The organism is Acinetobacter schindleri (genome assembly GCF_010918895.1).
In the GTDB taxonomy this organism is placed as follows: Bacteria; Pseudomonadota; Gammaproteobacteria; order Pseudomonadales; family Moraxellaceae; genus Acinetobacter; species Acinetobacter schindleri.
Map to the genome: position 1 here is coordinate 115,344 of NZ_CP044483.1, position 57,547 is coordinate 172,890.

Annotated in this window: 55 protein-coding genes, 2 tRNA genes and 2 pseudogenes (2 of these 59 only partly in view); 32 read left to right on the forward strand and 27 right to left on the reverse strand. The window is 41.6% G+C overall.

All coding sequences use genetic code 11. From position 1 onward, the window contains the following. From ribBA to FSC11_RS00535, 5 genes are all read right to left on the reverse strand, one after another. Positions 1-784, reverse strand: the 5' portion of a protein-coding gene (ribBA, locus tag FSC11_RS00515) for a bifunctional 3,4-dihydroxy-2-butanone-4-phosphate synthase/GTP cyclohydrolase II (RefSeq protein WP_163164529.1). The gene continues 332 nt to the left of window position 1, outside the view; 784 of the gene's 1,116 nt are visible here — the first part of the coding sequence; its start codon is at positions 782-784; its stop codon lies beyond the left edge, outside the window. A gap of 359 nt (positions 785-1,143) precedes the next feature. Continuing rightward, a complete protein-coding gene (gene exaC / locus FSC11_RS00520; protein WP_004814181.1) occupies positions 1,144-2,655 on the reverse strand; it encodes an acetaldehyde dehydrogenase ExaC in 1,512 nt (503 codons plus the stop codon). Between the two features lie 369 nt (positions 2,656-3,024). Continuing rightward, positions 3,025-3,990: an alpha/beta hydrolase gene (locus FSC11_RS00525; protein ID WP_163164531.1), complete on the reverse strand. Its 966-nt coding sequence runs from the start codon at positions 3,988-3,990 to the stop codon at positions 3,025-3,027. Between the two features lie 522 nt (positions 3,991-4,512). Beyond that, a tRNA-Gly gene (locus tag FSC11_RS00530) sits at positions 4,513-4,588 on the reverse strand. Positions 4,589-4,635: 47 nt separating this feature from the next. Further along, positions 4,636-4,711, reverse strand: a tRNA-Gly gene (locus FSC11_RS00535). A 240-nt stretch (positions 4,712-4,951) separates the two neighbouring features. On the opposite strand from FSC11_RS00535, the gene FSC11_RS00540 reads away from it, so the two are divergent. The 5 genes from FSC11_RS00540 to FSC11_RS00560 all read left to right on the forward strand — a co-directional run bounded on the left by FSC11_RS00540 (position 4,952) and on the right by FSC11_RS00560 (position 7,758). Further along, entirely contained in the window at positions 4,952-5,260 is a 309-nt protein-coding gene (locus FSC11_RS00540) for a BolA family protein (protein WP_004814186.1), read from the forward strand. A gap of 9 nt (positions 5,261-5,269) precedes the next feature. Then, positions 5,270-5,662 (forward strand): SirB2 family protein, encoded by a 393-nt coding sequence (locus FSC11_RS00545; protein ID WP_004895347.1) that lies wholly within the window; start codon positions 5,270-5,272, stop codon positions 5,660-5,662. Positions 5,663-5,725: 63 nt separating this feature from the next. Then, positions 5,726-6,562, forward strand: a complete 837-nt coding sequence (locus tag FSC11_RS00550; RefSeq protein WP_163164533.1) for a ParA family protein — start codon at positions 5,726-5,728, stop codon at positions 6,560-6,562. A gap of 16 nt (positions 6,563-6,578) precedes the next feature. After that, positions 6,579-6,974 carry a hypothetical protein gene (locus tag FSC11_RS00555; protein ID WP_163164535.1) on the forward strand — a complete coding sequence of 132 codons (396 nt, stop codon included), beginning with the start codon at positions 6,579-6,581 and terminating at the stop codon, positions 6,972-6,974. Between the two features lie 190 nt (positions 6,975-7,164). Beyond that, positions 7,165-7,758 carry a LysE family translocator gene (locus FSC11_RS00560; protein WP_163167693.1) on the forward strand — a complete coding sequence of 198 codons (594 nt, stop codon included), beginning with the start codon at positions 7,165-7,167 and terminating at the stop codon, positions 7,756-7,758. 16 nt (positions 7,759-7,774) lie between these two features. Here FSC11_RS00560 and FSC11_RS00565 read toward each other — a convergent pair whose 3' ends face one another. After that, a complete protein-coding gene (locus FSC11_RS00565; RefSeq protein ID WP_004814195.1) occupies positions 7,775-8,413 on the reverse strand; it encodes a DedA family protein in 639 nt (212 codons plus the stop codon). Between the two features lie 190 nt (positions 8,414-8,603). On the opposite strand from FSC11_RS00565, the gene FSC11_RS00570 reads away from it, so the two are divergent. From FSC11_RS00570 to FSC11_RS00585, 4 genes are all read left to right on the forward strand, one after another. Further along, positions 8,604-9,023 carry a DoxX family protein gene (locus FSC11_RS00570; RefSeq protein WP_163164536.1) on the forward strand — a complete coding sequence of 140 codons (420 nt, stop codon included), beginning with the start codon at positions 8,604-8,606 and terminating at the stop codon, positions 9,021-9,023. Between the two features lie 151 nt (positions 9,024-9,174). Beyond that, positions 9,175-9,540 carry a NirD/YgiW/YdeI family stress tolerance protein gene (locus FSC11_RS00575; protein ID WP_163164538.1) on the forward strand — a complete coding sequence of 122 codons (366 nt, stop codon included), beginning with the start codon at positions 9,175-9,177 and terminating at the stop codon, positions 9,538-9,540. 198 nt (positions 9,541-9,738) lie between these two features. Next, positions 9,739-11,307: a glutamine-hydrolyzing GMP synthase gene (guaA, locus tag FSC11_RS00580; RefSeq protein ID WP_004895334.1), complete on the forward strand. Its 1,569-nt coding sequence runs from the start codon at positions 9,739-9,741 to the stop codon at positions 11,305-11,307. Positions 11,308-11,496: 189 nt separating this feature from the next. Next, on the forward strand, positions 11,497-12,429 hold the full coding sequence (locus FSC11_RS00585; protein ID WP_163164540.1) for a restriction endonuclease: 933 nt from the start codon (positions 11,497-11,499) through the stop codon (positions 12,427-12,429). Here FSC11_RS00585 and FSC11_RS00590 read toward each other — a convergent pair whose 3' ends face one another. After that, positions 12,430-13,680 (reverse strand): GGDEF domain-containing protein, encoded by a 1,251-nt coding sequence (locus FSC11_RS00590; RefSeq protein ID WP_163164542.1) that lies wholly within the window; start codon positions 13,678-13,680, stop codon positions 12,430-12,432. 198 nt (positions 13,681-13,878) lie between these two features. Then, complete coding sequence (locus tag FSC11_RS00595) at positions 13,879-15,183, reverse strand: GGDEF domain-containing protein (protein ID WP_163164544.1); 1,305 nt, start codon at positions 15,181-15,183, stop codon at positions 13,879-13,881. Between the two features lie 490 nt (positions 15,184-15,673). On the opposite strand from FSC11_RS00595, the gene FSC11_RS00600 reads away from it, so the two are divergent. From FSC11_RS00600 to FSC11_RS00610, 3 genes are all read left to right on the forward strand, one after another. Then, positions 15,674-16,621 carry a pirin family protein gene (locus FSC11_RS00600; protein WP_163164546.1) on the forward strand — a complete coding sequence of 316 codons (948 nt, stop codon included), beginning with the start codon at positions 15,674-15,676 and terminating at the stop codon, positions 16,619-16,621. Between the two features lie 29 nt (positions 16,622-16,650). Then, entirely contained in the window at positions 16,651-17,034 is a 384-nt protein-coding gene (locus FSC11_RS00605; protein WP_163164548.1) for an OsmC family protein, read from the forward strand. A gap of 137 nt (positions 17,035-17,171) precedes the next feature. Next, on the forward strand, positions 17,172-17,819 hold the full coding sequence (locus FSC11_RS00610; RefSeq protein WP_163164550.1) for a glutathione S-transferase: 648 nt from the start codon (positions 17,172-17,174) through the stop codon (positions 17,817-17,819). 57 nt (positions 17,820-17,876) lie between these two features. Here FSC11_RS00610 and phoR read toward each other — a convergent pair whose 3' ends face one another. The 3 genes from phoR to FSC11_RS00625 form a co-directional block, all read right to left on the reverse strand. Next, the gene (phoR, locus tag FSC11_RS00615; protein ID WP_004814208.1) at positions 17,877-19,235 is read right to left on the reverse strand and encodes a phosphate regulon sensor histidine kinase PhoR; all 1,359 of its coding nucleotides are present in this window, start codon (positions 19,233-19,235) and stop codon (positions 17,877-17,879) included. Between the two features lie 24 nt (positions 19,236-19,259). Next, positions 19,260-19,970, reverse strand: a complete 711-nt coding sequence (gene phoB / locus FSC11_RS00620; RefSeq protein WP_005220310.1) for a phosphate regulon transcriptional regulator PhoB — start codon at positions 19,968-19,970, stop codon at positions 19,260-19,262. A gap of 212 nt (positions 19,971-20,182) precedes the next feature. Continuing rightward, entirely contained in the window at positions 20,183-20,860 is a 678-nt protein-coding gene (locus FSC11_RS00625; protein WP_163164552.1) for a TetR/AcrR family transcriptional regulator, read from the reverse strand. 220 nt (positions 20,861-21,080) lie between these two features. Between FSC11_RS00625 and FSC11_RS00630 the strand changes: the two genes are divergently transcribed. Then, on the forward strand, positions 21,081-21,926 hold the full coding sequence (locus tag FSC11_RS00630) for an SDR family NAD(P)-dependent oxidoreductase (protein ID WP_004814214.1): 846 nt from the start codon (positions 21,081-21,083) through the stop codon (positions 21,924-21,926). Between the two features lie 147 nt (positions 21,927-22,073). Here FSC11_RS00630 and FSC11_RS16450 read toward each other — a convergent pair. The 3 genes and pseudogenes from FSC11_RS16450 to FSC11_RS00645 all read right to left on the reverse strand — a co-directional run bounded on the left by FSC11_RS16450 (position 22,074) and on the right by FSC11_RS00645 (position 26,255). Further along, positions 22,074-23,442, reverse strand: a pseudogene (locus FSC11_RS16450) (LLM class flavin-dependent oxidoreductase). A 171-nt stretch (positions 23,443-23,613) separates the two neighbouring features. Next, entirely contained in the window at positions 23,614-24,978 is a 1,365-nt protein-coding gene (locus tag FSC11_RS00640; RefSeq protein ID WP_163164554.1) for an MATE family efflux transporter, read from the reverse strand. A 122-nt stretch (positions 24,979-25,100) separates the two neighbouring features. Then, positions 25,101-26,255 (reverse strand): methionine aminotransferase, encoded by a 1,155-nt coding sequence (locus FSC11_RS00645; RefSeq protein ID WP_163164556.1) that lies wholly within the window; start codon positions 26,253-26,255, stop codon positions 25,101-25,103. 245 nt (positions 26,256-26,500) lie between these two features. Between FSC11_RS00645 and FSC11_RS00650 the strand changes: the two genes are divergently transcribed. The 3 genes from FSC11_RS00650 to FSC11_RS00660 are packed head-to-tail and all read left to right on the forward strand — an operon-like array spanning position 26,501 to position 31,495. Next, on the forward strand, positions 26,501-29,362 hold the full coding sequence (locus FSC11_RS00650; protein WP_163164558.1) for a type VI secretion system Vgr family protein: 2,862 nt from the start codon (positions 26,501-26,503) through the stop codon (positions 29,360-29,362). After that, the gene (locus tag FSC11_RS16200) at positions 29,362-31,005 is read left to right on the forward strand and encodes a glycoside hydrolase family 19 protein (RefSeq protein ID WP_227590991.1); all 1,644 of its coding nucleotides are present in this window, start codon (positions 29,362-29,364) and stop codon (positions 31,003-31,005) included. Before FSC11_RS00650 ends, FSC11_RS16200 begins: the two co-directional genes overlap by 1 nt. After that, entirely contained in the window at positions 30,980-31,495 is a 516-nt protein-coding gene (locus tag FSC11_RS00660) for a hypothetical protein (protein ID WP_163164560.1), read from the forward strand. The genes FSC11_RS16200 and FSC11_RS00660 overlap by 26 nt, the downstream gene beginning before the upstream one ends. 12 nt (positions 31,496-31,507) lie before the next feature. On the opposite strand, the pseudogene FSC11_RS00665 reads toward FSC11_RS00660, so the two are convergent. Further along, positions 31,508-32,377, reverse strand: a pseudogene (locus FSC11_RS00665) (IS982 family transposase). A gap of 39 nt (positions 32,378-32,416) precedes the next feature. On the opposite strand from FSC11_RS00665, the gene FSC11_RS00670 reads away from it, so the two are divergent. Next, on the forward strand, positions 32,417-33,802 hold the full coding sequence (locus FSC11_RS00670) for a M23 family metallopeptidase (protein ID WP_420867674.1): 1,386 nt from the start codon (positions 32,417-32,419) through the stop codon (positions 33,800-33,802). A gap of 11 nt (positions 33,803-33,813) precedes the next feature. Further along, positions 33,814-34,503: a hypothetical protein gene (locus FSC11_RS00675; RefSeq protein ID WP_163164562.1), complete on the forward strand. Its 690-nt coding sequence runs from the start codon at positions 33,814-33,816 to the stop codon at positions 34,501-34,503. Positions 34,504-34,556: 53 nt separating this feature from the next. Here the strand turns inward: FSC11_RS00675 and FSC11_RS00680 are convergent, their stop codons facing one another. Then, positions 34,557-35,477 (reverse strand): Dyp-type peroxidase, encoded by a 921-nt coding sequence (locus FSC11_RS00680; protein WP_163164564.1) that lies wholly within the window; start codon positions 35,475-35,477, stop codon positions 34,557-34,559. 158 nt (positions 35,478-35,635) lie between these two features. On the opposite strand from FSC11_RS00680, the gene FSC11_RS00685 reads away from it, so the two are divergent. After that, a complete protein-coding gene (locus FSC11_RS00685; RefSeq protein ID WP_071320819.1) occupies positions 35,636-36,259 on the forward strand; it encodes a LysE family transporter in 624 nt (207 codons plus the stop codon). An 89-nt stretch (positions 36,260-36,348) separates the two neighbouring features. Continuing rightward, positions 36,349-36,669: a pyrimidine/purine nucleoside phosphorylase gene (locus FSC11_RS00690; RefSeq protein ID WP_004895307.1), complete on the forward strand. Its 321-nt coding sequence runs from the start codon at positions 36,349-36,351 to the stop codon at positions 36,667-36,669. Positions 36,670-36,679: 10 nt separating this feature from the next. Here FSC11_RS00690 and FSC11_RS00695 read toward each other — a convergent pair whose 3' ends face one another. The 4 genes from FSC11_RS00695 to FSC11_RS00710 are packed head-to-tail and all read right to left on the reverse strand — an operon-like array spanning position 36,680 to position 39,231. Further along, a complete protein-coding gene (locus tag FSC11_RS00695; protein WP_163164566.1) occupies positions 36,680-37,162 on the reverse strand; it encodes a 2-thiouracil desulfurase family protein in 483 nt (160 codons plus the stop codon). Between the two features lie 3 nt (positions 37,163-37,165). Continuing rightward, complete coding sequence (gene znuB / locus FSC11_RS00700) at positions 37,166-37,966, reverse strand: zinc ABC transporter permease subunit ZnuB (protein WP_163164568.1); 801 nt, start codon at positions 37,964-37,966, stop codon at positions 37,166-37,168. Between the two features lie 3 nt (positions 37,967-37,969). Next, positions 37,970-38,752 carry a zinc ABC transporter ATP-binding protein ZnuC gene (gene znuC, locus FSC11_RS00705; RefSeq protein WP_163164570.1) on the reverse strand — a complete coding sequence of 261 codons (783 nt, stop codon included), beginning with the start codon at positions 38,750-38,752 and terminating at the stop codon, positions 37,970-37,972. After that, a complete protein-coding gene (locus tag FSC11_RS00710; protein WP_163164572.1) occupies positions 38,734-39,231 on the reverse strand; it encodes a transcriptional repressor in 498 nt (165 codons plus the stop codon). The genes znuC and FSC11_RS00710 overlap by 19 nt, the downstream gene beginning before the upstream one ends. 138 nt (positions 39,232-39,369) lie before the next feature. Between FSC11_RS00710 and FSC11_RS00715 the strand changes: the two genes are divergently transcribed. The 10 genes from FSC11_RS00715 (at position 39,370) to FSC11_RS00760 (ending at position 47,562) form a co-directional block, all read left to right on the forward strand. Then, positions 39,370-40,206 (forward strand): metal ABC transporter solute-binding protein, Zn/Mn family, encoded by an 837-nt coding sequence (locus FSC11_RS00715; protein ID WP_163164574.1) that lies wholly within the window; start codon positions 39,370-39,372, stop codon positions 40,204-40,206. Positions 40,207-40,379: 173 nt separating this feature from the next. After that, entirely contained in the window at positions 40,380-40,778 is a 399-nt protein-coding gene (locus FSC11_RS00720; protein ID WP_004814246.1) for an ATP synthase subunit I, read from the forward strand. Positions 40,779-40,881: 103 nt separating this feature from the next. Further along, complete coding sequence (gene atpB / locus FSC11_RS00725; RefSeq protein ID WP_004814247.1) at positions 40,882-41,757, forward strand: F0F1 ATP synthase subunit A; 876 nt, start codon at positions 40,882-40,884, stop codon at positions 41,755-41,757. A gap of 83 nt (positions 41,758-41,840) precedes the next feature. After that, positions 41,841-42,086 carry a F0F1 ATP synthase subunit C gene (gene atpE / locus FSC11_RS00730; protein WP_000424060.1) on the forward strand — a complete coding sequence of 82 codons (246 nt, stop codon included), beginning with the start codon at positions 41,841-41,843 and terminating at the stop codon, positions 42,084-42,086. 39 nt (positions 42,087-42,125) lie between these two features. Further along, positions 42,126-42,596, forward strand: coding sequence for a F0F1 ATP synthase subunit B (locus FSC11_RS00735; RefSeq protein ID WP_004814248.1), 471 nt, complete (start codon positions 42,126-42,128; stop codon positions 42,594-42,596). Between the two features lie 12 nt (positions 42,597-42,608). Then, positions 42,609-43,145, forward strand: coding sequence for a F0F1 ATP synthase subunit delta (locus FSC11_RS00740; RefSeq protein WP_163164576.1), 537 nt, complete (start codon positions 42,609-42,611; stop codon positions 43,143-43,145). Between the two features lie 43 nt (positions 43,146-43,188). Further along, a complete protein-coding gene (gene atpA / locus FSC11_RS00745) occupies positions 43,189-44,733 on the forward strand; it encodes a F0F1 ATP synthase subunit alpha (RefSeq protein WP_163164578.1) in 1,545 nt (514 codons plus the stop codon). An 88-nt stretch (positions 44,734-44,821) separates the two neighbouring features. After that, a complete protein-coding gene (gene atpG / locus FSC11_RS00750) occupies positions 44,822-45,691 on the forward strand; it encodes a F0F1 ATP synthase subunit gamma (protein ID WP_004814251.1) in 870 nt (289 codons plus the stop codon). A 30-nt stretch (positions 45,692-45,721) separates the two neighbouring features. Beyond that, entirely contained in the window at positions 45,722-47,116 is a 1,395-nt protein-coding gene (atpD, locus tag FSC11_RS00755) for a F0F1 ATP synthase subunit beta (protein ID WP_004895294.1), read from the forward strand. A gap of 26 nt (positions 47,117-47,142) precedes the next feature. Further along, on the forward strand, positions 47,143-47,562 hold the full coding sequence (locus FSC11_RS00760; protein ID WP_004780711.1) for a F0F1 ATP synthase subunit epsilon: 420 nt from the start codon (positions 47,143-47,145) through the stop codon (positions 47,560-47,562). A 44-nt stretch (positions 47,563-47,606) separates the two neighbouring features. Here FSC11_RS00760 and FSC11_RS00765 read toward each other — a convergent pair whose 3' ends face one another. Then, positions 47,607-49,301, reverse strand: a complete 1,695-nt coding sequence (locus FSC11_RS00765; RefSeq protein ID WP_163164580.1) for an ATP-binding protein — start codon at positions 49,299-49,301, stop codon at positions 47,607-47,609. Next, positions 49,294-50,475 carry an SIR2 family protein gene (locus FSC11_RS00770; RefSeq protein ID WP_163164582.1) on the reverse strand — a complete coding sequence of 394 codons (1,182 nt, stop codon included), beginning with the start codon at positions 50,473-50,475 and terminating at the stop codon, positions 49,294-49,296. The genes FSC11_RS00765 and FSC11_RS00770 overlap by 8 nt, the downstream gene beginning before the upstream one ends. 361 nt (positions 50,476-50,836) lie before the next feature. On the opposite strand from FSC11_RS00770, the gene FSC11_RS00775 reads away from it, so the two are divergent. Then, a complete protein-coding gene (locus FSC11_RS00775) occupies positions 50,837-52,213 on the forward strand; it encodes an NAD-dependent succinate-semialdehyde dehydrogenase (protein ID WP_163164584.1) in 1,377 nt (458 codons plus the stop codon). Positions 52,214-52,347: 134 nt separating this feature from the next. Here FSC11_RS00775 and FSC11_RS00780 read toward each other — a convergent pair whose 3' ends face one another. The 3 genes from FSC11_RS00780 to FSC11_RS00790 all read right to left on the reverse strand — a co-directional run bounded on the left by FSC11_RS00780 (position 52,348) and on the right by FSC11_RS00790 (position 54,254). Next, positions 52,348-52,956 carry a hypothetical protein gene (locus FSC11_RS00780; RefSeq protein ID WP_163164586.1) on the reverse strand — a complete coding sequence of 203 codons (609 nt, stop codon included), beginning with the start codon at positions 52,954-52,956 and terminating at the stop codon, positions 52,348-52,350. A gap of 159 nt (positions 52,957-53,115) precedes the next feature. Continuing rightward, positions 53,116-53,496, reverse strand: a complete 381-nt coding sequence (locus FSC11_RS00785) for an RcnB family protein (RefSeq protein ID WP_163164588.1) — start codon at positions 53,494-53,496, stop codon at positions 53,116-53,118. Between the two features lie 212 nt (positions 53,497-53,708). Beyond that, entirely contained in the window at positions 53,709-54,254 is a 546-nt protein-coding gene (locus tag FSC11_RS00790) for a glutathione peroxidase (RefSeq protein WP_004814265.1), read from the reverse strand. Between the two features lie 223 nt (positions 54,255-54,477). Here FSC11_RS00790 and FSC11_RS00795 point away from each other — a divergent pair, with 223 nt between their 5' ends. Continuing rightward, a complete protein-coding gene (locus FSC11_RS00795) occupies positions 54,478-55,377 on the forward strand; it encodes a DMT family transporter (RefSeq protein ID WP_163164590.1) in 900 nt (299 codons plus the stop codon). A 437-nt stretch (positions 55,378-55,814) separates the two neighbouring features. Here the strand turns inward: FSC11_RS00795 and tsaC are convergent, their stop codons facing one another. Together tsaC and dprA are read right to left on the reverse strand one after the other, a co-directional pair. After that, positions 55,815-56,390, reverse strand: coding sequence for an L-threonylcarbamoyladenylate synthase type 1 TsaC (gene tsaC, locus FSC11_RS00800; protein ID WP_163164592.1), 576 nt, complete (start codon positions 56,388-56,390; stop codon positions 55,815-55,817). Positions 56,391-56,430: 40 nt separating this feature from the next. Then, a protein-coding gene (gene dprA / locus FSC11_RS00805; protein WP_163164594.1) for a DNA-processing protein DprA crosses the window boundary here: on the reverse strand, positions 56,431-57,547 show its 3' portion. It continues 23 nt past the right edge of the window; only the last 1,117 of its 1,140 coding nucleotides appear in the window; the start codon falls outside the window, past its right edge; it ends in the stop codon at positions 56,431-56,433.

Below are 57,547 nucleotides of genomic sequence, written 5' to 3' on the forward strand. Positions count from 1 at the left end.
ATAGGTCCCGTGTCGGGTTAAAGCCGTGGACACGTACAGTCGTTACGCCTTCTTTCGGCTCGCCTTTGACTAGTGCCACATGAATATCCGGGTTACCTAATTCACGGTAACGATACAGATCAAAGGTACCGTATTCGGTATCAACTGTTTGCTGATCTAAACGTTCAACCGTCTGCTCATTGGTCATGCGATAATGAATCAAGTCAGCAATCGTACCAATTTTCAAGCCGTGTTTTTCAGCAAATACTTCTAAATCTGGGCGACGTGCCATGGTGCCATCTTCATTGATGATTTCACAAATCACCGATGCTGGCTCTAAACCTGCAAGGCGAGACAAATCACAACCTGCTTCGGTATGACCTGCACGGTGTAGAACACCACCTGGTTGTGCCATCAATGGGAAGATATGACCAGGCTGTACGATGTCCGTAGGTTTAGCATGAGCCGCCACAGCGGTTTGAATGGTATGCGCACGCTCTGCAGGTGAAATACCGGTAGAAATACCTTCAGCTGCTTCAATCGATAACGTGAAGTTGGTCCCATGTTGAGCGCCATTAGCATCCACCATCAATGGAAGATGCAACTGTTGGCAACGTTCTTTACTTAAAGTCAGACACACTAAACCACGAGCATGGGTGATCATAAAGTTGATGTCTTCAGGACGCACGTGCGTGGCAGCAATGACTAAATCGCCTTCATTTTCACGGTCTTCATCATCCATCAGGATGACCATTTTTCCTGCACGGATATCTGCTACAAGCTCTTCAACTGTATTGAGCGGCATCAACCTTCACCTTCTTTTTTGATCTTGTTCAGACCGAATCATGACATTATTGGTTGCATAGTCTAACGCTTTTTGAGCAATTTTGCCTATGCTTATTGGTTTCCCTAAACTGACCTTTGTTATACACAGTCTTTTTCAGCAAAGAAAGCCAACTTTATATGGAAGTTTTTAATTTTTGTATTTTTTTTATCCAATTGAAAATATTAAAAAAATCAATGCTTATCATAGAAGGATATATATACTTGTTTTGGATAGTTTTATGATTTTATTGGGATAGAGGGACGGTTATTTTTCTATTTGAGCTAAAATTACCAAGTCAATAAAAAGCGAACCGAAGTTCGCTTCTGCTTAGAGAGGAATTAGAAGAAACCTGCTGGTTTGGTCGAGTAGCTGACGAGCAAGTTTTTGGTTTGTTGATAATGATCGAGCATCATTTTGTGGTTCTCGCGTCCAATTCCTGATTTTTTATAACCACCAAATGCCGCATGGGCAGGGTAAATGTGATAACAGTTGGTCCAGACGCGACCTGCCTGAATCGCACGGCCGGCACGATAGGATGTATGGGCTGAACGCGACCAGACACCAGCCCCTAAGCCATAAATGGTGTCATTGGCAATTTTAATGGCATCATCAAAGTCCTTAAAAGTGGTCACGGCAAGTACAGGTCCAAAAATTTCTTCCTGGAAGGTTTTCATGTCATTGGTGCCTTTAAAAATGGTCGGTTCAATATAGAAGCCTTGACCTACTTCATGGCGTGCTTCACCACCTGTTAACACTTGTGCACCTTCTTCACGACCTGTGGCGATACAACCCAAAATCTTATCCTGCTGTTCTTGCGATGCCTGTGCGCCAATCATGGTGTCGGTATCCAGCGGATGACCGGTTTTAATGCGCTTGACACGCTCAACTGCACGTTCCAGGAATTTGTCGGCAATACTTTCCTGTACCAGTGCACGTGAAGGGCAGGTACAGATTTCTCCTTGGTTGAGGGCAAACATGGTAAAACCTTCCAGGGCTTTATCTAGGTATTCATCCTCTTGATCCATCACATCTGCAAAGAACAGGTTTGGTGATTTACCGCCCAGCTCCAAGGTCACAGGAATAATATTTTCAGTGGCATATTGCATAATCAGCTGGCCGACTGCGGTTGAACCGGTAAAGGCAATTTTTGCAATACGAGGATTGGTCGCCAGTGGACGACCGACCTCAACGCCATAGCCATTCACAATATTCAGTACACCAGGTGGTAAAAGATCCTGAATCAGTTCAACCAGCACCAAAATACTGACAGGGGTTTGTTCTGCTGGTTTCAGCACAATACAGTTACCGGCAGCTAAAGCCGGAGCCAGTTTCCATGCGGCCATTAAGATAGGGAAATTCCACGGAATGATTTGACCGACAACACCGAGGGGTTCATGGAAATGATAGGCGATGGTGTCTTCGTCAATTTCTGAAATGCCGCCTTCTTGCGCACGAATACAACCAGCAAAATAACGGAAGTGGTCGATACATAATGGAATATCCGCATTCAGGGTTTCACGAATCGGTTTACCATTGTCCCAAGTCTCTGCCACCGCGAGCAATTCCAGGTTTTCCTCTAGACGATCGGCAATCTTGAGCAGGATATTTGAACGTGTGGTCGGAGATGAGCTATTCCACTGTGCTTTGGCAGCATGGGCGGCATCGAGTGCGAGTTCAATATCTTCAACACTGGAGCGTGGTGCTCTGGTAAAAACTTTACCATCGACTGGGGAAATATTATCAAAGTATTCACCTTTGACCGGCGGCACCCATTTACCGCCAATAAAGTTTTCGTATTGTGCTTTAAATTGAATTTTTGAACCGTCAGTATTTGGATCTGCATAGCGCATTTTCTTGTCCTTTCATTGGTTGTTATAGCTGTGAGAGAAATAAGGGTGAGAGACGAAGACTCATCCTGGAATGAATAGTTATAGCTAATATAAAGAGCAAATCTGACGCTATGTCGAGGGTTTACAAGCGTGCTACAAAAGGTAACAAAGCGGGGGTAAGAAAATTTCCTTATTTTTAATAAAAATCAAATTATTAGTTTGGATAGATTAAATTTTTAAGCTGTTAAAACATGATGTTTCGCACATATAAGCTTGCTAAAAAATAACAATTAATACCTGCTTGATGAAAAATCTTTGAGCAAATTTTGGGGAAGGTCATTTATCATTTTCCTTCCCGCTATCTTGCAAATAATGAGGGTTATGAACTGGTCAAAGTCCTTTGGTCTGTAACCATTCAAACAGCTGTTGATAGACCTGTTTCCGTACCGCTTTTTCTGACAGGACCAGGTCATGCAAGCCATTATGAATTTCGCATAAGGTGACATCGCCCGATATTTTGCTGGCATGCTGAATCATATCCTGCACTTCCAGGATCACATCGCTGCTTTGTGCATGACGATTAAATTTTCGTGGATAAGTCGTCTGATGCGAATGCATGATCAGAACAGGAATGCTTAACTGAATACCTTGATGCAATTCTTTTTGCGCCTCATGAATGGCATGTACAAAGCTCAAACGCACCATGGGGTAACGGACTTTTTTCCATTCCAGGTTAAAGTTCCATTCACCATGATGGCTGGCGTGCAAACTTGGGACATACCACTTATTAAGACGACTTGGGAATAGAAGGTTTGGAAAACGTTTGCCCATTGCTGCCATTCGAGGAATGGCAAATTTCTTTTCCAGACGGCTCATATTGAAGTCATAAAAGGGACTGTTTGCCCAGAGTGCTTTAATCAGGGGATGATCAGGATGATGTGCTGCATACAAGGTTGTGGTTAAGCCCCCCGTTGAATGTCCGCAAAGCAGCACGGTGTCATGACTTTCCTGACCGATAATATCCAGTGCCTGAGTAATTTCTGCATCATATTCTGACAGGCTATGAACGTTATAGTACTTCTGATGGGGCAAATAGGAGCGGCCATATTTACGTAGGTCCAGCGCATAAAAGTCAAAACCCTGCTCATTGAAACGCTCTGCCATTTCAGTCTGGAAAAAATAGTCGATAAAACCGTGGATATATAGCACCGCCTTTTTAGTCGGTTCAGCGGCTTTCTTGCGAACGAGGGTCGCCACTACCTGACCTTCATAATCATTCGGAAGATCTAAGGTGGCCTGTTCATAGCCAGCCCCTAAAATATCGGATTGATAATCTACCTCTATCTTTGTTGTCATTATTTTCTCTTAAATTTTTGTTCAGATTTTATATTTAGATATTTCTACACTAGCGTCAAATAAAAAAACAGTATTTTCTAATGAGGAGCTGATCACCTGAAATTAAAGATAAACAGCTCATCGGGATAGAATAAATAGGAGGCAAAGCTTCTCTGTACTGAAAAAGATATCTATAAGTTCCTTGTTTGTTATTTTGCTGGTAAATATAAGGCTAGAAAATACAGAAAAAGACTATGATCTAATCAATAGAATGCGCTTGTGCTCAGACCACATTGGAGTGTAGAAAGGCGCCATGTATGATACGCACCTTCCTAATACATGTAATTTTGTATAACGACGCTAAAATTATGGATGTAGATTTAGGAAAGTAATTTTTGTCTTTTGTATCAATAGATTAATTGAAGTAGGGGATTGTGGAAATACCCAGAGAAATAGATATTCAACCAGGCATCTAATTTCAACTTGGCTAAATAGCCTGAAAATAAAAAAAGCCCCAATCTTTCGATCAGGCCTTTTTAAATCTGGAGCGGGAAACGAGACTCGAACTCGCGACCCCAACCTTGGCAAGGTTGTGCTCTACCAACTGAGCTATTCCCGCAGGGTCGAATAATTTTTTACTATTAAAAAACTAAACAAAAAAGAATCTGGAGCGGGAAACGAGACTCGAACTCGCGACCCCAACCTTGGCAAGGTTGTGCTCTACCAACTGAGCTATTCCCGCATGCCGTGTATAATACAGCATGCAAAAACAGGGTCAATAACTTTATGAGAAATCTTGCACCGTTTGCATAAAATAAAATCAATTCAGCCAATTCAGCGCTATAAATCGACAAAATTTATGCAAAATTTTGTTAAAACAGAGTCTTGGCAACCTTTAACTCTCCTTGAGCACAGTAAAACTCATGACAGAACAGGGTATACTGAATAGAATTTGGATCATTTGTAGTTGCGGAGAAAGGCCATGAGTATTGAACAAGTCTTAAGAGAGCGTCTGGCTACCCTGTCTCCATCTCATCTTGAGGTGGTAAATGAGTCGTCTGGTCACGGTGGCTATTACCCGGGTAAGGAATCACACTTTAAAGCGGTGATTGTGAGTGAAGCTTTTGCAGGCCTGCGTCAGGTACAGCGTCATCAGAAAGTCTATGCCGCAGTAGGCGATTTACTGAGCCCGGAAAAAATCCATGCATTAGCAATCCATGCTTTTGTTCCAGAAGAGTGGAGCGGTCAGGATACGACCAGTCCTGAATGTGCACATGCCCCAAAAAACTAAGAGGAACATATGGAAACCCAATTATTAGTCAAAATTATCCATATGTCAGCGGCCAGTCTGGCAATTATCGCGATTCTGGCACGTGCATTTACCTTGTTTGTTGGTACACAGGGTAATTTACCTAATCCGGTCGCACGCAAGCTATTTGTTGCCTTGCAGCATCTGGCACTTGCCGTAATTGCTTTGACGGGTGTCATTTCGCTAGTTATAAAAAACTTTGAAGTACAACCCTGGTTCTATGCCAAGGTCATTTTATTTCTGGTACTGGTTTCATCTTTGATGAAAGCCTATAAAAAAGATGATTCTGTCTTACTGGTTCAACGTCGTGCTGGCCTGGTTATTGCAATTATTTCATTAGCTGCAATTATGGCACTGGTGATTATCAAGCCAACTTTTGGCTAGAAAATAACATCATTTTGTTTGGCTAAATTTTAAATAGATTGATAAAAATAATAGGGGGTTTTAATGCGTATACGTGTGGTGTTTAACCAAAAAGGTGGCGTGGGGAAGTCGAGTATTGCTGTAAATCTGGCAGCAATCAGTGCACATCAGGGGCATAAAACCCTGCTCATTGACCTCGATCCACAGGCCAATTCCAGCCAGTATCTGCTTGGTGATGATGCGACCTATTCGGGAGACAAGCCTGCATTAGAACCCAATATTGAAAACTATTTTGATGAAGTGCTGGGCACCCAGCAGAACAAGGGTCTGATTGGTAATGCCATCGGCTCAATTCTGAAAACCCGCACTAAAGGCCTGGAAAGCTATGTGCACCAGTCACCGTTTAAACATCTGGATGTGATTCCAGCCAGCCCAAGTCTCGGCACACTGGCACATGCACTGGAATCCAAACATAAGATCTATAAACTACGTGATGCCTTACAACAGTTAACGGGTCAGTATGAGCGGGTGTTTATTGATACGCCGCCGGCTTTTAATTTCTTTACCTTATCAGCTTTAATTGCGGCAGATCGGGTGCTGATTCCCTTTGACTGTGATGTATTTTCTAAACGTGCCCTGCATACCCTGATTGAAAATGTTATCGAAACCCAGGACGATCATAATGACCGTCTGGAAATTGAAGGGATCGTGGTCAATCAGTTTCAGGCTCAGGCCAAACTGCCACGTGAGGTGGTGCAACAGCTGAAAGATGAAGGCCTGCCGGTATTGGAAAATATGTTACCGCCATCGGTGATCATGAAAGAATCCCATCAGAAAAATCAACCCTTAATTCATCTGGCTACTGATCATAAATTGACTCAGGCCTACCAATCGTTGTTCAATGAGATTGAGCAAAAATAAGATTGATGATTCCAGCATGAAACTCATGAAATTCAGTCTTGGCATCGTGGGCCTAGCTTTGTTAAGTGCCTGTGCTACGACCGTCAAGCCGACCTATGTGTCGCCCACCCAATACCAGTCCTATGACTGCGGTCAGCTGCAAGGCGAATATAACCGTATCCAGCAGTATATCGACAATGGTGTACAAGCGCCGAAACGAACGGGTGTTGGCGTAGGCGTCGGTGTGGGTGGCGGCTGGGGTAGCCATAGTGGTTGGGGTATTGGGCCGAGTATTTCAGTGAATATGGGTCAGTCCTCTAATACCAAGAAGACCGAACTGGCACGTGTTTTAGGTGAGCAGGAAGCGATTGTTCAGGCAGCACGCTATAAGAGCTGCCCACTGATCATTCGTCAGACTGTACCAAAAACATAATGATGAAGATAGAAAATAAAAATGCTGACTGAGGTCGGCATTTTTTAGCATCGTCTTCCGGAAAGGGACATTATTTTGTATATAAAACCGGCTGAAATGACTGCTCGGAACAAATTTATGAGAATTTTCATCTTGTTATATATTGAGCGGATTCGTTAATGTTGCGCCATTCTTTGCGGTAAGTTTGCGTATGATCGAAAACTGGCTATTTATTCTGGCTATGATTACAGTATTGATGATTCCGGGCCCAGGCAATGCACTGGTTGCTAGTGCTGCACATCAACATGGTCAGGCCAGAACCAGTTTATATATACCTGCTATTCTGTTGGGTTACTTCTATGCCATTAATGTCTGGGCCTTGCTGATACATCTTGCTGTCCCGATCTGGCCGAATTTCCAGAGTATGCTGCATATACTGAGCACAATTATTGTAGGCTGGATGACCTTTCGGCTGTTTAAAGCCAAGCAGCTGGAGCAGCATAATCATAAGCACCCGATGATCCGGCCTTGGCAGATGTTTACTGCGACTTTAAAGAATCCTAAAGCGGCTTTGTTTGCTTCCGGTATTTTTCCCATGGCGACCTGGGAAAATCCAACTAATTTCGTACTGGTCTTCGCGATATTTAGTCTGGTGACATTACCGGTGTTTGTCTTCTGGATGGCATTCGGTCAGGCAATTCTGGCAGGGGAGTCGGAGAAAATAAAAACCGACCTCGTATATAAAGGGTCGGTCCTGTTTTTGCTGCTTTGCCTGATTCCGCTGATTATCAGTATATTTAACTGAGTTCAGCGATCAGGATTTAAGCCATTTTGTTCTTTTTCAGCTTCTGTTGAACAAAACCGAAGATGCCTGGCAATACACTAATAATAATGATGCCGAAGATCAGATAGGTAAAGTTATCTTTAACGATTGGCATATTTCCAAATAGATAACCCAAAATCACAAAAGAGCTGATCCACAAAAAACCACCAATCACATTATAGCTCAGGAAATATTTGTAATTCATGCTGCCAGCACCGGCCACAAAAGGAGCAAAGGTACGGGCGAAAGGCACGAAACGGGCAAAGATAATAGTCTTGCCACCATGTCTGGCAAAAAATTGCTGGGTTGCTAGTAGGTGTTTTTTATTGATAAAGCGCGATTCAACTTCAAACACACGCGGCCCAATGAACTTGCCAATATGATAGTTCAGCGTATCGCCCAGTACTGCTGCCACAAATAGGAGCGGAATCAGTACCCACGGATCCATGGCCCCAGTAGATGCTGCAAGTGCCCCCGCAGCAAACAGCAAGCTGTCACCCGGCAGGAAAGGCATGACTACCAGTCCCGTTTCTACAAAGATAATCAGGAAAAGAATGGCATAAATCCACACCCCATAATTGGTGATGAATTCAAGCAGATGGTCATCTACATGTAGGATAAAATCAAGCAGTTCCATGGCGCCAATACAAGCAAAAGTGTGCCCAAATCCTAACAGTGATTAGGCTTAAAGTCAGCATCAAAAGTGGTCTATTTCCAGTCTAATCATTCTAAAAATAAAACGATGAATCTTATTTTGGTTATTAATAATTAAAAATGAAACTTATAAGATGTGCCCATATTTTAGCAATCATCTTCGAGTTTTTATCATGTTGAATCCAAATCGTATTATCGCCAATCTTGTTGCTCATCCTGTACTTGAATCCGCAACATTCGTGTCTGCACGTGCCTTAATGGCTTATATTTTTATTGTGGCAGGTTGGGGCAAAATCGCTGGTTATGAAGCAACGGTTGGTTATATGCAAGCTATGGGTGTTCCTGCTGAATTATTACCTGTGACGATTTTGCTGGAGTTGGGTGGTGGTTTAGCGATTTTATTTGGCTTGCAGACCCGTGTAGTGGCAGCACTTTTGATTGGCTTTAGCTTAGTGACTGCATTTTTATTTCATGGTATGCCTGAGGATGCAGTGAACTTTATGAAAAACTTCGCGATGGCAGGCGGCTTATTGTTATTGGTATTACAGGGTGCAGGTCGCTTCAGTCTTGATCATCTGATTGAGCACCAATAGCAAAGCAACGATCCAATCGAGCGGTCTAAGACCGCTTTTTTTGTGGATACATAACATTAAACTAGCTTTACAGAATTAAGCTTCGTGCAGTGCATCCCCTCTGATTAGATAGAATCAGGAATTTAAACCTGTTGTTTAAGGAGTATATTGAATGCAAAAGCAAATTTTAGCTGTATTGATGACGGGATTCGTTGTTAGTGGCGGTGCATGGGCAAAGTCAGATCAGGCCCTCCTTGCTGAAGCTCAAAAAAATAAAGTCAGCATTGCTCAAGCACAAAAAATGCCGGATGAAACTGGTGTGACCTTAACAGGTAAAATTGTGCGTCAAGTTGCACCGCAGAGTGATGATTTTGAACTTCGAGACAGTAGTGGCACGATTATTATTGATGTTGATGATGACCTATGGAAACCGTTGAAGTTAAAAGCGGGCGATAACGTTCGTGTACTTGGCGAGGTAGACACTCATCGTCAGAAACCTACCGATATTGATGTGATTAGTATCGAAAAAGTGAAATAACCACATTTAAAGTTCTGCTTCAATCTCATTCAATCTGGAATCCAGGATTGAAGCAGATCTGACAAAAAATTCAGTCTGATCAAGATGCAGTGCTAAATATGTATATATTTCAAGCGCCTTGAAACAGTGTGCTTAATGCAGTGAAAAATGATAGAATACGGCGCTTATCTTTCGTTTGCCTTTCTATAGTTGTTTGTCATGACTACCAATACTCAAATCACTGAAGATCGTATCCTGATTTTGGATTTCGGTTCTCAATATAGCCAATTGATTGCACGTCGCGTACGTGAGTCCGGCGTATATTCTGAAATGTTTGCCTATGACATGTCTGAAGAAGACATTCGTGCATTTAATCCAAACGGTATCATCTTGTCAGGTGGTCCTGAGAGCGTTCACGAAGAAGGCAGCCCGCGTGCGCCAGAAGTTGTGTTCAACTTGGGCATTCCTGTATTGGGTATTTGCTATGGTTTGCAAACCATGTCTGCACAACTTGGCGGTAAGGTTGAGCCAGGCACAGTACATGAATTTGGCTATGCAGAAGTAGACATTCAAATCCGTGATGGTCTTATTGGCGATCTTGAAGATTCAGCAGACAAATTGAAAGTCTGGATGAGCCACGGTGACAAAGTAACTCAAATTCCAGAAGGCTTCCAGATTACTGCCAGCACACCAAGCTGTCCGGTCGCAATGGTGTCTGATGAAAAACGCCGTTTCTATGGTATTCAGTTCCACCCGGAAGTCACTCATACTGCCAAAGGTAAAGAGTTACTGTCTAACTTCGTTCACAATATCTGTGGTTGCCGTAGCCTGTGGAACTCTGAAAACATTATCGACCTTCGTGTTGAACAGCTTCGTGAACAGATTGGCGACCAAAAAGTACTGCTCGGTCTTTCAGGCGGTGTGGATTCATCAGTTGTTGCGGCGCTGTTACACCGTGCAATTGGCGACCAATTGACTTGCGTATTCGTGGACAATGGTTTACTTCGTCTGAATGAAGGCGACCAGGTTATGGACATGTTTGCGAAAAACATGGGTATCCGTGTCATTCGTGCTGATGCTGAAGAGCGTTTCTTGACTGCACTTGCGGGTGAAGTTGATCCAGAGAAAAAACGTAAAATCATCGGCCGTGAATTCATCGAAGTATTTGCTGAAGAAGCACGTAAGCTTGATGGTGTAAACTTCCTGGCTCAAGGTACGATTTATCCTGACGTGATCGAATCTGCTGCAAGCAAACAGGGTAAAGCACACGTGATTAAATCACACCACAACGTGGGTGGTTTACCAGAAGATTTAGCATTTGAACTGGTTGAACCAATTCGTGACCTGTTTAAAGATGAAGTACGTAAATTGGGTACCACTTTAGGTCTTCCATTTGAAATGCTTTATCGTCACCCATTCCCAGGTCCGGGTCTAGGTGTTCGTATTTTGGGTGAAGTGAAAAAAGAATATGCTGACATTCTCCGTTTGGCAGATGACATTTTCATGCAAGAACTTCGTGCTAGCGGTTGGTATGATAAAACTGCACAAGCATTTGCTGTATTCCAGCCAGTTAAATCGGTTGGTGTTGTAGGTGATGGTCGTCGTTATGCGTGGGTCATTGCACTTCGTGCAGTTGAAACTGTTGACTTCATGACAGCTCGTTTTGCTCACCTTCCATACGAGCTGGTAGATAAAATTTCAACTCGTATCATGAACGAAATTGCTGAAGTTTCTCGTGTGGTTTATGACGTATCGTCTAAACCACCTGCGACGATTGAATGGGAGTAATTTAGGGGTTTCAAGAAGCGAAGCTTCTTGCCTAAATTACGCCATGAGCAAGGTTAAAAGCACTGCTTTTAACTTTGCGCAAGATACGCGCGGCAGTATCTGAAAAATGATATATCCAATAAAAAAGGACGCCTAGGCGTCCTTTTTTGTGTTTATAATGAATAAAAATAAAACTTTATACAGAAAAATATGTCATTGCCTACTTATGATCAATTGATGCTTCCTTTAATGAAGTTATTGTTTGAGTTAAATGAGCCTATAAAAATTTCAGATGCGGCAAATATATTAGCTGAACGCTCAAAGCTCTCAAAAGACATACTCAATCAAACACTTCCAAGTGGAAAGAATATTTTTAAAGATAGAGTTTCTTGGGCAAAGACGTATTTGGTAAAGGCGGGTCTGATAAATCAGCCTAAAAGGGCATATTGTGAAATCAGTGAGTTAGGTAAAACTTTAAATCTTAATAATTTAGATGCAATAACCAATGAATTTTTGGCACAATTCGAAAGTTTTAAAGAATTTAAATTTGGTATAAAAGAGGATATTAATAGCCTAGAAAAAAGTACTAATCAAATTATTAAAATAGAAGAATTAGAAGGTAAGCAGACTCCTGAAGAAACTATTCAAAATACAACAGAATTATTGAAGTCAAATATTAAAGCAGAACTTTTACAACTTATTAAAGAGAAAACACCAAAGTTCTTTGAGCAGCTTGTAGTCGATCTTCTTGTGGCAATGGGTTATGGTGGATCACATCAGGACGCGGCTCAAGCAATTGGCAAAACGAATGATGGGGGAGTAGATGGTATTATTAGTGAAGATAGATTAGGTCTAGATAAAATCTATATTCAAGCCAAGCGTTGGGAAAATACAGTTGGTCGTCCTGAGATTCAACAATTCAAAGGTGCTTTGGCAGATCAAGTTGCCAAGAAAGGTGTATTTATTACCACTTCTGATTTCAGTAAAGAAGCTATTGAGTCCGCAAAGAAATCAGGCATTGTTTTGATTGATGGAGACAAGCTCACATCCTTAATGATTGAATTTGGTTTAGGCATACAGATCGAACAGAGCTTTCATATTTATAAAATCGATCAAGACCGTTTTGATGAAGATATCTTTTAACTAGGTTCCTACGATTTTAATTGCCCGATCCTTATTCCACGAGCCTTTTGACAGCAGTACCACATTAGGACTGGTTAAAGGGTCATAGTGCTCTACTCGATTCCGTCCGTTGGCCTTGGCCTGATACAGCGCAATATCCGCCTGTTTAATTACGGTATACAGGTCCGTTTCACAGGTTTCCAAGATCGCCGCACCCACTGAAATGGTGAATTTTAAGGATTGAACTTGATCAAGAAACACTTCGGTCTGTTCAATGCGCTGCCTTAAACAATCGGCAATTTTTAGAGCATCATCCAGATGCGTATCAGGAAGCAAGGCAATAAACTCTTCCCCGCCGTAGCGTGCCAGAATATCAGTATTTCGCATTTCACTTTGAGCTGTTTTCGCAATGATTTGCAGTACCCCGTCGCCAATATCATGACCATAGTTATCATTAATCTTTTTAAAATGATCGACGTCAAAGACGATTAATGAACTAGGACTCGGTGTTCCTTCTTCAAGCCTATGGGTTAGATGTTGCTGAGCCAAGTATTCAAAAAAGCGGCGATTATTTAATCCTGTTAGGGAATCGGTATGCGCCATATGCTCAAAAGCCTGACGGTTATATTCGTTCAAGGTATGTTGTAAAAATACAATCCGAGATTTAAGCGTTGAATTCCAGCTGATATAGATACTAAAACTTAGCACCGGCAAATAAATCAGAGAAAACAGAACCAGCTGTTGCAGATCACCTTTAACATTGAAATACACACCCATATAGATCATGAGGGTAATCAGGGCCGAGATGGTCAGGGAAGGTCTGAAACGGATATGTACACTTAAATTTGCCAGAACGATAAAGACCAGAGAGGAATATTGATAGATCAGATTATAAGGACTTTCTGACTGATTTAAATTAAAAAACCAGACCGCACTGGCACCAATAATCGAAGTGGGTAGCAATAGATCAAAGAGTGGTAAATTCCGGCTATGCTGGTACATCCAGACCGTGATCAGGGTCATGACTGAGGTAAAACCCAGTTTGGTTACAAGCAACAGGGTGTGGATGTCACGCAGTACATAAATATCCGCAAGGGTATAGGAAGCATAAGCAAACTGTGCAAACAGATTCACCTGAAGCAGATATCTCAGATGCAGCTTTTTCTGATGAGAATAATAGGCAGATTTTAATGGCTGAGGAATACACACCAGAGGATCTTTAAGCGCCTGCTGAATCAGAAGGCGTGACTCCTTATGATATTCCTGTGGCATTCAGCCTTCCCCATAAAAAATAAAATTTTTTATATATTAAGTTTTGTATAAATTTTATTCTATTCCTTAAAAATTTACTTTAAAAGTAGTCATCTAGAATAAATATTTTCGGTTACAAAAAAGGGAGAGTGAGTACAAAGCAAAAAATGAGATAGGCTGGATTTACTGTCTATGCGTTTAAATTACTTCTATGACTGTTCATAAGTTAATATATTTTTCAGTATAAAAATTCTGTAGATCAGATTGAAACGGTGAACTCATATCTGGACGATACACTTCAATCCGGTTACGTCCACTCTTCTTGGCGGCATAAAGCGCCACATCCGCTTTTTTAATCAGATCATCCAGATCCTGAGTATGGGACTCCAGCTCAGCAATACCAATCGAAACTGTAAATTTCAGTATCAACTCAGGCCGGGCATAGAGATACTGCTGCTGAATCGAATTACGAATGCGCTCGGCAATTACCAAAGCATCTTGCAACTGTGTATCGGACAGCAAAATAATAAACTCCTCACCACCAAAACGTGCCAGTACATCACTATGGCGCATTTCCTTACGCGCTGTATCTGCAATTAACTGTAGTACCCGATCCCCGACATCATGCCCATAATTATCATTGATTTGCTTGAAATGGTCCACATCAAACATTAGCAGACAGGTGCTTGAATATCTTGGCCAGTCATGAATACAGTTTTCTGCCAGATTAACAAAATGCCGACGGTTATAGAGCTGAGTCAGTTCATCAGTATGGGCGAGATTACGCACCATATGGTAGTTCCATTCATCTAACAAAGTACGGATAAATGCACGACGGGTATGCAGGATATTATTCCAGTTAAAATACAGGCTAAACAGCAACACTGGGCTGAACACGACCATAAAGATAAAAGCTTCCGATAACGTCATTAGCTGCGTCATTGCTATCAGGACCAGCAGGCTGATCAGGATTGAACAATATAGTGCAGCCCTAAATTGAACCTTGATGCAGAGATTGGCAATCAGAATAAAAATGGATGCAGCATACAAGTAATTTTCTACATGTAGGCTGGTAGAAGAGAGCAGGAGCAGGATCCATACTCCAGCACAAAGCGTAGTCCCTATCGGCAGGATCAGATCGAGCAAGCGAATGTTCTGGCTGTATTGAAATAACAGTTCACAGACGATCCAGAAAGCTAAGACCAAAATCACCCGAGTAAACCCAGAAGCCATCATCAGGTCGGGGATAATAAAGATATCGGCAAAGAAATATAGCAGGAACACCAACTGCGCCAGTAAGTGGATCTGACGCAGACTATGGTAGTTATGCCGGTACAGATAGTCGTAAAAATGAGGTAGAAATTGCACAGGAATACGGGCGTGCCGATCCACAAGTGCATCTTCTAGCACTTGACGGTTCTTCAGGTCATTCTCGGAAGGTTGCAGCTGTTCCGAAGAATGCCGATTAAAACTCTGCAAGGAAGCCTGCATATTTGCATGCATCCTGCCATCGGCAATCATCATTTTTCAATCCATTAAAGATTCGCACATATTATGAGCAAATTTTGGGGTCAGGAATCTATGGTCAAACGGATAGATTGCGACGCATGGAGAAGGAAAAAGTAACAAAACATTTTCTCTGTGACAGGAAAGAGCTAGAACTTAGGTGTTATTGAATTAATTATTTGATTTAATTTATAAAAAATTAAATATAAGCCTGTTTCACGTGAAACAATCCGGGATAATTGTTTGTTGCAGCATGTGTAAACCTCACCTTATTAAAATGAAAAATGCTAAAAAAGGTTTGGGTGATCTTTACCTAATCGCGACCTTGAATTTTAAGGATAGATTCAAGATTTGGAGTACCTATGAAAACAAGAAATCAGGTCAAGTACAGATCAGACCGTTGAAGTTAAAGATTGTTGCAAATATGACAAGCACAATCCTGAAAGCAGCACTCTTTTTACCGATCTGAATTGCTATGATCTTTTGATCCAGCCGAGTGAGCCAGAACATGTCGAATAATAATGATATCGAACTTTTCAATTCAGATGATTGCACGAAATACGTCAATCAGTTTATTGCAGAATTTCCATTACGCCGTGCTGAAATTGGTCAGGGAACAGTGATCAAGCGTGCGTTACCAAGCCGGCATAAACGGATGATCGGGGCATGGTGTTTTCTGGATCATGCCGGACCTGCTCATTTCCCGCAAGGGGATGGCCTAGATGTAGGACCACATCCACATATTGGTCTGCAGACTTTTACCTGGATGATTGAAGGCACCATGATGCATCGTGACAGTCTGGGCAGTGCGCAGTTGCTACGTCCGCGTCAGGTCAATCTGATGACGGCTGGTTATGGCATTTCCCATTCTGAAGTTGCACCTGAAACAGAAACTAAAATGCATGCCGCACAGCTCTGGATCGCTTTGCCAGATGATATGGTCAATATGGCACCCGCGTTTGATCATTATCCGGAATTGCCTGTGGTTGAGGATCAAGGCATTGAGTTCACGGTACTGGTCGGGGAATATCTTAAGGCTATATCACCAGTGAAGGTACATAGCGAACTGCTCGGGGTGGACCTGTATGCAGCAGACAGTACCCAAGCCGTATTACCGCTTCATCTAAAATTTGAATATGGTTTTCTGGCACTGGAAGGGACGGCCAGTATCAACGGACATGAACTGACTGAAGATAATATGGTGATTCTGGAACCGGGGCTGGAACAGGTACATGTCGAGATTCATGCCGGAAGCCGTGTACTGTTGCTGGGGGGCGAACCTTTTGAAAGCCCGATTTTACTGTGGTGGAACTTTGTTGGCCGCACGACTGAAGAATTGAAAATGGCACGTGAGCAATGGATTGCAGAACATGAGCGATTTGGCTCGATTCCTGCCTACGAGGGACCACGACTTGAAGCCCCTGCTTTCCCGGGCCATATGCGTCCTTCAAAATAAATGCATCACCATAAAATAAGGAAGAAGAAATGGCCATGCTTGCAAGTGCTCGTGTACATAGTCTGGAAACACCATGGCAGGGACAGATCAGTCATGGCAATCACCAATATCTGACGGATAAGCCGGAAGCTTTTGGTGGTCAGGATCGTGGTCCCGCACCTTATGATTTTCTGCTGGCAGGCTTGATTTCCTGCACCATGATTAGCTTGCGTATGTATGCCAGCCATAAAGATCTGGAGCTGGGGGAGTTTCAGGTTGAAGCCGATTTCTTTGCCAATCGGGAAGGGCAGGAATGGATTGAACGACGTTTAAGTTTTCAAAATCCGTTAGATGAAACATTGCGGCAAAAAATTCTGGAAATTTGTCAAAAAACACCAGTGACTAAAACTTTGCTACGGAGTCTGGAGATTTGAACTACCTTACTTTGATCTCGCCATATGTAAAGAAGACTGATTGAAATGTAATATAATTCGTAAAGCATTTCACCGGAACCAGACACTTTTTGTTATGCTGAAGCGGCAATAACACGACAATAACAAAAGAGTCTAACATGCGTATCCTACACCATCTTGAGCAGTCCCGATCGTTCCGTATTTTATGGGCATTGGAGGAATTGGGGCTAGATTATGAAATCAAGTTCCATAAACGGCTGCCTAACTTTTCTGCCCCTTCAGAGTTGAAGATGATCCATCCATTAGGGAAGGCACCGATCCTGATTGATGGTGATCAGGTGCTGGTAGAATCTGCGGTGATTTTACAATATTTGCAGGAAACTTATGATGTGGGTATGGAGTTTCAGCCGCTCAATTCTACTACCAAACAGCAGTACCGGTACTGGATGCATTATGCCGAAGGCTCACTGATGCCGTTACTGGTTATGCATCTGGTCATGAATTCCGTTGAGAAGCACACACCATTTTTGCTGCGTCCTATGGCGCGACAGATTACCAGTGGAATTAAAAGTAAATTTGTACAGCCGCGTCTTAAAGATCATACTCAATATCTGGAAGACTACCTGAGCGAGCATGAATATTTTGCCGGTCGATTTAGTTTTGCTGATATTCAGATGAGTTTCCCATTAGATGCCATTCAGACCCGTACGGGTAAACGTTATCCGGCGATTGAAGCCTATCTGGAACGCTTATCTCATCGTCCTGCCTATTTCCGGGCCATGTCCAAAGAAGAAGTATTGAGTTAACAAGCCATTAAAAATAAAGGTGCCAAAAGGCACCTTTTTATTGGGATAAAGTTTCAATCAGTCCGGGAAACTCAAGCGTTCTTTCGGGAAAATCACTTTAAAAGTAGAGCCCTGATTTTCGCGAGAATCAATTTTTAGCTGGGCCTGATGCTGCATCAGTACATGTTTTACAATCGCAAGTCCAAGACCTGTACCGCCGGTACGTCGGCTACGGTCAGAATCGACGCGATAGAACCGTTCAGTCAGACGCGGCACGTGTTTCGGGTCAATCCCGATCCCGGTATCTTCTACCACAAAGTAAGCCGATTCACCATCATCATGCCAGCCCATGGTGACCGTACCGCCTTTTGGCGTGTATTTAATCGCATTGGTGATCAGGTTGCTGAAAGCACTGGCAATTTCCATATCGGAACCAATCAGATCACAATGACTGTCAATATCCAGGTTCAGCGTATGACCATAGTCCACGTTATAGGCCTGAGCATCATCAAACAGCTGGTTCATCAGATTGGGCATGTCGATAATCTGGTTCTTGGCAATATTTTCGTCATTTTCCAGACGAGACAATAGTAACAAGTCATTGACCAAGGCATTCATACGCCGGGTCTGGGATTGCATCTGGTCAAAGGCACGTTTCCAGCGTGGACTGATATCTTCCTGATCTGTAAAGGTTTCGATATAACCACTGAGCACTGTTAAAGGTGTGCGTAATTCATGCGAGATGTTATCTACAAAGTCTTTGCGCATCTGTTCCAGATTATGCATCCGGGTCACATCATAAGCGACCAAGAGACGGCTTTCACCCCCAAAGCGGGTCATCTTGACCTGTACATAATGGTCTTCAAAGATCGACGATTGCATCTTGAGACCGTCAGGCGCATCATCAATATGATGATAATAATCAACGAAATTTGGCTGAGAGAGTAAACTCAGAATATTACGGCTTTTATCTTCAGCACTGATGCCGAGCAGACGTTCAGCTGCGGGATTCCACCATTCAATCTGCTGATTTTCATCGATCAGTACCACGGCTTCCTGTAGCGCGCCTAGAGAAGACTGGGCACGATCAATCAGCTCGACCATTTCCGCCTGTACAATGCGTTCCTGACGCTGGGCCTGATAGACATTAAAGAGCAGGGCACCCCAGATGCCATTGATCTTGGGTGGTACGTCATAAGGACGATTGGAAATCCAGTCATTGACCAGATACAGGGAACGGATTTGTGTGACAAAAAATGCTACAAAAGCCAGTACGATACAGACCCAGAAATACCCGATCCCGAAACCAATCAGGCTACCGATCAACAGGAAAAAGGCCAGAAGGCGTAAATCCTGCTTGGCAAAATCCCATAAGCTATTGGAGCTTGGCAATTTATGCCCACGGGCCATTTCAGGAACAGGGTAGGGTTTATACATAAAGCAGGATTTACCTAAGTCAAATTATCCGAGTGCAACATCAATACGGGTCGAAAAGCGATAGCCGGTTCCGCGTACAGTCTGTACAAAACGGTCAGCGCCATATGGCTCCAGCACTTTGCGCAGGCGTCGGATATGCACGTCAATGGTTCGGTCTTCAATATACACATTGCCACCCCAAACCTGATCCAGGAGCTGGGCACGGGTATAGGCACGTTCTGGATGGGTCATGAAGAAGGCCAGCAGGCGGTATTCAGTCGGCCCCATATCCAGAATAGTATCATTAAAGCTGACACGCTGGCTTGCAGGATCAAGTAACAGGCCATTGGCTTCAATACTTTTTTCACCATTCAGGCTATTGGTACGGCGCAGTACGGCTTTGATACGGGATACCAGTTCACGGGTAGAAAATGGCTTGGTCATGTAGTCATCTGCACCGGCATCCAGACCTTGAACCTTATGATCTTCTTCGCCTCGTGCAGTGAGCATAATGACTGGAATTTCTAACAGGGTTTCATCGCGTTTCAGGCGACGGCATAAGTCTACACCGCTCACTCCACCGGGCATCATCCAGTCCAGCAGGATCAAGGCTGGACGCTGATCCACAATCATTTGATGAGCCTGTTTGGCATCTTCTGCTTCTAAACAATTGAAGCCAGCCATATCCAGTGCCGTATGGATCATTTCCCGAATTGGAAGCTCATCATCGACGATTAAAATGTAGTCATCTTTCACAGCGCATTTCCTATAAGTCAACGGTGGACCGTTTTATATTTATGACGAGCCTATTACAAAGATTAATTATGACAGTATCATTGCAGAAAGGGATATTTGCCCTGCTTTCGCAAAGATTTGTGACAATTTAAGTTGCTTGATAAAGGAAAAATATCTGTAATAACAATTGATTGAAAAATAGAAAATAAATTAAGAAATAATTGCGCTAAACCTTATTTCTTATCTGAAAAAGATTCAAAAAGTGCCAAAAATACAATACTGCACGAGGACAGGACCTCCTCCATGGACTGTTTAAAACCGCTCATGACCCAACGAATGGCAATCTGGGTGACATAACCATTTAAGCCCGTGGATACCAGAGAAATTTCCTGTGCGGAACGGCTCAGGTTCGGCATCATCAGCATGACAAAGGCCTGAATCATGCGGTCAAAACGGCCCATGGTTTCATGAATGGTGGCTTGATTATGCAGTTCCTGTACCAGCATGGCATCGATATAAATAATCCGGGCCATACGTGGATTATCACGCAATGTAGTGAGCAGGGCAGTCAGACCAGCTTCGATCATCTTTTTAGGATCAGAGGAAGCCTGCATCATGGCTTGCATGACATTTTGCTGCAATTCATCAATCAGTTTTAGAAAAATAGTTTGGAACAGATGCTCACTTTTCTTAAACGATTCATAGAAATAGCGTTCGGTCAGCTTGGCTTCAGTACAGATATCTTTGACGGTTACAGAAAAAAAGCCATGCGTGCCATAAGCTTGAATACCCGCTTCAATCAGCTTTTCCCGGCGTGCCTGCTGGCGTTCAGCCATAGACAGTCCCTTAAACTGACGTTCCTTTGTCATCGTTTTTTGTTGTTTTTCCATAGGAATTGTCGAATTGGTCATAGAATGATTAAGCTCATAAGCACCGAAATTTTGAATATCTTACCAATAAATTGCATTTAGACCTATGTTCTTGATCACTAACCTAGATTGTCCTGAACAGATAAGTCATCATGATTGACAATGAGTATTGTCAAAACTATATTGAAGAGAATTGCTGCATGAAGCACGACAGAACAAGAAATGCTGTCTGGGCAGGCAGTTTCATCAATAAGGGAAACTTATGAAAAATTTTAATAATAAAGTTGCAGCGATTACCGGTGCAGGTTCGGGCATTGGTCAGCAGTTGGCTGTACTTTTGGCGAAACAGGGCTGTCATCTGGCATTAAGTGATGTGAATGAACAAGGTTTACTTAAAACACTTGAACTGATTAAAGACACTGGCGTGCGTGCCACCCTCGACAAGGTCAACGTTGCCGATTTGGAAGAAGTCCGTGCATGGGCGGAAAAAGTCGAGCAGGATCATGGCAGTATCAACATGATCTTCAATAATGCAGGGGTTGCTTTGGGATCAACAGTGGAAGGTGCATCCTATGACGAACTCGAGTGGATTGTCGGAATCAACTTCTGGGGCGTGGTGTACGGCACCAAAGAATTCTTGCCACGCATTAAAAAGACCGGCGATGGCCATGTGGTGAATATTTCGAGTTTATTCGGACTGACTGCGCAGCCAACCCAGTCTGCCTACAATGCCACCAAGTTTGCGGTGCGTGGTTTTACTGAGTCTTTACGTCAAGAACTGGATATTGAAAATTGTGGTGTAAGTGCGCTCTGCGTACATCCGGGGGGAATTCGTACCAATATTGCCAATGCGGCCAAAATGAATGACAGCCTTAGGGCTTTAGGGATGAGCCCTGAAAAGTCTGCGCGTAGCTTCAATAAATTATTGCGTTGTCCGCCTGAAGAAGCAGCGCGTCAGATTTTGGAGGCCGTTCAAAAAGACAAACGCCGTTTATTGATTGGTAATGATGCCAAAGCGATCGATTTAATCCAACGTATTTTACCAACGGGGTATCAGAAGGTCACAGCTTTTGCCACTAAGTTAGGTAAATCTAAGAAATCAGCTTAAATTATTAAAAGTTATGAAATTAAAGTCCGCTTTTGCGGACTTTTTATATTTAAATTTAAGAAATGAAAGACTAGCAATAATTTTTCTTTCTCTCCTCCACAGAAAATAAAATAGTAATTCAAACTAATCTTTTTTATAAAGGCTGATCTAAGAGGCTATAGCCGTATTGGGTTGAGTCACTAGATACTGATTTACTGGACGTTTCAGCCCCAGATTTTCACGCAGAGTATGGCCTTCATATTCAGTCCGGAACAGGCCGCGGCGTTGCAGCTCCGGTACAATGAAATTGACGAAGTCATCCAGGCCGGCAGGTGTTGTTGGTGGTAACACATTGAAGCCGTCTGCAGCTTCATTTTCGAACCATTCCTGTAACTGATTGACCACCTTTTCAAGCGTACCAATCAATGTCCAGTGACCACGGGCAGAAGCAATATATTCGTATAACTGACGAATACTAAAGTGATGCTTTGCTGCAATCTCAAACATCATTTGCTGACGGCTGGACTTGATCTCAATATCTTCTCTAGGGAAAGGTGCATCCAGATCATAGGGTGAAAGATCAATATCGCCGGCTAAACCTGAAAGTAAGCCCAGGCCGACATCCGGGTGGATCAGGCTATTGAGCAATGTATATTTTTCTTTGGCCTCCTGTTCGGTCTTGGCGACAAATACCGATACGCCTGGCATCACTTTTAAGTCATCCGCATGACGAGCATATTTGGCTAAGCGGCCTTTAACATCACGGTAGAAAGCCTGGGCGTCAGTTAAACTTTGTTGGGCTGTGAAAATCACTTCGGCATATTTCGCTGCCAGTTCACGCCCATCTTCAGACTGACCTGCCTGCACAATTACCGGATAGCCTTGTGGTGGACGAGAGACATTCAGTGCGCCTTGGACATTAAAATATTTTCCTTGATGAAGCGGTTCATGCTGTTTAGTGGCCTCAAAAAAAATGACCACTTTCTTTATCGTAGAGGAAGGCATCATCTTCCCAGGAATCCCAGAGTTTATGCACGACTTCAATAAATTCATCCGCACGTTCATAACGGACTTTGGCATCTGGACGTGTATTAAAACCAAAGTTACGCGCAGTTTCAGCAGAGATAGTCATCACAACATTCCACGCAGCACGACCCTTACTGATATGGTCTAAAGAGGCATATTTACGTGCTAATAGATAGGGTTCTTCATAGGTAGTTGATACAGTTGCAATAAAGCCAATATTTTTGGTGACTGCTGAAATAGCTGCAAATAAGGTCACGGGTTCAAACCCAACAACTTTGTCACTATAACCTACATTTTTATTATGTTTAGAAGCGCCATGACTCCAGTTAACAGCTAAACCATCGGCAAGAAAATAAGCATCAAACAGACCACGTTCAGCAGTCTTTGCTAGTTCAATTGCATAATCAAGGCTTAAATGATCTTGAGGCCGGGACGCTGGATGCCGCCAACCTGCTGCATGTTGCGATGTCGTTGGAATGAAGGCACCCAATTTAATTTGTCGTTGAGCCATGCTGAAATCCTGTTGTTATCCTGTATTTCACCAGGTTTATAACAAGGAATAATCGAGTTTAAAAATACGATAAAATTAAATCCTTATAATGAATATGGAATAAGTATAAGGACGAGATGTATTTACTTCAAAAATAGATAAGTTGTAAATTCATACATACTTAAGCTACTGTTAAATCAGCGCTTCAATGGTTTTCTTTTTCCAGACAAACTGGTAATACAAGCCTTGCATGATGCACAGGCAGACAAAAGCCAAGGCATAGCCATACCAGATGCCTTGCAGCCCCCACCAATGGCTGAATAGATAAGCTGCCGGAACTTCAATTGCGATGATGGCGATAATATTGATAATCATCGGTACGGTCACTGTACCGCTGGCTCGCATAATTGAAGCAAAAATCGCACTGGCACCAAAGAACAGAATTGACCAAAGCACAATAAATAGCAGCTGCTGACCCAACACCACCACTTGCGGATCGGTAATAAACAGAGCCATCAGATATTTCGAGAACAGATAGGCCAATACCACCAGACTACCTGTAAACAGGATATTCATACTCAGGGCGGTGCGCGTCACTTTATTGAGTAAGTCATTTTTACCAGCACCAATCGCTTGGGCACCAAAAACTGAAGCAGCAATCGCGATGGAAAGTGCTGGGAACTGGATATAATTCAGCACCTGATTTACTGCACCATAAGCTGCTGTAGCTTCCGCACCATAACGGTTGACCAGACCGACAATCACCAAACCTGCAGCTGACGTAGTAATCATCTGAACACCGGTAGGAATGCCCAAGCGCAGAATAATTTTGCTTAAGTTGGGATGATGACGGATATGCTTTAGTAAAGCCCAATCTAGCTTAAGTGGATGTTGTTTATAATTTAAATACAGGGCTAAAAATAACAGGACTGCTATATTACCAAGAATAGTTGCAATAGCAGGCGAGATAATTCCCATTTTCGGGAAACCGAAATAACCGGCAATCAGAACAGGTGTCACCACCAGACCAACTCCAATCGTCAGGGCAGAGGCAAATAAGGCCGTCGTGCTGTCACCCACACCACGCAGAATTGAAGTATAAATAATATAAATAAAAATCAGCGGGCTACCCGCAAGCATCCATTGCACATAAGGTAGAGACAGATGCATCACATCGGGATCGGTTCCAAGCAGTAGCAGAATCTTCTCTGCAAAAATCACCCCAAAAAATGCAATCAGGCTACCGCCAATTAGGGTCATAAAAAGGGTAGAACCAATAACACAGCGGACTTTTTCCAGATTTTTTGCTCCCCAGGCCTGTCCCACCAAAACGGTTGAACCTGCGGACAAGCCAATTACAAAAGCCATCAAGCAGAACAGGATTGGGAAAAAAACCGCAACTGCAGCAATGGCATGTACGCCCAGCATTTGCCCCACAAAAATCGTATTAATCGTGCCGGACAAACTTTGCAGGATATTGGTCACAACCAGCGGCAACAGGAAAATAAAAAATGTTTTCCATAGATTTTGCTGCTGAACCAATGCTTGCTGTGCCATAAAACATCCTGTTCTTGATTATTAGAAAGGGAGAAAAAAATAATTATCGGAAATTTGCAGAAAAATAGCCTTAGCTTTTAGGTAACTAAGGCTGAAGCTATGTAAGTCTTTAAATATTTAAATCAAACTTTGGAAAGAATTTCGCCCGCTTGCAGCAAGGTTTGTTCTTTTTTGGCAAAACAGAAACGCAGCAAACGTAAATCTTTTGGTGGCTGTTTATAAAATACTGATACCGGGATCGCCACGATCCCATGTTGATGGGCCAGATACTGACACATAGCAACATCCTCTAAATCTGGTCGAATTTCGCTGTAATCCAGATTCTGGAAGTAAGTCCCCTGTGAAGGTGTCCACTGAAAACGTGAATTCTGAATGGATGAATTAAACAAATCGCGTTTGGCCTGATAGAAGGCCGACAGCTGGGGAATATGCTCAGGATGCTGTTGTAAATATTCAGCTAATGCTACTTGTACTGGTGTTACACCACAAAAGCTGGCAAATTGGTATACCTGACGGAACAATTTCATTAAGGCCGGGGTAGCTACACAGAAGCCGGTTTTCCAGCCGGTGACATGGAAGGTCTTGCCAAAAGAGCCAATGACAAAACTGCGTTCACGCAATTCCGGGAAGGAAAGTGCTGAATAATGTTTTACATCATCAAAGACCAGATGTTCATAAACTTCATCAGAGAGCACCACAATATTGCGGTCACGGATCAGTTCAATCAGCTGTTGCCAATCCGCTTTAGACCAGACACTTCCAGTAGGATTATGCGGGGTATTTACAATAATCATGCGGGTGCGATCATTAATCGCATCCTTAACCTGGCTCCAGTCCACTGAAAAATCCGGATGCTGGAGTGCGATATGAATCGGTTTAGCCCCTAAAACCTGTACCGTCGGCGCATAACTGTCATAACTCGGGTCAAAAATAATGACTTCTTCATCTGCACGCACTACAGCCTGAATTGCGCAGAAGATTGCAATCGTTGCGCCAGGTGTAATGGTAATTTCCTGAGCTGGATCTAATGATAATTGATCACGCTGTAAATATAAATCAGCGACCAAAGCGCGTAATAAAGGTAAACCATCCCCAGGTGCATACTGGTTAAAACCGGACGTACTTGCCCGTCCTAAAGCTTCAATCAAATCGGGTGGTGCAGGGAAATCGGGAAAACCCTGTGAAAGATTCAGTGCCCCGAGTTGCTGAGCAAGGGCAGACATGGTACTGAAAATCGTCACGCCCAATTCAGGCAGTTTGGACTGGAGATCAAGCATGTCACAACGCTCTTTTGATTGATATAAGCATAAAGTGTAGCAGTAACGATTCTGCTCTGTGAGCACAAATAACAGAAATCATTAGTCATTTTGTCAATAAAACATTAAAAGATTAAAACCTCAATGAAAGAGCTGATGAGTAATAAATTAATGGTTAAATCATGTGAAATAAGAAGCATGATGGACGTATAGGGGGCAATTTTCATAAAATTAGCTGCATAATACTCCTTAAAAATAACTATAAGATGCTAAACAATATTCATACCATCCTTGAGACTCTTGGGCTTAATCTGCAAAAACGAGCCCTACATATCCAGTTTTCTAATCAGGTTTTAAATACACAGGTTTTTATTCAGCGCATTGAAGGTCATCATCAGATTAATGAGGGTTTACAGGCAGAACTGATCTGCCTTTCAACCAATGCAAATCTCGCTTTAAAACAATTTATTGGCTGTCAGGTTGCAGTTGATCAAGTGACTGACCGTGGAGAATTATTTCGAACGACAGGTTTGATTACAGCGGCAAGCCAGGGACAAAGCGACGGAGCTTTGACGCTGTATAAACTGACCCTACAGGATGCAACTTCCTTATGGCATAAACGCCGCAATAGCCGTGTGTTTATGAATAAAAGCGTTCGGGATATTAGTGAAATTTTATTTAAAGAATGGCAGTCTCGCAGCTCCTTATTTGCAGCACGATTGAGCCTGGATGTTTCTGCCTTGTCACGGGACTACGATGTTCGACCTTTTGTGATGCAGTCCAATGAAACGGATTATGAGTTTCTGACCCGCTTATGGCGTAGTGAAGGCATGAACTGGCTGATCGATGAAAAGGAAATCATGATCCCCGTTTCAGCTCAGACCATTCAGCCACAAATTCTACGTTTGATTGATGACCAGCCGCATTTTCAGGCTTTAAAGCGCCGTAGTATCCGTTTTCATCGTAGCCATGCCACCGAACCTTTTGATACGATTACTGGTCTATTGGCAGAGCGTTCTTTAAATCCAACCCTAGTACAAACCCAGCGCTGGCAGGCGGATCAGCTGGCTCAGAGTGAAAGTCAGCTATTACTCAGTAGCCATCAGCATAGCGAAATACAGGATAATCAAAGCCTGAATCTTGAAGATGTCTGGACCATTAGCCCGGCCTGGATCAGCGACCTGAATGGAGAAGATCAAACGACTTCAGCCAGTTCTGCTCAACTGGATCAACTCAGCCAGCAGCTACACCAGTCCCATGCCTTGCAGTCCAAATATTTTAAGGCCAGTAGTAGTGTGCGTGATGCACAAGTTGGGTACTGGTTTGAATTACATGATCATCCCGAAATAGATCAACATCCAGACAATGAACGTGAATTTTTAATTTTGGGGAAATACTTCTATAACCAGAATAATTTACCCAAAGATATTTTGCTGCAGCTGAATCATTTAATACGGTCCAGCCGCTGGAAAGTATTAGATGATGAAAGACAGAGTAATGAATTGTATTTGGTGCGTCGTCATATTCCTGTCGTACCTGAATATCATCCATTACAGCATCGGCCAATGGCCTATCCACAGCGGGCGAAAGTAGTTGGACCTGAGGGTGAAACTATTTACGTGGATGAATGGGGGCGGGTCAAGGTTCGTTTCCTGTTTACCCGCAGTGATGACCATCAACATGATGGTGGCGCTGGTGCCAATGATAATGATAGCGACTCAGCTTGGGTAGATGTGTTGACACCGTGGGCAGGTGAAGGTTATGGCGCCCGATTCCATCCACGTATCGGGGAAATCGTCATCATTGATTTCTTTGAGGGAGATGTCGACCGGCCATTTATAGTGGGTCGTATTCATGAAGCTGAACGGCATCAGACGATGTTTGATGTCAAAGGCAAACTGCCATTAACCAAAAAACTAAGTGGTATCCGTTCTCAAGAGGTGGAGGGTGAAGGTTTTAACCAGCTTCGCTTCGATGATACAACTGGACAGATTAGTGCACAGCTGCAAAGTAGTCATGGGGCCAGTCAGCTAAATTTAGGAAATCTAAGTCATCCAAAAGAAGATGAGGCTAGCGACGGGCGTGGTGAGGGCTTTGAGTTAAGAACAGATCAATGGGGAGCACTTAGAGCGGGAGCTGGCTTGCTTCTCTCTACCTATAAACAAGAAAATGCCAATGCCAATCACTTAAATGCCAGTCCTGCGAAAAGCCAGCTTGAATCTAGTTTGAATCATAGTAAAGCCTTAAGTGAGATTGCCAAAAATCAGCAAACAGACCCCTTAGAAGGGTTAGATCATCTGAAAAAATTTCTGGATCAGATTGAACAGCAAGATCAAAGCAAGGCTGAAACCTTTAAACAGGCTTTAATGCTGCTGTGTGCACCGAATTCAATTGCACTCTCAACTAATGAAGATCTGTATCTTTCAGCTGATCAGCAGATTAACCACAGTGCTACGGATAATATTAATTTTTCCACACAGAAATCTTTGATTGCTCACTCTCAGGACAAGATCAGTTTATTTGCAGCCCAACAAGGATTAAAAGCCATTGCGGCAAAGGGGAAGGTCGAACTCCAGGCACAAGATGACGCAATAGAAACAATTGCTCGTCAAAAAATAAAAATTATTTCGACTGAAGAACGAATTGAAATTATAAGCCCTAAAGAAATTGTGCTTACTGCTGGTGGTTCTCAGTTAAAGATTAATGGACAAGGTGTATTTGGAGTAACAGGTGGGAAGTTTGAGTGTAAAGCGGGTCAGCATATATTTAAAGAAGGTCAAAATATTATTGAACAAAAAATAAGTCTACCAAAAATGGAAACTTTATTTAGTAATCGAATTAATTATCAATGGAATACTGCCTGTGAAGGAGAAAAAGAAATTTTCATTGTTGATAAGAAGGATGGAACATTAATTAAAAGCAAAAAATCCCTGCTAAATGAAGTAAATCAAATAAGTACTCTACGGTTCTATACCTCTCAAAAAACAGATTTTATAGCTTTTGGGTTTAATTCTTGTCAAACATATTTACGTCAAGAACTAAATAAAGAGGATATTGATGAGTTATTGGAGGACCTAGAAAACGAGGAAATTGAGGATGAGGTATACACTAAAGAGGATACTGAATAATGAGTCAGTTAGTCACTATTACATCCAAACTTTATGATGCATCAGGGAAGTATGTCATCAATTTAAAAGTAAAATCGCGTTATAAAGGTTCATCTAGAGAGAATATCAATAAGACAGATCAAGACGGTCTATTTATCTTTCAAGCTTCGCCGAATCGAACTGTAGAAATTCTAGCTCAACCGCCTAATACTAAAGATTATATTGTTGTTAAAACTATTAATTCTTCAATAGTTTCTTCTAGAAAAGACCCTGTAAAAGTACCTTTACCAAAAAGTATAGAAGAATATCAACAGAAAAAAGTTACCACTACTTCAAAAGGGATAGTGACAACTTTATTTAAAATTATAGATAGTAAAGAGAAAATCCTGATAAATTTCCCAGTAACCTCTCGTCCTAAAGGAAGTAAAAAGTTATTTGAACGTAATTCAAATGAACAGGGCATTGTAGAAGTCCTATCTTCACCTAATCGAGATATTGAAATTTTGGTTTTAACTTCGAATGATGAATTTACTTTAAAAAGTTCTGTTAACTCTGGGAATGGATCCCAAACACCAATAATAATTAAACTAGATGAACCTTATGAAAACTTCAAAAGTGTCTCAAGTTTCAAAATTGTAGACAGATTAGGAAATGACTATCGTATTGAAAATACGAAAATTGAAATATTTTATTTGGAAAATGGAATAAAGAAGGTTTTAAATACTTCTAGTGGAAAATTTTCACTTCAAAGTATGGTTGGAGAAAAAGTAAAGATTACAGTATTTAAGCCAGATGGAAAGCCTTTAGAAGCCAATAATTATTACTCTAAAAGAATGAAAGAAGATTCTAATAAATTGGAATTAGATGTGGATATAACTGAGGCAAGTACCAATCAGAAGGAACCTACGATTGAAAAGCAATTAGATATTAAAACATGTACTTGTGATCGAGATTTAACTTTAAATGAATTTTTAGAAATTTTAAAAGGAATGCGAAATTCGGAGAAAACATTAAAAGGTTCAACTGCTGTCTTAAATTTAAAGTGTTCGGTAATTGGTGATAAAAGCCATCAAGCTTTATTAAATGTGCTAAATAGAACTATGAATAAATATAATATTAATACATGTATTCGCAAGATTCATTTTTTAGCTCAAATATACTGGGAGTCTGATAGATTTAGGACTACTAGTGAATATGCAAGTGGAAAATATCTTGATCCAGGTAAACATGCTGATGCTGAAAAGAATGGAAATACTCAAGTTGGAGATGGACCTCGATATAAAGGTCGTGGATTTATGCAGTTAACATGGAGAAAAAATTATAAGAGGTATTATAGTTTTATAATTAAAAATATTTCTGATTATAAAGAGGTTTTCCCAGAAAATATAACTTTAAATGAATGTTTGGATCGAAGTAAAAAATACCATGAAATAGTTGCGTCCAATTTATTTTTAGCTATGGATAGTGCTGGATGGTATTGGAATAATGGTGTTATTTTACGTAGTGGCAAGGCGGCGGATATTAATTTACAGGCAGATAAAGATGATGTTAATAAAATTAGCTTATGGGTAAATGGTGGAGGAAATGGGAGGAAAGAAAGAATAGAATATTGGAAAGAATTAAAGAAGGTTCTTAAATATGATTCATGTCAAAATAAAAAATAAGCTAACATTAAGTTTTTTATATGGAACAATTTTTTTAACTTTATCATGCTCAATTTATGGTAAAAAACACTCTAATTGTATAAAATTAGAAAAAAATAATGTTTGTTTATCTGAGAGTGAAAATGAATATGGAGAGGTTTTATATTATTTAATATTGAATAATATAAAATATCCTGAGGTATCATATTACGAGAATGCTAAAATTATAAAATTAAGTAATACTAGTTTTGATGTTATTACTAGTTTTTCTGATAATGGAAGTACTGATATAAAAACAAACCTTTATTTGAAAGATAATAAAATTTTTATTAAGAGAATAAATACCTCAACAAGACTTAATATTTATCCTAAAGGAGCTGTTGAAAATTGCTATATTGAATTAAATAAAAGATTTTCAAATGATATAAGATACTATGTAGATAATTATATATTTAATCTAAATGAAATTGAAAAAAGAAAAATATGTAGAAAAATATATAATATAAATTAACCCGAATCCTGCTTAAGCCGATGACTTCATAATTTGAATTGTTGGCTTATTTTTATGGATCAGTTGATATGCACACAAGGACGCGTAAATCCCTCCTAGAAATCCATGAACACTACGTGCTTTGCTTGTCACTAAATTGTACTGACCTTTCAATAAACTGAATAAAGTCTCTATCTTATTGCGCTGTTTTAAGTGATATTTATCTGACTCAGAAAGTTGTATAGCCTGCATATTTTTTCGATGATAGGTAATTAAATCAATACCTTGCTATTTCAACCTACTCTTCAGTTCTTGACTAATATAGCCACGATCTCCATACAACTTTACTTCCATCTCTTTAACGAGTCTCTCAACCATTTTGATATCAGCCAAATGTCCATTGGATAAAGCAGAACAAGCAATTTCACCAAATTGATTCATCACAATATGTAATTTACAGCCATAAAACCAGCCCATTGAGCTTCTACCACGTGATGCAATTTGGACTAATGATTTATGGCGTTGAATACGTTGATTTTTACAAACTGGCAGAGTTGTTGAATCAATCCATAAATATTGTGTACCTTGGCCTTTCATTAGCGCCACATGTAAAGCGTGTAGAGCTAATTGATGTCTATTAATCAGATGAATCATCCGTTGGTAACAGGGTAAGCTTTTAAATAAATGATTTTTATCCTGTTTCAACCATGTGAAAAATGCTTTGAAATTAGTGAAATGAGAACATTTATACCAGATCGCGATAAAAGTGATTTCTGAGATACTCAAGTGAGCGGTTCGGACTCTGGAGAAACGACGACTTTGTTTAAGGAAATTCCAGTAGGTTGCTTCAAATTTAAGAAAGAAATCATCAATTACGCAAAATAATTCGGTACTATTAAACATCGGGACTAGAGTTTTAAGTTTTGTGTGGTAACTCAACTGATGGCTCTAGTCCTCTTATTTTTCAAGTCAATTTTTTATCCGCGATTCGGGTTAAATAATAAATATAGAAAATTTGTTATAGACGCTTCGAAACGTCATGGATTTACTCCACATAGTCTAGCAGCTTTAATTCATGCTGAAGCTGCAAAAAAAAGTAATGGAGAATGGGATTCCAAAAGTTTTAATACCACTACAAATGCCGCAGGATTAACACAATTTCTTAAAGGTACTTGGCTTGAACTTTGTAAAAACCAAGAATCTTTAATAGGGCAATATGCTTCAAAAAATAAATATCTTACTGAGGAGCAACTTTTAAATCTTAGATTCAACTCTGAGTTTTCGATTGATGCAGCAGCTGCTTATGCAATTATAAATTTTAAATGGTCAAAACTACCTTATCAAAAATTAACAGAGCCGAGCTCAATAGCTAAATTTGCTTATCTATTACATCATGAAGGAGCTGGAGGTGCGAGGTCATTCATAAACAATAGTTTTTCCCCAGAAAGAGCAAAAATGTTATTGCTTGCACAATTTGGAAATAAGGGTAAACAAAATGCTTTAGATTATTTGAAAAGATATAACAACGATGCAAAAGTTGCTTATGGAATATGGCTAAGAGCATACATCGATGCACATATTAATATTTATGATTATGTATTGGATAAATCTAAAACTTCTGGAATAAATTTATCTTTAGATGAAACAATTAAAATTTTATTGGGGCAAACTTCTTCACCAACACCAACACCAACACCAACACCAACACCAACACCAACACCAACACCAACACCAACACCAACACCAACACCAACACCAACACCAACACCAAGTACCGAAATACAAGAAAATAAAATTGTTGGAGGCAGCGGAATGTGGGTAGATCCTTTAGCAATAAACCAGTTAAGAGTTGCCGGTCTAGCTAATGTAAAAAGTGCTACTTTTGGGAAAGTTAGAAATGGAGGTACTAGAAACCATCAAGGTATAGATTTAGCTGCTGATTCCGGTACAAATATTTTTGCGGTATGTAGTGGGGTTATTGCTATTGCAACAGATAGTGGAAAGGCATATGGCAAAATTATAGTATTAGAAGTAAACATTGATGACTTGCCTGAAAAGCAAAAAACTTATGCATCAAAAAATATTACAAACAGCCAATCAATTTATTTTTTTTATGCACATCTATCTACCATATATGTTGAAAAAGGAGATGTTGTTGATGCTAAGACAATTTTAGGTAAAACAGGTTCTACTGGAAATGCGAGGGGAATGACTACTATATCGAAAGGGGGACATTTGCATTTCGAGGCAAGAAGTTCAGCATTGCTCGGTACAGGCTTGCAAGGAAGATTTGACCCTATTCCTTTTTTTATAACCAAATTGATTTAGGCACTTAAAATATGAAAATACTTAAATCTATAGTAATAATTAGCAGTAGCTTCTTTTCACTATTATGTCACGCAAAAAATATAGATTGGAATGATTACCAGCAAAGTGCTACCCAAATTAAAGAACCAGTTTTATTTCTGGATCAATTTGGTAGATTCTCTCAATTAAATAAAAATTTAAAATTAAGTTTAGTTGATTATGGGGATAAAAACAAAAAATATTCTGGTGGAGATTACATTCTTAAGAGTTATGGCGTCGAAGTTTTAAATAATCAAAAAACTTATATTTTATATCAAGGTACTGTGCCTTTAAAATCAACTGTAGATTTAAAAATACTTTATCAAGATAAAAAAATAGTTGCCTTTCGGATAAGGGAATTTAGTGAATTAGATTATGTGAAAAGACCTTATAAAAAATTTATATCTAACTTTTTTATATATAATAAGTTATCAAATTTAGTTATTGAAGCTCCAGTAGTAAATTCTTCATCTGCTAATTTAGAAAGTGATTACGGGAGTATATTGGCTGGTGATAATTTTTCTTATATTAAAGAAGAGAAAAAATATTTATATAATGCCAATATTAGGGAAAGTAACAGGAAAATTAATGACTATAAATTTATTTTAGATTCAGATTTAAAGTGCTTAACATTTACTCTAGGGTGTGAAAATATTAATTATAGAAATTTTCTTAAAAAATAATTTTTTAGATTGCTACATTATGGAGAATGTAGCAATCACCGACCTTATAAATTTTACCCTTCCAAAACCTCTTCCAGTAACTCCTCACTTGGTGCAAAGTAATACGCACCATCCATTGGAGTCACGAAGTGTAGCAAGCGGTCATGGATCCCATCGCCTGATGTACCAAACATGCGCACTAACATGGCATCAATGATTTTCAGGTCTTTGGTATAAGCAATGAAGAATAGACCTTGGTCACCACGACCATCTCCATAAGGCAGAGAGTGACGTAGAATTTCCATTTCCTCGCCTCCCTCATCTTCAACGACAGTACGAGCAACGTGTGCATTGGCAGGTTTTACATCATCATCGAGCTCAATTGATTCAAGCTTGGTACGACCCATTACTTGCTCTTGAGCATCAACTTTTAGCTTTTTCCATTTTTCTAGGTTATGCGCATAACGCTGTGCAAAAATAAATGAACCATCCTGGAAAATACCGGCATCTTCACCGACTAAAGCCACTTCAGCGCGATCATCCGGGAATTGCGGGTTTTCAGTACCATCGATGAAGCCGGTAATATCACGTCCATCAAAATAGCGGAAGCAGACACGTTCATCCAGCACTTCAACCTGATCGCGAATTCCTTCAAAGAAAGCCTGACTTAAAGCAAAGCAGATATCGGCACGTGCGCTAGCAATATGAATCAGTACATCCGCAGGAACAACAGGCATATCAAACGAACCTTGAATCGGCTCGAGTTGTTTAAAGCCTACAGGAGCTTGGTCATAAAGTTTTGCCCACAGTTCAGGACCAAAAGCCACGCCTGTTTTAATTTGCGCATTAGGATGTTGAGTAATCAGACGATCACGTGTCGTAAATAATTGTTCTAATTGCTCTTTAAAATCTTCAATGCTGAGATCTTTAAGACGTAAAACAATAAAGCGAGCATGATCTGAAGGTAATGGCAAAATTACAGATTGGGCTGTCATTCATGGCTCCTGTAATAAAAGTTCCTGTATTTAATCGAACTATTGTGCCTGAAGCCATACAGGGTGAATAGTATTCAGATTAAATTTTAGCAAGATTTTGATCTGAATATATTTGAAAAGTCATATAATACGCTTCAAATTTTCTATCGAGCAGATTCATGTCCTATCAAGTTTGGTTTGCCTACATGCTGGCCTGTTGGGTGATTAGCATTTCCCCAGGTGCGGGCGCCATTGCTTCGATGTCGAGTGGCCTGAATTACGGTTTTCGACATGGCTACTGGAATGCTTTAGGCTTGCAGCTGGCTTTACTGGTTCAAATCGCCATTGTCGCTGCCGGGGCAGGGGTACTGTTTGCGACATCACCTTGGGCATTCCTGCTGGTGAAATGGTTTGGCGTGGGCTACCTGCTTTATCTGGCATATTTACAGTGGACTGCGCCGATGCAGTCGATTGAGATTCAGCATGAGTTAACCCGTAAGTCAGCGGGGAAATTGGTGCTGCATGGTTTTCTTGTAAATATGAGTAATCCAAAGGCAATTGTGTTCCTGCTTGCGGTATTGCCACAGTTTCTGGATCTGTCCAAACCTCAGTGGATTCAGTACGTGATTATGGCAGCAACCATGGTCACCATTGATCTGATTGTAATGGCGGGTTATACCGGATTGGCAGCGAAAGTTTTAAGATTATTGACATCAGCAAAGCAACAAAAAATATTAAATCGCAGCTTTGCCGTGCTGTTTGCCTGCGCTGCAACCTTGCTCAGTTTGGTGCATCAGGCTTAAACATAAAGGTGCATTACACAAAAATAAAAACAATGTGATGTCGCTAGCTTTTGAATACAAAACATAAAAATAATAAAAGAGGTATTCCTATGTCTGGTCAATTCGACTGCGTGTCTATTATTAAAAAACCAACTATCCACGAGTATGGCTGCTGCATCAGTCATTGCATTCAGTTGCCGGATGGCACTCAAAAAACTTTAGGTGTGTTCCTGCCGACAGAACAGCCGATCGTGTTTGAAACTGCTGTAGCAGAACGTCTGGAAATTATTTCCGGTGAATGTCTGGTGCAGATCGGTGAGGATGCGCATTATCAGCGTTATGTACCAGGACAATCTTTCTATGTACCTAAACATAGTCGGTTTAAACTGTTATGCCGAGAAGTTGTGGATTATGTTTGCCACTTTGAATAGGGGAGTGAACTTACTCAGGTTGCACTTTTAACTGTTCCAAAAAATCTTGCTCGGTCATCACGATAATGCCGTGTTGTTGCAACAGGGCAGCAGTGACGCCTTGACCTTGAATTTTTGTCCCAGTAAATGATCCATCATAAATCAGGTCACTGCCACAAGATGGGCTATTGGCTTTGAGGATGGCATGTGTCACTTGAAATCTTCGGGCAAGATCTAAAGCAGCATAGGCACCTTGAATAAAAGTCTCTGAAATATCTGTACCATTTATATCGAGAACATGAGCGTGGCGCAGCAGTACATCGTGACCATTCCCAGATTGAATCTCGGCAGGTGGGCGGGGGATGGCTAAGCCGCCACTGACTTCAGGGCAGAGACTGACATATTGATCAGGTAGCAGATGTTGCAGCAGTTCCTTGAGCAGACAATCCCGTCCATCGTAACGGACTTTATGACCGAGCAAACAGGCACTAATCAAATAGCGTTTGCTCTGCATGACTTAACTCAGTTTCTTAAACTTCTGTATACAGAAGATCAGGGCAAACAGCACTGACATGGTCAGGACAATGGTTAGACCTGTCGAAGTGTTGAGGCCTGCACTTGACCAGAGACCAACCGTTACCCCAATCTGAGCAATCACGAAGGCCCAGATCACCATTTGTCTTGGTGAGTTCGCCAGCAAGCGAGCCGTCAGTGCCGGAATGACCAGCAGGGCTCCCATTAGAAGTGAACCTACTGCTCGAAGTGCCAATACGGTGAATAGGGCCAGTAGCAACATAAAGATCAGGCGTTGTAATTTGGCATTCACACCTTCGCTGATCGCCATATCAGGATCAATGGCAATTTGGATCTGTGCCTGCCAGCTTTTATAAATCACAGCCAGTGCAACAATAATCACCACAGCAAAAGTGGGTAAATCATTCCAGGAAATCGTCAGCAAATCACCGAACAGATAACTCAGCAGTTCCGGTCTTAAACTCGGTAAATGCTGAATGAACAATAAGCCTGAGCAGAGCAGGGTGGCTGAGCAGAGCGCAAGCAATGCATCGTTCGGTAAGCGAGGATCATACAGCACCCATAAAATAGCCACCAGTAACAGGGCAATAAAGGTTACACCGATCCACAGCGGTAGACTCATGGCACCAGCAATGGCAACACCCAGTAAAGTGCCATGTGCCATGGTATCGGCAAAGAAAGACATACGACGCCACAGCATCAGACAGCCCAGCGGCGCAGTCAGGAACACCAAGAGTGTTCCCATGATCCATGCAGGTAAAAGCAGTTGTAACCAGTCCATCATGGCTTAAGCTTCCGGCTCGGGGTGAATATGCGGTCGTGTATCGTGCTGACAGGGTGTTGCAGAGTCGCCATGGGCACAGTGATCATGATGATGCTGGTAGAACACCCGATTGGTGCCAAAGATCGCTTGATATTCTGGATGCTGCTGCACACTTTCCGGTAATCCGCTACAGCAAATATGTTTATTCAGACAAACCACACGATGCGTACCTTGCATCACCCATTGCAGGTCATGTGAGACCATTAAAATGGCACAGCCATATTTTTCTGGCAGGCTACGCACATATTCATACAGCTCGGCCTCGGATTGGATATCCAGACCTTGCATGGGTTCGTCTAGAACCAGGATATCCGGCTGGCGTAGTAAAGCGCGTGCTAATAATACACGTTGACGCTCACCGCCAGAAAGCTGTTGAACTTTGGAATTTTCCAGCTTGGCAATACCGGTATCACGGATGATTTCAGCTTTAATAGCTGAAGGACATTTCTCGAGTGCCAGCAGATCTTTTACCCGTAGCGGCAAGCTATGTGAAGGATTGAATTTTTGTGGCACATAAGAAAATTTCAGCTTGCGCGCCGTATTAATCTCACCGGATTGCGGTTTCACAATTCCGAGCATAACTTTAATTAAAGTCGACTTGCCGGCACCATTTGGACCAATCAGCGTGACAATTTCTTTCTCCTGCAAAGAGAAGTCAATGGCTTTTAAGATGTCCCGCTCATCGATATTGACCCAAATTTTAGAAAGTTGAATCAGCGGTACGGGAGTTAGGCTTTGTTGCGACACTGCTGACAGATTCCTGAAATCTCAATGATGCTGTGATGGGCACTAAAATCATCTGAGCTTGCCAATGCATCGAGCTGATCCAGTAATCCTTGTGCCGAAGCTTCTGTTACAGCTTTACATTCGGTACAAATCAGGAAAGCCGCTTGGTGGCCTTCACGTGGATGACAGCATGGAATATAGGCATTAATAGAAGTCAGACGGTGAATAAAGCCTTTTTCTAATAAAAAGTCGAGCGTGCGGTATACTGTGGGTGGTGCCGCAGGACGATCACTATTATTTTTAATCTTGGCCAGCAGGTCATAGGCGCCCATGGGACCTGAAGCATTTAAAATCAGTTCGAGGACTTCCTTACGCAAAGGCGTAAGTCGCGCACCAGTCGCTACACACAGGCTTTCCGCTTCAGCCAGGCGTTGTTCCACGTTCGGATGATCGTGTACGCCGTGCAATGCGTTGTGGTGTTCGTGCGAACAGGAACCCATAGTTCACCTCAAGTGCGAAACTGAAATTAAAAGAATTTTAAATCTTATCATGAAGCGTTGTCAGTTTCGATTGGGCATAGGTATTTTTGCAAATTTGTTATATTATAACACTTAGTGTTTTTACCGCGATTTTCTCCCATGTCCCGTTTCTTTGCGTTCTGTACCTTGGCTTTATTGAGTACCTTAAGTTGGTCACAAAGTCTGGTGGTATCTACGCATCCGATTTACCTGATTGCTAAAAAAATTACCCAAGGGGTAGAGCAGCCAACCTTATTATTGGCCAATCAGACTGGACATGACGTCAGCCTGACCCCGGCACACCGTAAAACCATTCAGGATGCGGGGCTGGTGATCTGGCTGGGACAGGCCCATGAAGCGCCTTTGGCAAAAGTACTCGAAGAAAGTAATAAAAGTATCGCAATTCTGGATTCCAGCATTATTAATCCTTTGCCAATGCGTAATCCGCGTGGTGAAGCATTAAAAAATACGGTTGATACACATGTCTGGCTGGACCCAAATAATGCAGTTCGCATCGGTTTCTTTATTGCTGCGCTGCGTTCACAGCAAATGCCACAGTACCGTGAAACTTACTGGAAAAATGCACGTGCTTTTGCACAAAATATGCTGACGACAGCACAACGTTATAGTTCAACTTCCAAGCCACGCCCCTATTGGTCATATCATGATGCCTATCAGTATCTGGAGCGTCCGCTAAACCTGAAGTTTATGGGTGCACTCACCGATGATCCGCATGTGTCACCAACGGTTGCACAGATCAAGTACCTGCAGGATACCCGCGCACAGACCAAAATGTGTCTACTGGCTGAGGGACATGCCAATGCCAATCAGTACAGAAAACTGAACCCGGTAGTTTTCCAGCATGTAGACGAAAGCATGAGTGGAGCAGGGGACTTTATCCAAGGCTGGCAACAATTAGCTGATCAAACGAACAAATGTGTGCTAAATTCTCGATAATGATTAAAAAATGATCGAGTTTTGCTTAGTTTACAAACGATTGAACCATCGAATTTTTCGAAGCTAAGCTCGGGAAAAGATTGCATGTTAAGGGGTGTAACTCTATAATGCCTGCGATTAAAAATAATCATCAGCTAAACTTGTCAAGCATGATTGCTGTGAGTGAATAAATAATGAGCCGAACTAGTCGCTTGATTGACCGACGATTAGCGAAAGCTTTAGTCATCTTGCAAGCAGTAATGATACCCGTTTCAGCGTTGTTAGGTTGGGTTCTGAAGGACACAACCGCAGCCTTGAGTGCAGCCTTGGGTGCATTCGTATGTTGGCTGGCGACCTGCTACTTTAGCTGGCAGTCGTTTCGTGCTGCGGGCGCGCGAGCTTCCAAACAAGTTCTATCGAACATGTATAGGGGCATGCTCGGTAAGTTTGCAATTGTGATTGTTGGATTCATTTTGATTTTAAGCAATGTCAAGCCGTTATCCCCGGTTGCATTGTTTTGTGGTTTTATACTCGTTCAAGCCATGTCGTGGGTCGCTCCGTTTTGGGTGTCACGTCTACAAAGACGAGTTTAAGCGCAGCAAAAATTGAAAAGTTTTTTCAGAAATAAGCGAGATATCAAGCAGCACGCGATATTCGTAAGTTTCATTAGTTTTTGACATTGACCAGGTGTGATTTATGGCTGCTGAAGAACATGCCCTTACTTCGACCGAGTACATCAAGCACCACTTGACCAACATGACCTATGGCAAAATGCCGGACGGTACATGGAAATTGGCCGAGAATGGTGCTGAAGCTCAACAGATGGGGTTCACTGCTATTCACTTGGATTCAATGGGTTGGTCAATCGGCCTTGGTATTCTTTTCTGTTTCATGTTCTGGATCGTAGCGAAAGCTGCAAACTCTGGTGTTCCTACCAAGTTCCAGTCTGCAATCGAAATGATTATCGAGTTTGTTGACTCAAGTGTACGCGATACTTTCCACGGAAAATCGCGTTTGATCGCTCCACTAGCGCTAACCATCTTCGTGTGGATTTTCCTCATGAACTTGATGGACTTGATCCCTGTTGACTGGATTCCTTATATCGCTCAACACGTGATTGGTAGCCTTCTTGGTATTGATCCGCACCACGTTTACTTCAAGATCGTTCCATCTACTGACCCTAACATTACCCTTGGTATGTCATTGTCTGTATTTGCGCTTATCTTGTTTTACAGTATTCGTGAGAAAGGCATTGGCGGTTTCGTTGGTGAGCTTGCACTTAACCCATTTAACCCAAGTAACCCAGTTGCAAAAGCGTTACTCATTCCAGTGAATTTGATTCTTGAATTGGTAACCTTCCTTGCACGTCCAGTTTCATTGGCTCTACGACTGTTCGGTAACATGTATGCGGGTGAGTTAATCTTCATTCTTATCGCGTTATTACCGTTCTGGATCCAGTGGGCGTTATCTGTGCCTTGGGCGATCTTCCACATTCTTGTTATTACGCTACAGGCATTCATTTTCATGATGCTGACTATCGTATACTTGAGCATGGCAAGCGAAAAGCATTAATGGTATTGCCTAACTGTCACGGGATGGTTGGGCACAATTTTTTAACTTAATTTGGTATAAAACCTAACCTCTGAGGAATTATCATGGAACTCACTTTAGGTCTAGTTGCAATTGCATCTGCTATCTTGATCGCTTTCGGTGCTTTAGGTACTGCGATTGGTTTTGGTCTTTTAGGCGGCCGTTTCCTTGAAGCTGTAGCTCGTCAACCAGAATTGGCTCCACAACTTCAAACTCGTATGTTCTTAATCGCGGGTCTTCTTGATGCTGTGCCTATGATCGGTGTTGGTATTGGCTTGTTCTTCATCTTCGCTAATCCATTTGTAGGTTAATCAGCTTAATTCCGAAATTCACTATTTGAGGAATTTGCAATGAATATCAACCTCACATTGTTTGGCCAAGCGATTGCATTTGCGATTTTCGTCGCATTCTGCATGAAGTTTGTATGGCCACCACTAATCAATGCGATTAGTGAACGTCAGCGTAAAATCGCTGATGGCTTAAATGCTGCTGAAAAAGCGAAGGCTGACCTTGCAGATGCGCAAGCACAAGTGAAAGCTGAACTGGACGCGGCAAAAGCACAAGCGGCTCAATTGATCGAACAAGCGAACCGTCGTGCAGCGCAATTGGTAGAAGAAGCTCGTACTCAAGCGTCAGCTGAAGGTGAGCGTATTCGTCAACAGGCTAAAGAAGCTGTTGATACTGAAATCAATTCTGCTCGCGAAGAATTACGTCAACAAGTGGCTGCTCTTGCAGTTGCTGGCGCTGAGAAAATTCTTAGCCAGCAAGTTGACGCAGAAGCTCACAATGCCATGCTGACTCAGCTGGCTGCTAAACTTTAAGAGAGGCGGATTATGGCTGAACTCTTGACGTTGGCACGCCCTTACGCTAAAGCAGCATTTGCTTACGCTTCTGAGCAAGGTACAGCTGACTCTTGGTCAACTGCACTTGAATTGCTCAGTGCTGCGGTGCAAGACGAAGCATTTTCAGCTTATCTAAATCGCCCTGAGTTGACACCTGCTGAGCAGGTGACACTTTTTGCTAAAGTTTTAGGCGAAGACCAAACGCCTGCAGTGTCAAACTTTTTGACAATGCTTGCTGAAAACGCACGTTTGGCTTTGCTTCCTGAAATTGCTGCAGAATATGAACAGCTCAAATCACAGAATAACAATACTGTGGATGTTGTGATTGAATCAGCATTCCCATTGACTTCTGTACAGGAACAACTCCTTACTCACGCATTAGAGAAAAAATTCGAAGCGGCGGTAAATGTTTCTGTAGATGTTAAACCAGAGCTTATTGCTGGTGTGGTTATTCGTGCAGGCGACCAAGTGATAGATGATTCTGCGCTTAATAAGCTTGAAAAAATGCGTACTCGTCTTCTTGCTTAAGAAATAAGAAGACTGAACTTTAAAAAGATTGAGGTATAGCGCAATGCAACAACTGAATCCATCCGAGATCAGTGCGCTCATTAAACAGCGTATCGGCGATCTGGACACCAGCGCGACCGCTAAAAACGAAGGTACCATTGTTATGGTATCCGACGGTATTGTGCGTATTCACGGCCTTGCTGATGCAATGTACGGTGAAATGATCGAATTCGACGGCGGCTTATACGGTATGGCACTGAACCTAGAACAGGATTCAGTGGGCGTCGTTGTTTTAGGTAACTACTTAAACCTTCAAGAAGGTCAAAAAGCGCGTTGCACAGGTCGTGTATTAGAAGTTCCGGTTGGTCCAGAACTTTTAGGCCGTGTAGTAGATGCTCTTGGTAACCCGATTGATGGTAAAGGCCCTATTGATGCAAAACTGACTGATGCTGTTGAGAAAGTAGCACCAGGCGTAATTTGGCGTCAATCAGTGGATCAACCTGTACAAACTGGTTATAAATCAGTAGATACAATGATCCCAGTAGGCCGTGGTCAGCGTGAGTTGATCATTGGTGACCGTCAGACTGGTAAAACAGCTATGGCGATCGATGCGATCATCGCTCAGAAAAACTCTGGCATTAAATGTGTATACGTAGCAATTGGTCAAAAACAATCGACTATCGCTAACGTTGTGCGCAAGCTGGAAGAAACTGGCGCTATGGCGTATACAACTGTTGTAGCAGCAGCGGCAGCGGATCCAGCAGCAATGCTGTTCTTGGCTCCATACTCTGGCTGTACAATGGGTGAATACTTCCGTGACCGCGGTGAAGACGCTCTGATCATCTATGATGACTTGTCTAAACAAGCTGTTGCTTACCGTCAAATTTCATTGCTTCTTCGTCGTCCACCAGGTCGTGAAGCTTATCCAGGTGACGTGTTCTATCTACATTCACGTCTACTTGAACGTGCTTCTCGTGTATCTGCTGACTACGTTGAGAAATTCACTAACGGTGAAGTTAAAGGCCAAACTGGTTCATTAACTGCATTACCGATTATTGAAACTCAAGCAGGTGACGTATCTGCATTCGTACCAACCAACGTAATTTCGATTACTGACGGTCAGATCTTCCTTGAAACATCATTGTTCAACGCGGGTATCCGTCCTGCTGTGAACGCGGGTATCTCTGTATCTCGTGTTGGTGGTTCTGCGCAGACTAAAGTCATCAAGAAATTGTCTGGTGGTATCCGTACTGCACTTGCACAGTACCGTGAATTGGCAGCGTTTGCTCAGTTCGCTTCTGACCTTGACGAAGCAACTCGTAAACAGCTTGAACACGGTCAACGCGTAACTGAGTTGATGAAGCAAAAACAATATGCTCCATACTCAATCGCTGACCAAGCTGTATCAGTTTATGCATCTAACGAAGGCTACATGGCTGACGTAGAAGTGAAGAAAATCGTAGACTTTGACGCTGCGTTAATTGCTTACTTCCGTTCAGAACACGCTGCGTTAATGCAAAAAATTGACGAGACTGGTGCTTGGGATAAAGATATCGAAGCTGAATTCAAAGCTGGTATTGAAAAATTCAAAGCGACTCAAACTTACTAATTTAGCAACTTGCTAGATTGGTGTTGGTTTGGTTCACGGAATCAACCTTCGAGGGCTCGTAAGGGCCTTCGAATACTAGGTTAAGCGTATGGCAAATTTAAAAGAAATTCGCGCCAAAGTAGCTAGTATCAAAAGCACGCAGAAAATTACTCGCGCGATGCAGATGGTAGCAGCTTCTAAGATGCGTCGTGCGCAAGAGCGCATGGCACAAGGCCGTCCGTATGCCGAAAATATGCACCGTGTAATTGCTCATTTGGTACAAGCGAATCCTGAATATAAACACCGTTATATGGTTGAACGTCCTGTTAAGCGCGTTGGCTATATCATTGTGTCTTCAGATCGTGGCCTTGCTGGTGGTTTGAACATTAACCTGTTCAAGAAAGTGGTAAAACACGTTCAACAGCAACAAGAGCAGTCAATTGAAGTTCAATTTGCTTTGATTGGTCAAAAAGCGGTTTCGTTTTTTAAAAACTACGGCGGTAAAGTGCTTGGTGCGACCACTCAAGTGGGCGACACTCCAAGTCTTGAACAGTTATCTGGTTCTGTACAGGTGATGTTAGACGCTTACGATAAAGGCGAGTTAGATCGTATTTATCTAGTATCTAACGGCTTTGTCAACGCCATGACTCAAAACCAAAAGATCGAACAGCTTGTTCCTTTAGCAGCTGCTGAAGAAGACAAGACGCTTAACCGTCAATACGGTTGGGACTACATCTACGAGCCTGAAGCTGAAGAGCTTTTAAATGGCTTGTTGGTTCGTTACATCGAGTCTGTGGTGTATCAAGGTGTGATCGAAAACATCGCGTGTGAGCAGTCTGCTCGTATGGTTGCAATGAAAGCTGCAACAGACAACGCTGGTGATTTGATCAAGAACCTGCAACTTATTTATAACAAGCTGCGTCAAGCCGCGATTACTCAGGAAATTTCTGAGATCGTTGGTGGTGCCGCTGCCGTTTAACATATATTAGTTTGAATTGAGGAGACAGCAATGAGTAGCGGTCGTATCATTCAGATCATCGGCGCGGTTATCGACGTCGAGTTTGAACGTAACAGCGTTCCTAAGATCTATGACGCTCTCCAAGTTGACGGTACTGAAACTACATTAGAAGTTCAGCAACAACTTGGTGATGGCGTAGTTCGTACTATTGCAATGGGTTCTACTGAAGGCCTTAAGCGTGGTTTGAACGTAACTAACACTAACGCGCCGATTTCTGTACCAGTAGGTACAGCGACTCTAGGTCGTATCATGGACGTTCTTGGTCGCCCAATCGACGAAGCTGGTCCAGTTGCAACTGAAGAGCGTTTACCAATTCACCGTCAAGCGCCTTCTTATGCAGAACAAGCGGCTTCTACTGACCTTCTAGAAACTGGTATTAAAGTCATTGACTTACTATGCCCGTTCGCGAAAGGTGGTAAAGTTGGTCTGTTCGGTGGTGCCGGTGTTGGTAAAACTGTAAACATGATGGAGTTGATCAACAACATCGCGAAAGCGCACTCAGGTTTATCTGTGTTCGCTGGTGTTGGTGAGCGTACTCGTGAAGGTAACGACTTCTATCACGAGATGAAAGACTCTAACGTTCTAGACAAAGTAGCAATGGTCTACGGTCAGATGAACGAGCCACCAGGTAACCGTCTACGTGTAGCGTTGACTGGTCTGACTATGGCTGAGTACTTCCGTGATCAAAAAGACGAAAACGGTAAAGGTCGTGACGTACTATTGTTCGTTGACAACATCTACCGTTATACACTAGCAGGTACTGAAGTATCAGCACTTCTAGGCCGTATGCCATCTGCAGTAGGTTACCAGCCTACACTTGCAGAAGAGATGGGTGTTCTTCAAGAACGTATTACATCTACTAAGTCTGGTTCTATTACGTCAATCCAAGCGGTATACGTACCTGCCGATGACTTAACGGATCCATCGCCTGCAACTACGTTCGCTCACTTGGACGCAACTGTTGTATTGAGCCGTGACATCGCTTCTCAAGGTATTTACCCTGCGATCGATCCACTTGACTCTACTTCACGTCAGTTAGATCCACTTGTAGTTGGCCAAGAACACTACGAAATCGCTCGTTCAGTTCAAAACGTTCTTCAACGTTATAAAGAATTGAAAGACATTATCGCAATTCTTGGTATGGACGAATTGTCAGAAGAAGACAAACTTATCGTGTATCGCGCACGTAAGATCCAACGTTTCTTCTCTCAACCGTTCCACGTAGCTGAAGTGTTTACTGGTGCTCCTGGTAAACTTGTACCGCTTAAAGAAACGATTCGTGGCTTTAAAGGTCTTCTAGCTGGTGAATACGATCACATTCCAGAACAAGCGTTCTATATGGTTGGTGGTATTGACGAAGTGATTGCTAAAGCTGAGAAACTTTAATTAGTTCCCTAATTTAGGAGATTCTCATGGCGACTATGCAATGTGACGTTGTAAGTGTTCAAGAGTCTTTGTACTCAGGCACTGTAACTATGCTAATTGCTAAAGGTGCTGGCGGCGAGTTAGGTATTATGCCTGGTCACGCTCCGCTGGTAACTTTGCTCCAACCTGGCGCGATCCGCGTTATTTTGGAAAACGGTACAGAAGAATTAATCTATGTATCTGGTGGTGTTCTAGAAGTTCAACCGCATGTTGTTACGGTTCTTGCTGATACAGCAGTCCGTGCAGAAAACTTGGATGAAGCGGCAATTATTGAGGCGCGTAAACACGCTGAACAATTGCTAGCAAATCAAAAGAGCGATTTGGACTCTGCTGCTGCTTTGGCTGCTCTTGCAGAAACTGCTGCTCAGCTGGAAACGATCCGCAAAATCAAAAACCGTGCAATGTAATTGCTGGTTTAAGATTGAAGAAACCACCCGAAAGGGTGGTTTTTTTATGCCCAATTTTCTTGAAAATTTGCACCTTCTGAATTTGGTTTAATTGTGGGTTTCTTAATATTTATAGTTAGTGGAATAGGGAAGTCATTGCCAATGATGACAGCTTCGCCAGGTTGGAGGCTTGGTAAAAAGTCAGATGCAGCTTTATCAATCTCACCGCATGCACGTTCTACAATTTCACGATCTCTATCGTTTGTAAGGCGATGAACGATGAGAGTGCCAAGCTGGCTTAGAACGCCTTCAGTAATATCTCTTGGCCTTTGTGTGGCAAGGCAGATATTTAATCCAAACTTACGTCCTTCTTTTGCAATGAGTTCAAAAGCATCTAGTTTAGCTAAGGTATCTTCATTACCAATTGATTTACCGATGAAGTTATGTGCTTCATCTAAGAAGACTACAATAGGTTTATTTGAAAAAGTACCTTTTCTAGATTCATTTAATAGTACTCTACCAATGCAATTAGCAATAATTTCACGAGCCTTATATTCGAATGGAATTCCACTAAGATCTATTCTTATTAATTTTTTACTAGTTTCAGTAGCAACTGCAAAACGGCTTAAGACAGTTGTTAAAGGGAGTTTTGTAGTTGAGGATGTAAATAATGTATTAAAAGGAGGCGAGTGAATAATACTAGTAATTCTACTTATTAAGGGTAAGCAGCTTGTATATGAAGCGCCATCTGAATTTCCCCAACGAGTAGGATCTTTGGGGCTAGTAAAAGAGGTGCTAAATTCAGGGAAGACACATTCATGTTCAATTTGAATATTAAGATTAAAAATATTAAAAGTAAGCTGGGGAGAATTTAGATCCAGAGAAGGATCATTTATAGCTGATAAAAAATCATGTTTATAAGAATTTATTTTAGGTACATATCCATTGGTAAATACATCAGGTTTTAAGTTTGCGATTTTTAAACTTCGGATAGCTTCTTTAAATTTTGGGCCTTGGACTTTGCCTGATGGCTCAAATAAAGCTAAAAAATCTGTTTCAATGAAGCATTCAGGTGGTAAGTAACATTCCTTGGAACCAGCTACTTCATACATTGGCTTGCCTAAATGAACATGAAAAATATCTTCGCTATTAAAGCCTCTATATTCACCAGTTGGATCTAATAAAATTATACGTGAATTGTGCTTTAAACATTCTTCTAAGATTCGAGCTGTAGTGAAGCTCTTTCCACCACCTGTTGATCCTAATATTCCAAGATGGCGGCCAAATAACTTCTCTGGTGTAACTGTGATTTTGCAGTCTCTATCAAGATCTATAGAACCAATTTCTAACTCAATTTTAGGAATCTTATTATTCATCCTACGAGGGATGTCTGCAATGAATTCGTGTGGTGCGGAATAAATTAAATCGTTAATACTTGGATAATAATCAATACCTGCTGTAACTCTTAGATTATCCATTTGGATTGATCCGAGTAATTGAATACGACCAACAATTTCTAGATTTGATAGCTCAAGATCATCTTTTTTAATTTCAACAATACGTCCAAGAATTAAATTAACTTGACTTTCAATAACTACAAATTCTCCAACTTCTCCTTTACCGTATCGTCTTCCCTCTAAGTATGTAGCTTGATGGTTTATATTTATAAATTCGAATTGAACAGAATTTGCTGAAATCGCATTAACTTTTCCAAATAGAAGTTCAGAACGCACAATTCCTAATTCTTCTAAATTACGCATTAAGTGTTCCTCCATGAATAACCTGGTAAAGGTTTTCCGCAGGACTCAAAGCTTTAAGATCTGGAATATTTATTGCAAAATTTTCGAAGTCAGCTTCAATAAATAAAATATCTAAGCCTTTATCAGCAAGTGCTTTAAATTTTTTCCAGTATGGTGAAAAATCATCTGGATTTTTAAACTTTCGTTCTACAGAGCGATCTACGATGATTAATTTTAGGTGTGGATTAGATTGTAATGCAGCATATATCGGTTCAGATAAGTGATCGTCATTAAAACCAAAACCTGTTGTTATTAAACAAGTGTTTGGTTCACGTATACCTTGAAGGAATTTAGCTATCAGCTCTAGGTGAGGTTGAATGTATGACTGTTGATATTTACCTTTTGCAGGAAAAATCATGCATACATTTTTAGCATCATTAGATTCTTTTTGCTCAATAACAAAACTACCATCAGTTTCCGTTCTTTTAAACCAATTAACAGAGCCGTGTAATTTATACATATGAAATACACCATCCAAATATTTTGGTGTGGTTGATGTATTAATAGAATCTCTTTTAATAATGTCATAATCAAAAAATTGAGGACTATAAATTCTAGGTGTAGAGAAAGTGAATCCATCAATTATTGTAATTCCAAGTTTTCCTGCAGCTTCTTCAAAGCAAGTATCATAATTTGTGGTAAAAAGTTTAATCCTATTATCTTTACTTTTTCGTCTAGCAAGTTTTTTTATAAACTCCATATGTGCGAATAAATCAGATAGAGGTTTATCAAATTTACATTTATCTAAGATAATTTCTTTTGATTTTATTAAGAAAGCTGCTAATTCAGGACATTCTTTAATCTGTTGATATGCTTCACAGTATGAGAGAAATTCTTCAATATTCTTCTTAGTAGGACTAGTAAGATCATACTCAATTTGCGCAATGATTTTGTCTGCGTCAGTCTTCCTAGATGGATCTTCAATACAAAATGTCCATAAGTCAGGCATACTTGGACCTTTTACCTTACCGAGTGAAGTTCCACTACCAGCTAGTACCATAATATTAGGCATTTGAAGTGCTGTTTTAAGTTTTATTTTAAGATCACTTAAGTCATTAGCTTGTTGATCAGCCTCATCGTCCTTGTGAGGGATAAATTTTTCATTAGGTGTACTTCTATAAAATTTGATACTCATTTATATATTCTTTTAAAATCATTGTTTTTATTATGGTTTTTTTCGTATTAAAAAAATAGTCATATTCTAGATTTAATTAAAAATTTTCTATTTCCTAGAATCTTTACCTTAAATATGTCATAAAAATTTTCATTCAAACTTGATAACTCTTAACTTTTAGAAGTTGCTCAAATTTCCTTTTGTACCACTCGATATAACTTTTACCCTTTCTCAGTAATGTTTTGAACCAATCTGTAAGCAGGCACACACCATAAAAAAATCAATGCTAAGTTAAGTGATTACCCCAGATCCAAGCTTGTTTGAATTGATTTAAAGAGGTCGAAAACAAGCAAAACTTATAATTTAAAGAAAAGGGAAAGTCATGGCATATCAATCTATTAACCCATTTACCAATCAAAAATTAAAAGACTATCCGCCACATACAGATGAGCATATACAAAATGCGCTGGATCAGGCAGAACAGATTCTCAAGTCAGACTGGCCACAACAGATTGATCAACGTATTGAAGTACTAAGGAATATCGCGCAAAAATTACGTGAACAAAAAACCGAACTGGCGAAGCTCATGACGCTGGATATGGGTAAGCTGATTAAACAGAGTGAAGGTGAAATCGAATCTTGCGCCAAAATTGCCGAATACTTTGCTGATCATGCCAAAGAGTTTCTAGCTCCAGTGTCTTATGAAACGGAACTGGGCGAAGCATGGGTAGAGCATCATCCTCTAGGTGTTGTGATGGCAGTTGAACCGTGGAATTTCCCGTTTTATCAGCTGATGCGGGTCTTTGCACCAAACTGTGCAATTGGCAATCCGGTCCTGGCCAAGCATGCTGGCATTGTGCCGCAATGTGCCGACGCTTTTGAAAAGCTGGTGCTGGAAGCAGGTGCACCAAGAGGTGTCTGGATTAACCTGTTTATCAGTTCTGTTCAGGTTCAAGATATTATTGCTGATCCGCGCGTACAGGGTGTGGCCTTGACAGGTTCAGAAGGTGCCGGAAGTGCTGTGGCCGAGCAGGCGGGTAAATACATTAAAAAATCTACCTTGGAACTCGGGGGGAATGATGTCTTTATTGTGCTGGATGATGCCGATCTGAAAAAAGCCATCAAAATTGGCTGTCAGGCCCGGGTGAATAACGCTGGACAGGTATGTACTGCAGCCAAGCGTTTTATTTTGCATGAGAAAATCGCTGATGAATTTAAAGCAGGTATGCTGAAAGCTTTTCAGGAACTGAAAATTGGTGACCCACTTGACCCTGAAACGACACTGGCGCCCTTATCATCGGCTGATGCGCTGGAAAAACTGACCAAGCAGGTTGATAAGGCCGTAGCGCATGGTGCCACTGTGCTGACAGGTGGTAAGCCCATCGAGCATGCAGGTAACTTTTATGAGCCAACCATTCTGGAAAATATCAGCCGTGATAATCCAGCCTGGTATGAAGAATTCTTTGGCCCGGTTGCCCAGATTTATGTCGCCAAGGATGAAGATGAAATGGTCTCGATTGCCAACGATTCGCACTATGGTTTGGGCGGTGTGATTCACTCTCAAGATATCGACCGTGCCAAAAAACTGGCTTCACGAGTTGAAACCGGCATGATCTGGATTAACTGGTTTAGCGATTCCACACCAGAGCTGCCCTTCGGCGGTATCAAAAATTCTGGTTATGGTCATGAATTATCGATCGACGGTTTCAGAGAATTTACCCAGAAACGTTTAGTCGTCGTCAAAAGTCCTAAAGAATAATGATTTTTCTGTCTTATTCTTTTAGTAAGGAAGTGGCTTTCTAGGCCACTGCTTCTATTAATCTATATTAAATAGTAATCAACCAGTCTGGCGACTGGTTGATGAGGGAACTTAGGTCATCTATAAAACTGAAATCAACTTTCCTGTTCTGCTGCCTGGGATTGTTTTTCAGGAATCATCATTGCGGCCAGCTTGATCATTTCAGACTGGATATTTCCCATCTGTTTTTCCAGCTTCTGGAAATCTACCTGACTGAAATCCATCTGGCCATTCAGGAAAGGAGATGCCAGTGCCTGCTGGTTGGCATTCATCAGGTTGCTACGTACCTGATCAACTTCCTGACTTTTCAAGTTTAAGCCACTTAAAGTCTGGTTAAAGCCTTTTAATTGCTGTTGCAATTGCATTGCGGCGCTCTGCAATTGAGAAGTATCTTTTTCACTGACTGCAGTTTCCAGTTCAGTCTGGGTTTGCTTCAGCTGAGTCACGTAATCACCAGCCTTTAACTGCAAATCGGCCACATCACGTACGATGTAGAACATATTGCCACTTTTAAGGTCTGCAGAAGACTGCCGTACTTCAGCATTTTCTGCTACTTCTGGCTGTTCTGCGACTACATTCTGTTGGTCCGGTTTCTCAGTATATGAGGCAGGGGCAGAGACCTGATCACAGCCCAGCAAACTCAATGCACCTGCAAAAAGGGCAAAAGGTAATACGCTATTTTGGAGAATTTGCTTAGATTTCATTGGGGTGCTCATCATTCACTGCTTACAGACTTTAATATAGGGATGAAATTTGTAGAAAATACGGAGAGTTGCAAATGAATAACAAAAAAGTCTCACTATAGATATTCAAGCATAAAAAAGAGCGCTGAAGCGCTCTTTTTTCACCGAGGAGGGCAGGGTTTAAGCTGCGATAATTTTAATTATCTTATCGTTAATCATGTTCATCAGAATATAGTCGCCATTTACTTTAATCCATTGCTGGTTTCTACCCGGTTTGCTGAGTCGTTTATATTTGCTGTGATCGACTTTATAGATTTTGCTTTGGTATTGGTTTGGGACTTTTTGACCTACTCGCCAATCACGTGATGGATCAACTTTTTTATAACCCTGTTTATGCTGTTGAGCTGGGTGTTTGTTTAGCTGATGGTGCTGAGGAGCATGATGCTGTTGTTGAGCATGCGACTTGCTATATTGATGGTGATCCTGAGGCGCAGCCATGGCCGGAATAGCAACCAGTGCAGTTGAGATCGATAAAACAATTGCTTTCACCAGCGTTTTCATACTTCACCTTTCATTATGGCGGTTTGTTTGTGTATGAGCTCATCATAGACTGGCAGAAGTGTTTGAAATTGAAGAAGGTGTAGTGTAAGTATTAAAATCTAGAAGGAAAATAGAAGAAGTAAATTGAATGATTTTATTAATATACATATCTTTTTTAATTAAAAAATATAAGCATCTCTAGCTGTGGGAGATGCTTATATTACTATTGCAAATTATTTAGCCAATTCGGCATTAATTGCATCAATGATACGTGGATCATCTGCGGTAATATCCGGTGCAAAGCGAGCCACTACTTCACCATTTTTATTGACCAGGAATTTTTCAAAATTCCATAGCACTTCAGGTGGCTGGTTTGGAGTCAGGCCGTAATCAACCAGATCTTTCCACCATGGGCCTTCACCGGTACGTTCAGGAATCGCTTGGGTTAAAGCAGCATATAAAGGATGTTTAGCTTCTCCAACGACCGGGATCTTGGCAAATAGCGGGAAATCGACCTGATAATTTACTGAACAGAATTCCTGGATTTCCTTCTCGCTGCCTGGCTCCTGTGCCAGGAAATCATTTGATGGGAAACCTAGAATCTCCAGGCCTTCGGCTTTTTTCTCGTTATACAGCTTTTGCAAGCCTTCATATTGTGGAGTCAGGCCGCATTTAGATGCCACATTGACGATGAGCAAAACTTTGCCCTGATACTGGTTGAGAGTGAATTCTGCACCCTGAATGCTTAATACTGGAATGTCGTAGACTGAAGTACTCATATGAAGTCCTGTTTTTGAGGTGTTTATCCTGTCGAATGTTGTAACGGGTATTCTGGCTGAGTACAAGTAAAAACATGTAGGGCAGTCGGGTAAATTTAAATCCATGCATTAATTTAATGTGAAAAATCAATTATGCTTGCCCTACACAATAACGGCGTTGAATTGAAAGCTGCTGGCTTGGACTTGCAGACAATGCTGAACCCTACACTTTATGGATGAGTATATGACACAGCAACACAAGGTAGTGTGGTGGGCATTTTTACTGCCATTGGCAGCAGTACTGATCTGGTCATTGAACATGACCGTGAATCGCTATGTAGCTGACTACATTTCACCAGTAAGTATCAGTTTTTATCGCTGGATTCTGGCTTTACTAATCCTGACGCCGTTTGTTTTACCGCAGGTGATGCGTTCCTGGTCCAGTATTCGGCCTTATCTGGGTAAACTGGCTCTGCTCAGTGCCTTGGGAATGGTGTTGTATCAAGGTCTGGCTTACACCTCGGCACATTATACTACTGCGACCAATATGGGCCTGATCAATGCCTTTATTCCGGTCTTTACCATTATTGTCGGCATTTTTGTCCTGCATGTTCGTCCTGCGGTGACTGCAGTAATTGGTAGTCTCTTGTCGATCTGTGGTCTGATGTATGTCATGGCACAGGGACAGTGGGGGAATTTGCTGAATTTTGGTGATACCTATATCGGTGATGTACTGATGCTGATCGCGGTATTTTTCTATGCCTGCTATGGAATTTTCCTGAAAAAATGGCAGATAAAGATTCCCTTAATCCAGAGTCTGTATATTCAGATCTGTTTTGGTGTTTTGCTGCACATCCCGATGATTCTGTGGACAGGTTTAGATGTCATCAATATCAATAATGCTGGGAGTATTATTTATGCCGGGATTTTTCCATCGATTGCTGCGCCATTTCTATGGATGATGGCGGTGCAGGTGCTTGGGCCAAATCGTAGCAGTATTTTTATGAACCTGATGCCTGTGTTTACTGCGCTGATCGCCTATGTTTGGCTAGGCGAGTCCTGGACGGTTTATCACACCATAGGTGGCCTGGTGATTCTGGTGGGTATTTTCCTCGCACAATACACACCCAAGCAGGGGGCATAAATAAGAGTTCTATTTTATAAAATGATATTTTGATTAAAAAGCAATCAAATGATTATATTCATTTAATTGAAATAAACGGTAAATCTATAAAAATTAAATGTAAAAATAAATGGTTGAAATTGAACTTCAGTTTAAAACTGGAGCAAAAATAGCGGGATATTTTGAATTTTGATCAAATATTCTAAAATAATAATATATAAAATATATTAATAATAACTTTTATTATATTTGTTGTTAGGCACACTTTCTCACATAATACGCCCATCGAGAGTGATGCTTCAGAAATTTTCCTGAATTATCAATTTTCCAGAGATTTTAAGACCCTCTGGATGTGTTCTGCACATCCTTTTTTATGCTCAGCCATCCCTATATGGCTGAGCTTTTTTTTACCTTAAAACTTTAGTCGGATTTGAAAAAGCCAAAAAATAAATCCGTGCTTAAGCGCGGATCACTTCACCTGTCACAGCATCAATAATTTTGCTGGGTTCCTGACTCAGTCCTAAATCGCCATTTAAGTAGTTCAGGCTCTCAGATTCTTTAAAGTATTGTTTTGCGTCCTGCAGTGAAAGTGCTGGATTTAGACCTGCCGGATTGGCACTGGTCGAAACGATATAGCCCCCAAAAGCCTGACATAAAGCCATGCATAAAGGGTGGGTAGTGACACGTACCGCAACTTTAGGATGATTACCTTTAATCCAGGCTGGAATATCTTCACTGGCAGGTAATAGCCAGGTGGTGGCACGTTCGGATACGCTGCGGTTGGTCCATGAAGCAACAATACGTTCGCGGATTTCTGGTGTCAGTGCTTCTAGTAAATGTTCTACTTGGGAAATATGTCCAGCAAGAAGAATCACGCCTTTTTCAATTGGACGCTGTTTCAGTTGCAGAATCTGGTGAAATGCCTGTTCGTTGTGAGGGTCACAGCCCAAACCCCAGACAGCCTCTGTAGGGTATGCCAAGACTTGTCCTTGTTTCAGGAATGTCGCTGCTTCGGCAACAGAGGTGGTGATCATGTATATACCTTTTAAAAACAACAAAGGGCTATTGTGAACCTTATTTGCCTGTACGACAACGTAGAAACATACCGGCTTGCTGTGTACTGAAACCGAGTAATTCCAGTTCCATCAACTGTGCTGTGATTGTGGAAACATCCTGGCTGAGTTGAATGCTGATCTGATCTAGGTCTTGTCCGATCCAGTCGAGCTGGTTGTAGAGCGGAATCAGGTGTGCTGGAATCTCGATCAATTCGGTTTCACTATTTTCTGCTTTATAAATTTGTTCAGCTGCCTGCCATTGGGTGGCTAATGCCAGATCTTCAACCACCTGGTGTGGATGATCAATCAAAATTGCACCTTCGCGGATGAGCTGGTGACAGCCTTTGTGATTTTCACTGTAGATATGTCCAGGAACCGCAAACACGGTTTTTCCTTGTTCGGCAGCCAGTTTGGCGGTGATGAGTGAGCCACTTTTCAGTGCAGCTTCAGCCACAATAACACCCAGACTCAGTCCACTGACAATACGGTTACGCCGTGGAAAATGATGTTGCAGAGGCGGAGTACCAGGTAAAAATTCTGTAATCACCGTGCCGCCTTGGGCAATGATCTGTTCTTTTAATGGCTGATTTGTTACCGGATAGGTTTGATCCAGACCCGTACCCATCACTGCAATAGTACGATGCTGCTGCAGCGCTGCCCGATGTGCCGCTTCATCAATGCCTTGCGCCAGTCCACTATTGATATAAAAACCTTGTTCACTTAAGTAATACGCAAAATCATAAGCCATCTGACGACCGTGATTGCTCGGTTTACGGCTGCCCACAATTGCCACCTGTGCCTGTAATAAACTGTCGGCCTTACCCTGACCAAATACAATCGGCGGTTTATCGATGTAGTGACCGAGCTGCTGCGGATAATCCACTTCATTATGTAATAAAATAAAGTCGCAAGTTTTCTGGATCTTTTCCAGACAAGACTGAAACTCGCGCTGGGAATCTTTGCAATTGAAATCCTGAAGCCGCTGGATATGATTTTTATGAACCCCTAATTTTAGCCAGGTCTCGACTTGATCCGGCTGAACAGCATCAGCAAGATTTTCATAATAATCAGATAAGCGATAGAAACTGGTGAGGGAATGCTGGACTACATACCATAAGCGAATGTTGTCCAGTTGA

Excerpts from the sequence above, each read along its gene's own strand:
- exaC (WP_004814181.1), bottom strand. The coding sequence starts at position 2,655 with ATGCGCTATGCAGATCCAAATACTGACGGTTCAAAAATTCAATTTAAA.
- FSC11_RS00525 (WP_163164531.1), bottom strand. The coding sequence starts at position 3,990 with ATGACAACAAAGATAGAGGTAGATTATCAATCCGATATTTTAGGGGCT.
- FSC11_RS00540 (WP_004814186.1), top strand. The coding sequence starts at position 4,952 with ATGAGTATTGAACAAGTCTTAAGAGAGCGTCTGGCTACCCTGTCTCCA.
- FSC11_RS00545 (WP_004895347.1), top strand. The coding sequence starts at position 5,270 with ATGGAAACCCAATTATTAGTCAAAATTATCCATATGTCAGCGGCCAGT.
- FSC11_RS00550 (WP_163164533.1), top strand. The coding sequence starts at position 5,726 with ATGCGTATACGTGTGGTGTTTAACCAAAAAGGTGGCGTGGGGAAGTCG.
- FSC11_RS00555 (WP_163164535.1), top strand. The coding sequence starts at position 6,579 with ATGAAACTCATGAAATTCAGTCTTGGCATCGTGGGCCTAGCTTTGTTA.
- FSC11_RS00560 (WP_163167693.1), top strand. The coding sequence starts at position 7,165 with ATGATCGAAAACTGGCTATTTATTCTGGCTATGATTACAGTATTGATG.
- FSC11_RS00565 (WP_004814195.1), bottom strand. The coding sequence starts at position 8,413 with ATGGAACTGCTTGATTTTATCCTACATGTAGATGACCATCTGCTTGAA.
- FSC11_RS00570 (WP_163164536.1), top strand. The coding sequence starts at position 8,604 with ATGTTGAATCCAAATCGTATTATCGCCAATCTTGTTGCTCATCCTGTA.
- FSC11_RS00575 (WP_163164538.1), top strand. The coding sequence starts at position 9,175 with ATGCAAAAGCAAATTTTAGCTGTATTGATGACGGGATTCGTTGTTAGT.
- guaA (WP_004895334.1), top strand. The coding sequence starts at position 9,739 with ATGACTACCAATACTCAAATCACTGAAGATCGTATCCTGATTTTGGAT.
- FSC11_RS00585 (WP_163164540.1), top strand. The coding sequence starts at position 11,497 with ATGTCATTGCCTACTTATGATCAATTGATGCTTCCTTTAATGAAGTTA.
- FSC11_RS00590 (WP_163164542.1), bottom strand. The coding sequence starts at position 13,680 with ATGCCACAGGAATATCATAAGGAGTCACGCCTTCTGATTCAGCAGGCG.
- FSC11_RS00595 (WP_163164544.1), bottom strand. The coding sequence starts at position 15,183 with ATGATGATTGCCGATGGCAGGATGCATGCAAATATGCAGGCTTCCTTG.
- FSC11_RS00600 (WP_163164546.1), top strand. The coding sequence starts at position 15,674 with ATGTCGAATAATAATGATATCGAACTTTTCAATTCAGATGATTGCACG.
- FSC11_RS00605 (WP_163164548.1), top strand. The coding sequence starts at position 16,651 with ATGGCCATGCTTGCAAGTGCTCGTGTACATAGTCTGGAAACACCATGG.
- FSC11_RS00610 (WP_163164550.1), top strand. The coding sequence starts at position 17,172 with ATGCGTATCCTACACCATCTTGAGCAGTCCCGATCGTTCCGTATTTTA.
- phoR (WP_004814208.1), bottom strand. The coding sequence starts at position 19,235 with ATGTATAAACCCTACCCTGTTCCTGAAATGGCCCGTGGGCATAAATTG.
- FSC11_RS00625 (WP_163164552.1), bottom strand. The coding sequence starts at position 20,860 with ATGACCAATTCGACAATTCCTATGGAAAAACAACAAAAAACGATGACA.
- FSC11_RS00630 (WP_004814214.1), top strand. The coding sequence starts at position 21,081 with ATGAAAAATTTTAATAATAAAGTTGCAGCGATTACCGGTGCAGGTTCG.
- FSC11_RS00640 (WP_163164554.1), bottom strand. The coding sequence starts at position 24,978 with ATGGCACAGCAAGCATTGGTTCAGCAGCAAAATCTATGGAAAACATTT.
- FSC11_RS00645 (WP_163164556.1), bottom strand. The coding sequence starts at position 26,255 with ATGCTTGATCTCCAGTCCAAACTGCCTGAATTGGGCGTGACGATTTTC.
- FSC11_RS00650 (WP_163164558.1), top strand. The coding sequence starts at position 26,501 with ATGCTAAACAATATTCATACCATCCTTGAGACTCTTGGGCTTAATCTG.
- FSC11_RS16200 (WP_227590991.1), top strand. The coding sequence starts at position 29,362 with ATGAGTCAGTTAGTCACTATTACATCCAAACTTTATGATGCATCAGGG.
- FSC11_RS00660 (WP_163164560.1), top strand. The coding sequence starts at position 30,980 with ATGATTCATGTCAAAATAAAAAATAAGCTAACATTAAGTTTTTTATAT.
- FSC11_RS00670 (WP_420867674.1), top strand. The coding sequence starts at position 32,417 with ATGGCTCTAGTCCTCTTATTTTTCAAGTCAATTTTTTATCCGCGATTC.
- FSC11_RS00675 (WP_163164562.1), top strand. The coding sequence starts at position 33,814 with ATGAAAATACTTAAATCTATAGTAATAATTAGCAGTAGCTTCTTTTCA.
- FSC11_RS00680 (WP_163164564.1), bottom strand. The coding sequence starts at position 35,477 with ATGACAGCCCAATCTGTAATTTTGCCATTACCTTCAGATCATGCTCGC.
- FSC11_RS00685 (WP_071320819.1), top strand. The coding sequence starts at position 35,636 with ATGTCCTATCAAGTTTGGTTTGCCTACATGCTGGCCTGTTGGGTGATT.
- FSC11_RS00690 (WP_004895307.1), top strand. The coding sequence starts at position 36,349 with ATGTCTGGTCAATTCGACTGCGTGTCTATTATTAAAAAACCAACTATC.
- FSC11_RS00695 (WP_163164566.1), bottom strand. The coding sequence starts at position 37,162 with ATGCAGAGCAAACGCTATTTGATTAGTGCCTGTTTGCTCGGTCATAAA.
- znuB (WP_163164568.1), bottom strand. The coding sequence starts at position 37,966 with ATGATGGACTGGTTACAACTGCTTTTACCTGCATGGATCATGGGAACA.
- FSC11_RS00710 (WP_163164572.1), bottom strand. The coding sequence starts at position 39,231 with ATGGGTTCCTGTTCGCACGAACACCACAACGCATTGCACGGCGTACAC.
- FSC11_RS00715 (WP_163164574.1), top strand. The coding sequence starts at position 39,370 with ATGTCCCGTTTCTTTGCGTTCTGTACCTTGGCTTTATTGAGTACCTTA.
- FSC11_RS00720 (WP_004814246.1), top strand. The coding sequence starts at position 40,380 with ATGAGCCGAACTAGTCGCTTGATTGACCGACGATTAGCGAAAGCTTTA.
- atpB (WP_004814247.1), top strand. The coding sequence starts at position 40,882 with ATGGCTGCTGAAGAACATGCCCTTACTTCGACCGAGTACATCAAGCAC.
- atpE (WP_000424060.1), top strand. The coding sequence starts at position 41,841 with ATGGAACTCACTTTAGGTCTAGTTGCAATTGCATCTGCTATCTTGATC.
- FSC11_RS00735 (WP_004814248.1), top strand. The coding sequence starts at position 42,126 with ATGAATATCAACCTCACATTGTTTGGCCAAGCGATTGCATTTGCGATT.
- FSC11_RS00740 (WP_163164576.1), top strand. The coding sequence starts at position 42,609 with ATGGCTGAACTCTTGACGTTGGCACGCCCTTACGCTAAAGCAGCATTT.
- atpA (WP_163164578.1), top strand. The coding sequence starts at position 43,189 with ATGCAACAACTGAATCCATCCGAGATCAGTGCGCTCATTAAACAGCGT.
- atpG (WP_004814251.1), top strand. The coding sequence starts at position 44,822 with ATGGCAAATTTAAAAGAAATTCGCGCCAAAGTAGCTAGTATCAAAAGC.
- atpD (WP_004895294.1), top strand. The coding sequence starts at position 45,722 with ATGAGTAGCGGTCGTATCATTCAGATCATCGGCGCGGTTATCGACGTC.
- FSC11_RS00760 (WP_004780711.1), top strand. The coding sequence starts at position 47,143 with ATGGCGACTATGCAATGTGACGTTGTAAGTGTTCAAGAGTCTTTGTAC.
- FSC11_RS00765 (WP_163164580.1), bottom strand. The coding sequence starts at position 49,301 with ATGCGTAATTTAGAAGAATTAGGAATTGTGCGTTCTGAACTTCTATTT.
- FSC11_RS00770 (WP_163164582.1), bottom strand. The coding sequence starts at position 50,475 with ATGAGTATCAAATTTTATAGAAGTACACCTAATGAAAAATTTATCCCT.
- FSC11_RS00775 (WP_163164584.1), top strand. The coding sequence starts at position 50,837 with ATGGCATATCAATCTATTAACCCATTTACCAATCAAAAATTAAAAGAC.
- FSC11_RS00780 (WP_163164586.1), bottom strand. The coding sequence starts at position 52,956 with ATGAAATCTAAGCAAATTCTCCAAAATAGCGTATTACCTTTTGCCCTT.
- FSC11_RS00785 (WP_163164588.1), bottom strand. The coding sequence starts at position 53,496 with ATGAAAACGCTGGTGAAAGCAATTGTTTTATCGATCTCAACTGCACTG.
- FSC11_RS00790 (WP_004814265.1), bottom strand. The coding sequence starts at position 54,254 with ATGAGTACTTCAGTCTACGACATTCCAGTATTAAGCATTCAGGGTGCA.
- FSC11_RS00795 (WP_163164590.1), top strand. The coding sequence starts at position 54,478 with ATGACACAGCAACACAAGGTAGTGTGGTGGGCATTTTTACTGCCATTG.
- tsaC (WP_163164592.1), bottom strand. The coding sequence starts at position 56,390 with ATGATCACCACCTCTGTTGCCGAAGCAGCGACATTCCTGAAACAAGGA.